General features: G+C 44.2%; 60 protein-coding genes, 2 pseudogenes and 3 other annotated features (2 of these 65 cut by a window edge). Of the genes and pseudogenes, 51 read left to right on the top strand and 11 right to left on the bottom strand.

Annotated features, from left to right (window positions below):
- From hemL to cotN, 3 genes and pseudogenes are all read left to right on the top strand, one after another.
- Positions 1-333 (top strand): annotated as a pseudogene (gene hemL, locus ACFVP7_RS15555) (glutamate-1-semialdehyde 2,1-aminomutase) (it extends 959 nt beyond the left edge of the window).
- Between the two features lie 130 nt (positions 334-463).
- Complete coding sequence (gene spoVID, locus ACFVP7_RS15550; RefSeq protein WP_338730650.1) at positions 464-2191, top strand: spore coat morphogenetic protein SpoVID; 1728 nt, start codon at positions 464-466, stop codon at positions 2189-2191.
- Positions 2192-2223: 32 nt separating this feature from the next.
- Positions 2224-3249, top strand: coding sequence for a spore coat protein CotN (gene cotN / locus ACFVP7_RS15545; protein ID WP_041336242.1), 1026 nt, complete (start codon positions 2224-2226; stop codon positions 3247-3249).
- Positions 3250-3267: 18 nt separating this feature from the next.
- Here cotN and ACFVP7_RS15540 read toward each other — a convergent pair whose 3' ends face one another.
- Positions 3268-3459 (bottom strand): hypothetical protein, encoded by a 192-nt coding sequence (locus ACFVP7_RS15540; RefSeq protein WP_003222590.1) that lies wholly within the window; start codon positions 3457-3459, stop codon positions 3268-3270.
- A gap of 165 nt (positions 3460-3624) precedes the next feature.
- Positions 3625-3847 (top strand) — a binding site (T-box leader).
- 59 nt (positions 3848-3906) lie between these two features.
- On the opposite strand from ACFVP7_RS15540, the gene valS reads away from it, so the two are divergent.
- From valS to rpmA, 16 genes are all read left to right on the top strand, one after another.
- Positions 3907-6549, top strand: coding sequence for a valine--tRNA ligase (gene valS, locus ACFVP7_RS15535; RefSeq protein ID WP_017697542.1), 2643 nt, complete (start codon positions 3907-3909; stop codon positions 6547-6549).
- A 59-nt stretch (positions 6550-6608) separates the two neighbouring features.
- Positions 6609-7901, top strand: a complete 1293-nt coding sequence (locus ACFVP7_RS15530) for a folylpolyglutamate synthase/dihydrofolate synthase family protein (RefSeq protein WP_338730649.1) — start codon at positions 6609-6611, stop codon at positions 7899-7901.
- A gap of 139 nt (positions 7902-8040) precedes the next feature.
- On the top strand, positions 8041-8787 hold the full coding sequence (locus tag ACFVP7_RS15525) for an A24 family peptidase (protein WP_101172351.1): 747 nt from the start codon (positions 8041-8043) through the stop codon (positions 8785-8787).
- 133 nt (positions 8788-8920) lie between these two features.
- Positions 8921-9919: a stage II sporulation protein SpoIIB gene (gene spoIIB, locus ACFVP7_RS15520; RefSeq protein ID WP_396582443.1), complete on the top strand. Its 999-nt coding sequence runs from the start codon at positions 8921-8923 to the stop codon at positions 9917-9919.
- Positions 9920-10071: 152 nt separating this feature from the next.
- Complete coding sequence (locus ACFVP7_RS15515; protein ID WP_004398496.1) at positions 10072-10641, top strand: Maf family nucleotide pyrophosphatase; 570 nt, start codon at positions 10072-10074, stop codon at positions 10639-10641.
- Positions 10642-10677: 36 nt separating this feature from the next.
- Positions 10678-11373 (top strand): DNA repair protein RadC, encoded by a 696-nt coding sequence (radC, locus tag ACFVP7_RS15510; protein ID WP_041351757.1) that lies wholly within the window; start codon positions 10678-10680, stop codon positions 11371-11373.
- A 91-nt stretch (positions 11374-11464) separates the two neighbouring features.
- Positions 11465-12478, top strand: a complete 1014-nt coding sequence (gene mreB / locus ACFVP7_RS15505) for a cell shape-determining protein MreB (RefSeq protein ID WP_003229650.1) — start codon at positions 11465-11467, stop codon at positions 12476-12478.
- Positions 12479-12508: 30 nt separating this feature from the next.
- Positions 12509-13381 (top strand): rod shape-determining protein MreC, encoded by an 873-nt coding sequence (mreC, locus tag ACFVP7_RS15500; protein ID WP_003222609.1) that lies wholly within the window; start codon positions 12509-12511, stop codon positions 13379-13381.
- Entirely contained in the window at positions 13378-13896 is a 519-nt protein-coding gene (gene mreD, locus ACFVP7_RS15495) for a rod shape-determining protein MreD (protein ID WP_004398811.1), read from the top strand. The genes mreC and mreD overlap by 4 nt, the downstream gene beginning before the upstream one ends.
- 52 nt (positions 13897-13948) lie before the next feature.
- Positions 13949-14629, top strand: a complete 681-nt coding sequence (gene minC, locus ACFVP7_RS15490; RefSeq protein WP_004398901.1) for a septum site-determining protein MinC — start codon at positions 13949-13951, stop codon at positions 14627-14629.
- Position 14630: 1 nt separating this feature from the next.
- Positions 14631-15437, top strand: a complete 807-nt coding sequence (gene minD / locus ACFVP7_RS15485; RefSeq protein WP_014664846.1) for a septum site-determining protein MinD — start codon at positions 14631-14633, stop codon at positions 15435-15437.
- A gap of 148 nt (positions 15438-15585) precedes the next feature.
- Positions 15586-16380, top strand: a complete 795-nt coding sequence (spoIVFA, locus tag ACFVP7_RS15480; protein WP_087614643.1) for a stage IV sporulation protein SpoIVFA — start codon at positions 15586-15588, stop codon at positions 16378-16380.
- Positions 16373-17239, top strand: coding sequence for a stage IV sporulation intramembrane metalloprotease SpoIVFB (gene spoIVFB / locus ACFVP7_RS15475; RefSeq protein ID WP_004398649.1), 867 nt, complete (start codon positions 16373-16375; stop codon positions 17237-17239). The genes spoIVFA and spoIVFB overlap by 8 nt, the downstream gene beginning before the upstream one ends.
- Positions 17240-17300: 61 nt before the next feature.
- Positions 17301-17376, top strand: a sequence feature (ribosomal protein L21 leader region).
- Positions 17377-17389: 13 nt separating this feature from the next.
- On the top strand, positions 17390-17698 hold the full coding sequence (gene rplU, locus ACFVP7_RS15470; protein WP_003229668.1) for a 50S ribosomal protein L21: 309 nt from the start codon (positions 17390-17392) through the stop codon (positions 17696-17698).
- A gap of 2 nt (positions 17699-17700) precedes the next feature.
- Entirely contained in the window at positions 17701-18039 is a 339-nt protein-coding gene (locus ACFVP7_RS15465) for a ribosomal-processing cysteine protease Prp (RefSeq protein ID WP_396582439.1), read from the top strand.
- A gap of 12 nt (positions 18040-18051) precedes the next feature.
- A complete protein-coding gene (gene rpmA / locus ACFVP7_RS15460) occupies positions 18052-18336 on the top strand; it encodes a 50S ribosomal protein L27 (RefSeq protein WP_003222623.1) in 285 nt (94 codons plus the stop codon).
- A 177-nt stretch (positions 18337-18513) separates the two neighbouring features.
- Here the strand turns inward: rpmA and ACFVP7_RS15455 are convergent.
- A pseudogene (locus ACFVP7_RS15455) lies at positions 18514-18579 on the bottom strand (hypothetical protein); the annotation flags it as partial.
- 77 nt (positions 18580-18656) lie between these two features.
- Between ACFVP7_RS15455 and spo0B the strand changes: the two are divergent.
- The 4 genes from spo0B to pheA are packed head-to-tail and all read left to right on the top strand — an operon-like array spanning position 18657 to position 21933.
- Entirely contained in the window at positions 18657-19235 is a 579-nt protein-coding gene (gene spo0B / locus ACFVP7_RS15450) for a sporulation initiation phosphotransferase Sop0B (RefSeq protein ID WP_014480451.1), read from the top strand.
- Positions 19236-19268: 33 nt separating this feature from the next.
- Entirely contained in the window at positions 19269-20555 is a 1287-nt protein-coding gene (gene obgE / locus ACFVP7_RS15445) for a GTPase ObgE (protein ID WP_029727119.1), read from the top strand.
- A 60-nt stretch (positions 20556-20615) separates the two neighbouring features.
- Complete coding sequence (gene thrR / locus ACFVP7_RS15440) at positions 20616-21059, top strand: transcriptional regulator ThrR (protein ID WP_003222630.1); 444 nt, start codon at positions 20616-20618, stop codon at positions 21057-21059.
- Between the two features lie 16 nt (positions 21060-21075).
- Complete coding sequence (pheA, locus tag ACFVP7_RS15435; RefSeq protein ID WP_014477545.1) at positions 21076-21933, top strand: prephenate dehydratase; 858 nt, start codon at positions 21076-21078, stop codon at positions 21931-21933.
- Positions 21934-21956: 23 nt separating this feature from the next.
- Here pheA and ACFVP7_RS15430 read toward each other — a convergent pair whose 3' ends face one another.
- A complete protein-coding gene (locus ACFVP7_RS15430; protein WP_004398582.1) occupies positions 21957-22499 on the bottom strand; it encodes a transcription repressor NadR in 543 nt (180 codons plus the stop codon).
- The gene (gene nifS / locus ACFVP7_RS15425) at positions 22459-23646 is read right to left on the bottom strand and encodes a cysteine desulfurase NifS (RefSeq protein WP_029727121.1); all 1188 of its coding nucleotides are present in this window, start codon (positions 23644-23646) and stop codon (positions 22459-22461) included. The genes ACFVP7_RS15430 and nifS overlap by 41 nt, the downstream gene beginning before the upstream one ends.
- A 102-nt stretch (positions 23647-23748) precedes the next feature.
- Between nifS and nadB the strand changes: the two genes are divergently transcribed.
- The 6 genes from nadB to ACFVP7_RS15395 all read left to right on the top strand — a co-directional run bounded on the left by nadB (position 23749) and on the right by ACFVP7_RS15395 (position 30109).
- Positions 23749-25344 (top strand): L-aspartate oxidase, encoded by a 1596-nt coding sequence (nadB, locus tag ACFVP7_RS15420; protein ID WP_338730643.1) that lies wholly within the window; start codon positions 23749-23751, stop codon positions 25342-25344.
- Positions 25298-26167 carry a carboxylating nicotinate-nucleotide diphosphorylase gene (nadC, locus tag ACFVP7_RS15415; protein ID WP_338730642.1) on the top strand — a complete coding sequence of 290 codons (870 nt, stop codon included), beginning with the start codon at positions 25298-25300 and terminating at the stop codon, positions 26165-26167. The genes nadB and nadC overlap by 47 nt, the downstream gene beginning before the upstream one ends.
- The gene (nadA, locus tag ACFVP7_RS15410; RefSeq protein ID WP_338730641.1) at positions 26154-27260 is read left to right on the top strand and encodes a quinolinate synthase NadA; all 1107 of its coding nucleotides are present in this window, start codon (positions 26154-26156) and stop codon (positions 27258-27260) included. Before nadC ends, nadA begins: the two co-directional genes overlap by 14 nt.
- Before the next feature lie 116 nt (positions 27261-27376).
- On the top strand, positions 27377-28540 hold the full coding sequence (gene safA, locus ACFVP7_RS15405; RefSeq protein WP_029946089.1) for a spore coat assembly protein SafA: 1164 nt from the start codon (positions 27377-27379) through the stop codon (positions 28538-28540).
- Between the two features lie 147 nt (positions 28541-28687).
- The gene (gene sgpA, locus ACFVP7_RS15400) at positions 28688-29284 is read left to right on the top strand and encodes a spore germination protein SgpA (RefSeq protein WP_015714450.1); all 597 of its coding nucleotides are present in this window, start codon (positions 28688-28690) and stop codon (positions 29282-29284) included.
- A 102-nt stretch (positions 29285-29386) separates the two neighbouring features.
- On the top strand, positions 29387-30109 hold the full coding sequence (locus tag ACFVP7_RS15395) for a YebC/PmpR family DNA-binding transcriptional regulator (protein WP_041339264.1): 723 nt from the start codon (positions 29387-29389) through the stop codon (positions 30107-30109).
- A 40-nt stretch (positions 30110-30149) separates the two neighbouring features.
- Here ACFVP7_RS15395 and ACFVP7_RS15390 read toward each other — a convergent pair whose 3' ends face one another.
- The 3 genes from ACFVP7_RS15390 to ACFVP7_RS15380 form a co-directional block, all read right to left on the bottom strand.
- Positions 30150-31604 carry a sodium:alanine symporter family protein gene (locus ACFVP7_RS15390; RefSeq protein ID WP_017696342.1) on the bottom strand — a complete coding sequence of 485 codons (1455 nt, stop codon included), beginning with the start codon at positions 31602-31604 and terminating at the stop codon, positions 30150-30152.
- A gap of 163 nt (positions 31605-31767) precedes the next feature.
- Positions 31768-31908, bottom strand: a complete 141-nt coding sequence (locus ACFVP7_RS15385; protein WP_017696343.1) for a hypothetical protein — start codon at positions 31906-31908, stop codon at positions 31768-31770.
- Between the two features lie 6 nt (positions 31909-31914).
- Positions 31915-32283 carry a DUF5412 family protein gene (locus tag ACFVP7_RS15380; protein WP_338734168.1) on the bottom strand — a complete coding sequence of 123 codons (369 nt, stop codon included), beginning with the start codon at positions 32281-32283 and terminating at the stop codon, positions 31915-31917.
- A gap of 162 nt (positions 32284-32445) precedes the next feature.
- Between ACFVP7_RS15380 and ACFVP7_RS15375 the strand changes: the two genes are divergently transcribed.
- Complete coding sequence (locus tag ACFVP7_RS15375) at positions 32446-32568, top strand: hypothetical protein (protein ID WP_003229707.1); 123 nt, start codon at positions 32446-32448, stop codon at positions 32566-32568.
- A gap of 45 nt (positions 32569-32613) precedes the next feature.
- On the opposite strand, the gene ACFVP7_RS15370 is transcribed toward ACFVP7_RS15375, so the two are convergent.
- Positions 32614-33261: a phosphotransferase gene (locus tag ACFVP7_RS15370; RefSeq protein WP_338730640.1), complete on the bottom strand. Its 648-nt coding sequence runs from the start codon at positions 33259-33261 to the stop codon at positions 32614-32616.
- Between the two features lie 237 nt (positions 33262-33498).
- On the opposite strand from ACFVP7_RS15370, the gene iolG reads away from it, so the two are divergent.
- The 9 genes from iolG to yajC all read left to right on the top strand — a co-directional run bounded on the left by iolG (position 33499) and on the right by yajC (position 40947).
- The gene (gene iolG, locus ACFVP7_RS15365) at positions 33499-34524 is read left to right on the top strand and encodes an inositol 2-dehydrogenase (protein WP_338730639.1); all 1026 of its coding nucleotides are present in this window, start codon (positions 33499-33501) and stop codon (positions 34522-34524) included.
- 70 nt (positions 34525-34594) lie between these two features.
- Positions 34595-35902, top strand: a complete 1308-nt coding sequence (locus ACFVP7_RS15360) for an MFS transporter (protein ID WP_003246197.1) — start codon at positions 34595-34597, stop codon at positions 35900-35902.
- A gap of 47 nt (positions 35903-35949) precedes the next feature.
- Positions 35950-36462, top strand: coding sequence for a sporulation cell-cell signaling protein BofC (bofC, locus tag ACFVP7_RS15355; protein WP_003229715.1), 513 nt, complete (start codon positions 35950-35952; stop codon positions 36460-36462).
- Positions 36463-36600: 138 nt separating this feature from the next.
- Positions 36601-37206, top strand: a complete 606-nt coding sequence (gene ruvA / locus ACFVP7_RS15350; RefSeq protein ID WP_014477531.1) for a Holliday junction branch migration protein RuvA — start codon at positions 36601-36603, stop codon at positions 37204-37206.
- 10 nt (positions 37207-37216) lie between these two features.
- Complete coding sequence (gene ruvB / locus ACFVP7_RS15345) at positions 37217-38221, top strand: Holliday junction branch migration DNA helicase RuvB (protein WP_046381239.1); 1005 nt, start codon at positions 37217-37219, stop codon at positions 38219-38221.
- Positions 38214-38414, top strand: coding sequence for a DUF2905 domain-containing protein (locus ACFVP7_RS15340; RefSeq protein WP_003222669.1), 201 nt, complete (start codon positions 38214-38216; stop codon positions 38412-38414). The genes ruvB and ACFVP7_RS15340 overlap by 8 nt, the downstream gene beginning before the upstream one ends.
- 29 nt (positions 38415-38443) lie before the next feature.
- Positions 38444-39472, top strand: coding sequence for a tRNA preQ1(34) S-adenosylmethionine ribosyltransferase-isomerase QueA (queA, locus tag ACFVP7_RS15335; protein ID WP_106073630.1), 1029 nt, complete (start codon positions 38444-38446; stop codon positions 39470-39472).
- A 26-nt stretch (positions 39473-39498) separates the two neighbouring features.
- Positions 39499-40644, top strand: coding sequence for a tRNA guanosine(34) transglycosylase Tgt (tgt, locus tag ACFVP7_RS15330; protein WP_338730638.1), 1146 nt, complete (start codon positions 39499-39501; stop codon positions 40642-40644).
- 36 nt (positions 40645-40680) lie between these two features.
- On the top strand, positions 40681-40947 hold the full coding sequence (gene yajC, locus ACFVP7_RS15325; RefSeq protein ID WP_004398708.1) for a preprotein translocase subunit YajC: 267 nt from the start codon (positions 40681-40683) through the stop codon (positions 40945-40947).
- A 56-nt stretch (positions 40948-41003) separates the two neighbouring features.
- Here the strand turns inward: yajC and ACFVP7_RS15320 are convergent, their stop codons facing one another.
- Entirely contained in the window at positions 41004-41393 is a 390-nt protein-coding gene (locus ACFVP7_RS15320; RefSeq protein ID WP_338730637.1) for a TIGR04086 family membrane protein, read from the bottom strand.
- Positions 41394-41590: 197 nt separating this feature from the next.
- Between ACFVP7_RS15320 and ACFVP7_RS15315 the strand changes: the two genes are divergently transcribed.
- Positions 41591-42247 (top strand): DUF421 domain-containing protein, encoded by a 657-nt coding sequence (locus tag ACFVP7_RS15315; RefSeq protein ID WP_338730636.1) that lies wholly within the window; start codon positions 41591-41593, stop codon positions 42245-42247.
- Positions 42248-42250: 3 nt separating this feature from the next.
- Here ACFVP7_RS15315 and spoVB read toward each other — a convergent pair whose 3' ends face one another.
- The gene (gene spoVB, locus ACFVP7_RS15310) at positions 42251-43807 is read right to left on the bottom strand and encodes a stage V sporulation protein B (RefSeq protein WP_338730635.1); all 1557 of its coding nucleotides are present in this window, start codon (positions 43805-43807) and stop codon (positions 42251-42253) included.
- A 115-nt stretch (positions 43808-43922) separates the two neighbouring features.
- On the opposite strand from spoVB, the gene comN reads away from it, so the two are divergent.
- The 8 genes from comN to dtd all read left to right on the top strand — a co-directional run bounded on the left by comN (position 43923) and on the right by dtd (position 53295).
- Positions 43923-44219: a post-transcriptional regulator ComN gene (comN, locus tag ACFVP7_RS15305; RefSeq protein WP_004398498.1), complete on the top strand. Its 297-nt coding sequence runs from the start codon at positions 43923-43925 to the stop codon at positions 44217-44219.
- Between the two features lie 38 nt (positions 44220-44257).
- Positions 44258-46471 carry a protein translocase subunit SecDF gene (gene secDF / locus ACFVP7_RS15300; protein ID WP_015251564.1) on the top strand — a complete coding sequence of 738 codons (2214 nt, stop codon included), beginning with the start codon at positions 44258-44260 and terminating at the stop codon, positions 46469-46471.
- A 157-nt stretch (positions 46472-46628) separates the two neighbouring features.
- The gene (locus ACFVP7_RS15295; protein WP_003229739.1) at positions 46629-47126 is read left to right on the top strand and encodes a cation:proton antiporter regulatory subunit; all 498 of its coding nucleotides are present in this window, start codon (positions 46629-46631) and stop codon (positions 47124-47126) included.
- 75 nt (positions 47127-47201) lie between these two features.
- Positions 47202-47525 (top strand): lipopolysaccharide assembly LapA domain-containing protein, encoded by a 324-nt coding sequence (locus ACFVP7_RS15290; protein WP_003229740.1) that lies wholly within the window; start codon positions 47202-47204, stop codon positions 47523-47525.
- Positions 47526-47591: 66 nt separating this feature from the next.
- Entirely contained in the window at positions 47592-49952 is a 2361-nt protein-coding gene (gene recJ / locus ACFVP7_RS15285; protein WP_396582430.1) for a single-stranded-DNA-specific exonuclease RecJ, read from the top strand.
- A gap of 5 nt (positions 49953-49957) precedes the next feature.
- Complete coding sequence (locus ACFVP7_RS15280; RefSeq protein ID WP_003229745.1) at positions 49958-50470, top strand: adenine phosphoribosyltransferase; 513 nt, start codon at positions 49958-49960, stop codon at positions 50468-50470.
- Between the two features lie 167 nt (positions 50471-50637).
- Positions 50638-52842, top strand: coding sequence for a GTP diphosphokinase (gene relA, locus ACFVP7_RS15275; protein ID WP_003229747.1), 2205 nt, complete (start codon positions 50638-50640; stop codon positions 52840-52842).
- A gap of 12 nt (positions 52843-52854) precedes the next feature.
- A complete protein-coding gene (dtd, locus tag ACFVP7_RS15270) occupies positions 52855-53295 on the top strand; it encodes a D-aminoacyl-tRNA deacylase (RefSeq protein WP_004398689.1) in 441 nt (146 codons plus the stop codon).
- Positions 53296-53320: 25 nt separating this feature from the next.
- On the opposite strand, the gene ACFVP7_RS15265 is transcribed toward dtd, so the two are convergent.
- Positions 53321-54877 carry an SH3 domain-containing protein gene (locus ACFVP7_RS15265; protein ID WP_396582428.1) on the bottom strand — a complete coding sequence of 519 codons (1557 nt, stop codon included), beginning with the start codon at positions 54875-54877 and terminating at the stop codon, positions 53321-53323.
- Positions 54878-55009: 132 nt separating this feature from the next.
- On the opposite strand from ACFVP7_RS15265, the gene ACFVP7_RS15260 reads away from it, so the two are divergent.
- The 3 genes from ACFVP7_RS15260 to aspS form a co-directional block, all read left to right on the top strand.
- Positions 55010-55180 (top strand): YrzK family protein, encoded by a 171-nt coding sequence (locus ACFVP7_RS15260; RefSeq protein WP_004399157.1) that lies wholly within the window; start codon positions 55010-55012, stop codon positions 55178-55180.
- Between the two features lie 59 nt (positions 55181-55239).
- Positions 55240-55472, top strand: a binding site (T-box leader).
- A gap of 89 nt (positions 55473-55561) precedes the next feature.
- Complete coding sequence (hisS, locus tag ACFVP7_RS15255) at positions 55562-56836, top strand: histidine--tRNA ligase (protein ID WP_396582426.1); 1275 nt, start codon at positions 55562-55564, stop codon at positions 56834-56836.
- 13 nt (positions 56837-56849) lie between these two features.
- Positions 56850-57671, top strand: the beginning of a protein-coding gene (gene aspS, locus ACFVP7_RS15250) for an aspartate--tRNA ligase (protein ID WP_396582424.1). It continues 957 nt past the right edge of the window; 822 of the gene's 1779 nt are visible here — the first part of the coding sequence; the start codon lies at positions 56850-56852; the stop codon falls past the right edge of the window.

Raw genomic sequence — 57671 nt, 5'->3', positions numbered from 1 at the left:
GATTCCTACAAGAATTTCATCAAAAAAGGCGACAGACTGGAAGAAGGAATTTCAAAAGCCGCCGAGGCTCATGGCATTCCGCATACCTTTAACCGTGCAGGTTCGATGATCGGTTTCTTCTTTACAAACGAACCAGTCATCAATTATGAAACAGCGAAAGCATCTGATTTGAAGCTGTTCGCAAGCTATTATAAAGGAATGGCAAATGAAGGGGTATTCCTTCCGCCATCACAATTCGAAGGTCTTTTCCTCTCAACGGCCCATACTGATGAAGATATTGAAAACACAATCCAGGCAGCTGAGAAAGTATTTGCTGAGATCAGCCGCAGATAAGAGTGAAAACCGGTATCAAGGACTCCTTGTGCCGGTTTTTTCGTGCTCTCCCACTCATATTTTCTCCAGTTCATACATACACCTTTAGTGACATCTAATTTTAAGGATTAGATGAAAGGAGGATATGAACTTGCCGCAAAATCATCGATTGCAATTTTCTGTAGAAGAATCGATCTGTTTCCAAAAAGGACAGGAAGTTTCTGAACTGCTTTCTATTTCATTAGATCCTGATATTAGGGTTCAGGAAGTAAATGATTATGTATCAATCATAGGATCGCTTGAACTTACAGGTGAGTACAACATAGATCAAAACAAACATACCGAAGAGATTTATACAGATAAGCGGTTTGTTGAACAAGTCAGAAAGAGAGAGGATGGAAGTGCCGAACTGACTCACTGTTTTCCTGTGGATATTACCATTCCGAAAAATAAAGTGAGCCATTTACAGGATGTCTTCGTCTTTATTGACGCATTTGACTATCAATTGACGGATTCGCGCATTTTAACAATTCAAGCTGATTTAGCGATCGAAGGGCTTTTGGACGATACGCAAGACAAAGAGCCGGAGATACCTTTATATGAAGCTCCTGCGGCATTCAGGGAGGAAGAGCTTTCAGAGCCGCCGGCACATAGTATAGTAGAAGAACCGGGTGCATCATCGGCAGATGAAGCAGTTCTTCAGCATGAACCGCCAGCCGAACCGCCAGAACTTTTTATCTCGAAAGCGGGCCTCCGTGAAGAACTGGAGACAGAAAAAGCAGAATCTGAGCCGCCTGAATCGGTTGCTTCAGAACCAGAGGCCAGAGAAGATGTGAAAGAGGAAGAAGAGTCAGAAGAGCTTGCTGTGCCGGAAACGGAGGTTCGTGCTGAATCGGAAACAGAAGAATCTGAGCCAGAACCTGATCCTTCAGAAATAGAGATTCAAGAGATCGTTAAAGCAAAAAAAGAAACGGCTGAGCCGGCAGCTGCAATAGCGGATGTTCGTGAAGAAGCAGACTCTCCAGCGGAGACTGAGCTTCGTGAACACGCTGGAGCAGAAGAATCGCCTGCTTTGGAAGCTGAGCTTCATTCAGAGACTGTGATTGCAAAGGAAAAAGAGGAAACAACAGTGTCTCCTAATCATGAATATGCGCTGCGCCAAGAGGCTCAAAATGAAGAAGCAGCTCAATCGGATCAGGATGATCCTGCGCTTTGCCAAGAAGAGGCGGAAGCGGATGAAGCTTTGGAGAGTGTATCAGAGGCCGCTCTCTCCATAGAAGATAGCAGAGAAACAGCTTCAGCTGTATATGTGGAGAATGACAAAGCCGATTTACATTTCCATTTCAATCAAAAAACAAGCTCGGAGGAGGCATCTCAAGAAGAATTGCCTGAACCGGCATACCGTACCTTCCTGCCTGAACAAGAAGAGGAGGATTCTTTTTATTCAGCGCCTAAGCTGCTGGAGGAGGAAGAACAAGAGGAAGAGAGCTTCGAAATTGAAGTGAGAAAAACACCATCAGCTGAAGAGCCTAAGGAAGAAACACCTTTTCAATCCTTCCAGCTGCCTGAATCTTCTGAGACTGAAAGGAAGGAAACGGATGCTGTTCCTAGGGTTGCTCCTGCTGCTGAAACGAAGGAACCTCAAACAAAGGAAAGTGATAATTCTCTTTATTTAACAAAACTCTTTACAAAAGAAGCGGATGAGTTTTCGAGAATGAAAATTTGTATTGTGCAGCAGGAAGATACGATCGAGCGTTTATGCGAACGGTATGAAATTACATCCCAGCAGCTGATCAGGATGAATTCTTTAGCCTTGGATGATGAATTAAAAGCAGGACAGATTCTCTATATTCCTCAATATAAAAATAGCCATGCGTAAACCGTAAGTGATCGGAAAATGTGGTGAATGAAATGGAAGATACCCAATCGGTTCTTCAGGAATACGGACTGACTGCTCAATTTATTGAGCCTGTCAGTCCTCTTGTTTGGAAAGTGTATACAGACTACGGCATATTTGCCCTGAAAAAATTGAAAGAGGGTCGCGGCAAGCATTTTACAGATCATATGGTGGCGATTGAGGAAAAAGGCTTTCGTTCATTCGTTCCCGTTTACAGAACAAATAGCGGTGAGTTTTTCTCAGCAGGCATACAATACGGAGATACCTACTATTTAATGCCTTGGCTCCAATTTGACCAAGAGGAAGAACGGGATCAAAAACATGCTTATTTATTTAGGGAAACAGCCCGTCTTCACGAGAGAACTGCACAGGAACTAAAGGTTAGACGTGATGAGATTGAACGTTATTACGGGCAAACGAAAAAAAAGTGGGAACAAGATAAAATTTTCTATGAGCAGTTTGTGGATAGAGCGGAGAAGGAATGGTACCTTTCTCCCTTTGAACTCCAGGCCATAACCTATTTTTCTGAAACCATTTCCGCGGTGAACTTTGCGCTGGAACGGCTGGAGGACTGGTATGAGTCCGCAAAAGAAAAGGACGTTTCAAGGGTTGTAATGAACCACGGCAGCCTGTCTATACACCATTTTCTGTATAATGATGCCGGGACCGGATATTTTACAAACTTCGAAAGAGCATCTGTCGGTCCGCCGCAAAACGACCTGCTCGGCTTTTATACAAAAATGTTCAGAGGCTTTCCGAAAGCTTGTCCGGAATGCGTCGAATGGTTTTATGGATATACGAAATCATTCCCTTTGCGTGAAGCGGAAGTCAGCCTTTTCCTCAGCTATATGGCATATCCGGCAGCCATGTACAAGGTGCTGAACGGTTATCAAACTGGGAAACGACAGAATGAAAAAGAGGAATGTACACAATTATTAAAGGCTTATTGGCAAATGAAAAATATAGAGCCGTTTGTGATGAAAATTCATCAGATTGAACAAGAGAAAAAATTTCAGGCTGAAAACGAGTCCACGTCTTAATGGCGCGGACTTGTTTGTTTATATCCATTCTAAATGAAGGGCGCAAGCTAAAAAGATTAGGATTGCGAGCAGCAAAACATCAAAGGTTGTCGGAAAGAAAATGGTTCTGATTCCTTGAAAAATCGTAATGGGAATAATCACTTGTGCGGATACAAGCCGAATTTGCCTTACCCATGGCGGCAGTGAATAAGAGCTGAAACGTTTCTTCACGGTGCATCCTCCTCTACGCATTTACAAGCATCATATGTAAACTTGGGCAATAGGTGCCTGCCCATCTGTATAGAAAGCGGTGTTTTTGGAAAAGATGATTGACGAATCAAAAACACTTTTACTATAATAAAGAACATAAATAATGTATACAATGAGCTGATAAATACACCTGCTTAGAACGGGAAGAGTACAAAAAAGGCGCATGCAGAGAGAGAAGCCGTTTGCTGAAAGGCTTCTTATGTTGTCTGATTGGAAGGTCGCCCGGGAGCATAATTTCTTGAAAGAAGAGTAGAGAAATTCGGGAAACACCCGTTATCCGTTATAAGTGCATGAACTGATAGAGTTCATGAAAAAAGGTGGTACCGCGAAAGAGCTTTTCGTCCTTTTACAGGGATGAAGAGCTCTTTTTTCGTTCTCAGCCATTTTTAAACATGCTGGAGGGTTATGATGGAAACGAATGAACAAACAATGCCGACGAAATATGATCCGGCAGCGGTTGAAAAAGACCGATATGATTTTTGGCTAAAAGGCAAATTTTTTGAAGCGGGCAGTGACCAGACAAAAGAGCCATACTCTGTTGTCATCCCGCCGCCAAACGTAACAGGAAGACTTCACCTTGGCCACGCATGGGACACAACGCTGCAAGACATTGTAACAAGAATGAAACGCATGCAGGGCTATGATGTGCTGTGGCTTCCTGGCATGGACCACGCCGGCATCGCGACACAGGCTAAAGTAGAGGCGAAACTTCGTGAAGAAGGCAAATCCCGCTACGATTTAGGCCGTGAAAAATTCCTCGAAGAAACGTGGAAGTGGAAGGAAGAATATGCTGACTTTATTCGCAGCCAGTGGGCGAAATTAGGTCTTGGCCTAGATTATTCCCGTGAACGTTTTACGCTGGATGAAGGCTTGAGCAAAGCGGTAAGAGAAGTATTCGTTAAGCTTTATGAAAAAGGCCTGATCTACAGAGGCGAATATATTATTAACTGGGACCCAGCGACAAAAACAGCCCTATCCGACATTGAGGTGATTTACAAGGATGTTCAAGGCGCATTCTATCATATGAGCTATCCGCTTGCTGACGGTTCAGGCTCAATTGAAATTGCGACGACACGTCCTGAAACAATGCTCGGTGATACAGCTGTTGCCGTTCACCCTGAAGACGAGCGCTATAAACACCTTATCGGAAAAACGGTGATCCTGCCGATTGTAAATCGTGAAATTCCGATTGTCGGTGATGACTATGTTGATATGGAATTTGGTTCAGGTGCCGTGAAAATTACGCCTGCTCATGATCCGAACGACTTCGAGCTTGGCAACCGCCACAATTTAGAACGCATTCTTGTCATGAATGAAGATGGCACGATGAATGAAAATGCTCTGCAATATCAAGGCATGGATCGTTTTGAATGCCGCAAAAAGCTCGTGAAAGATTTACAGGAGGCGGGAGTTCTCTTCAAGATCGAGGATCATATGCACTCTGTCGGCCATAGTGAACGAAGCGGGGCTGTTGTGGAGCCTTATCTTTCTACACAATGGTTTGTGCGCATGCAGCCGCTTGCTGATGCAGCGATTGAGCTGCAAAAGAAAGAAGAAAAGGTCAACTTTGTGCCTGACCGTTTCGAAAAAACGTATTTACACTGGATGGAAAACATCCGCGACTGGTGTATCTCCCGTCAATTGTGGTGGGGCCATCGTATTCCTGCCTGGTATCATAAAGAAACAGGCGAGCTATATGTCGGGCTTGAAGCGCCGGAAGACAGCGAAAATTGGGAACAGGATACAGACGTACTGGATACATGGTTCAGTTCTGCGCTATGGCCTTTCTCCACAATGGGCTGGCCTGATGTAACGGCTGAAGACTTTAAACGCTACTATCCGACAGATGTTCTCGTGACAGGGTACGATATCATTTTCTTCTGGGTATCACGTATGATTTTCCAAGGCATTGAATTTACAGGCGAGCGCCCGTTCAAAGATGTTTTAATCCACGGCTTAATTCGTGACGAGCAAGGCCGGAAAATGAGTAAATCTCTTGGCAACGGTGTCGACCCGATGGATGTGATTGACAAGTACGGAGCCGATTCTCTGCGTTATTTCCTTGCGACTGGAAGCTCTCCTGGCCAGGATCTGCGCTTCAGCTATGAAAAAGTGGAATCGACCTGGAATTTTGCCAATAAAATTTGGAACGCTTCCCGTTTTGCATTAATGAATATGGATGGCATGACGTACGATGAGCTTGATCTGTCAGGCGAAAAGTCAGTCGCTGACAAGTGGATTTTAACGCGATTAAATGAAACGATCGAGCACGTGACCCAGCTTGCTGATCGATATGAATTTGGTGAAGTAGGACGCCATTTATATAACTTTATTTGGGACGATTTCTGTGATTGGTATATTGAAATGGCGAAGCTTCCGCTTTATGGGGAAGACGAAGCGGCTAAGAAAACTACCCGTTCCATCCTTGCTTACGTACTTGATCAAACGATGCGTCTGCTCCATCCGTTTATGCCATTCTTAACGGAGGAAATTTGGCAGCACCTTCCTCACCAAGGGGAATCGATTACAGTAAGTCAATGGCCTGTAGTAGTGCCGGAGCATACCGATACTGAAGCGGCAGCTGACATGAAGCTTCTTGTTGAGCTGATCCGTTCTGTGCGCAATATCCGTAGTGAAGTCAATACGCCAATGAGCAAGCAGGTTGAACTGTACATTAAAACAAGCACAGACGAAATAGCAGCCCGCCTCGAAGCGAACCGTTCATATGTTGAACGCTTTACGAATCCGAGCGTGCTTAAAATTGGCACCGATATTGAGGCTGTTGATAAGGCGATGACGGCCGTTGTCTCAGGAGCAGAGGTTATTCTTCCGCTTGAAGGCTTAATCAATATTGATGAAGAAATTGCCCGTCTGCAAAAAGAATTTGATAAACTGACAAAAGAAGTTGAGCGTGTCCAAAAGAAACTTGGAAATGAAGGATTTATGAAAAAAGCGCCTGCACACGTAATTGATGAGGAACGTGAAAAAGAAAAAGATTATGTGGCAAAGCGTGACGCTGTTCAAAAACGAATGGCTGAGCTGAAGGGTTAATGAAAAGCCGGGGCGGTTTCTAGAGAAACCGCCTTGTCTTATAAAAGAGGGGATTATCATTGTTTACTGCATATCAAGATGCGCGCAGCTGGATTCACGGGAGGCTGAAATTCGGGGTGAAGCCCGGAATTGGCCGAATGAAACAGCTGATGGCGCGGTTAGGACATCCTGAAAAAAAAATCCGAGCGTTCCACGTCGCAGGAACAAACGGTAAAGGATCAACTGTCGCTTTTATCCGTTCTATGCTGCAGGAAGCCGGATATACGGTTGGGACATTTACATCGCCTTATATTATTACGTTTAATGAACGGATCAGCGTAAACGGGATACCGATTTCAGATGAGGAATGGACAGCACTCGTCAATCAAATGAAACCGCACGTTGAAGCCCTTGATCAAACGGAATACGGACAGCCGACAGAATTTGAAATTATGACAGCTTGTGCATTTTTATATTTTGCAGAGTTTCATAAGGTCGATTTTGTTATTTTTGAAACAGGTCTGGGCGGTAGATTCGATTCTACTAATGTGGTTGAACCGCTCTTAACTGTGATTACAAGCATCGGACACGATCATATGAACATTTTGGGAAACACCATTGAAGAAATTGCAGGAGAAAAGGCCGGCATTATTAAAGAAGGTATTCCAATCGTTACAGCAGTTACCCAGCCGGAAGCTTTACAGGTCATCCGCCATGAAGCTCAACGGCATGCTGCGCCGTTCCAGTCATTGCATGATGCATGTGTTATTTTCAATGAAGAGGCTCTGCCTGCAGGAGAACAGTTTTCATTCAAAACGGAAGAGAAATGCTATGAAGATATTCGGACATCTCTGATTGGCACCCATCAAAGACAAAATGCTGCTTTGTCCATTTTGGCTGCGGAGTGGCTCAATAAGGAGAATATCGCCCATATCAGTGACGAAGCGTTAAGGAGCGGGCTTGTGAAGGCTGCTTGGCCGGGACGGTTAGAGCTTGTTCAGGAACAACCTCCGGTATATTTAGACGGTGCGCATAACGAAGAAGGTGTTGAAAAGCTGGCGGAAACGATGAAGCAGCGTTTCGCCAATTCACGCATTTCTGTGGTGTTTAGCGCGTTAAAGGACAAACCGTATCAGAACATGATTAAAAGACTGGAAACCATTGCTCATGCGATTCATTTTGCTTCTTTTGATTTCCCGCGTGCTTCTCTTGCAAAAGATCTCTATAATGCAAGTGAAATCAGCAATAAAAGCTGGAGTGAAGATCCAGACGATGTGATCAAATTCATAGAAAGCAAAAAGGGCTCAAATGAAATTGTGCTGATTACCGGATCTCTTTACTTTATTTCTGACATTCGAAAAAGGTTGAAATAAAAGTATCCGGCTCCGGCAGAATCAAAAAAAAGATTCTGCCGTTTTTTTATGTGTAAAATTGAATATTTCCAATTGGAGCTCAGGATGTCCATTTTGCTACAATCCATACCAGAACTCAATGAGTAAAGGTGTGTTGTCTATGCTATCCATTCTTTTTATCTTCGGACTTATCCTTGGTTCTTTTTACTATACGGCCGGGTGCCGTATCCCCTTACATCTATCTATTATTGCGCCCCGTTCATCATGCCCGTTTTGCCGGCGGACATTAACTCCTGCAGAATTAATTCCCATCCTGTCATTCCTATTTCAAAAAGGTAAATGTAAAAGCTGCGGGCATAGGATTTCTTTTATGTATCCCGCAGCAGAGCTTGTGACAGCGTGTTTATTTGCTGCCGCAGGAATACGCTTTGGCACATCGCTGGAACTGTTTCCCGCTGTGGTGTTTATCTCTCTTCTCATTATTGTTGCAGTGACAGATATTCATTTTATGCTGATTCCAAATCGAATATTGATTTTCTTTCTTCCCTTTTTGGCGGCCGCGAGATTGATTTCTCCACTTGATTCCTGGTATGCAGGCCTGCTAGGTGCGGCAGCCGGATTTCTATTTCTGGCTGTAATTGCCGCAATCACCCATGGGGGAGTAGGGGGAGGAGATATTAAATTATTTGCGGTGATTGGCTTTGTGCTTGGTGTGAAAATGCTGGCAGCTGCCTTTTTCTTTTCAGTTTTGATAGGTGCATTATATGGAGCGACAGCTGTTCTAACTGGTAGGCTCGCTAAAAGGCAGCCGCTTCCCTTCGCCCCCGCTATAGCCGCAGGGAGCATTTTAGCCTATTTATACGGTGACTCTATCATTTCTTTTTATATCAAAATGGCATTGGGCTGACTGCTGAAAAATTTGACGAACGTTTTTTGGACAAGGCGACAAAAGTCTTGTTCTTTTTTTCTTTGCCTGTGCTAAAGTGTGTAGCATGAAAAGCCGACAAGAACGGTCAAGCAAATGAAGGGAGGAAGCGGAATTGAAAAAAAGAAAGAATAAAAAAAACAGTAAAGCCGCAGAAAAAGCCCTCAAGGTGACGATTAATGGAAAAGAAGAGACGGTTTACGAACAAGAGACACCAGATACAGAGGCAGATAAAAGCATGACATTTTCAAATTGGGAGGAAAAAAGACAGGCAGAACAAGAGGTTGCGGCATCCCAGGAACATCCTGATGAAGATGAATTCAATTGGGATTCCGAGGAGGACAAGGTGTTTAAAGAGGACCCTAAAGTTGTTCCTCCTTATCAAAAGAAAAAAACAAAGCTTTATGCAAAAGGAAAGACCGGGGCTGCCAAACCGGTAAAAAGAGTGGCCGCGACGATTGCCTTCGCGGCTGTCATTGGCACTGGATTAGGGTTATTCGCGTTAAACATATCGGGGAATAAAGAAGCGTCAGCACCGGCCTCTTTAGAGGATTCTTTAGGCAGCCAAACGGCAAAAGCAGGAGATACTTCAACTGAAAAACAAACTTCTGGCGCAGAAAAACAAGCGGCGCAAACTGAAGGTACATATAAAACATACGCTGTACAAGCCGGAAAATTTTCAAATGAAAAGGGTGCCGAAACGTTAACAGAACAATTGACCGAAAAAGGATATTCCGCCGTGTCACTGTCAAAGGATGACGGGTATACGTATGTCATCGCGGGCTTAGCCAGTGATAAGGAGGTCTCACAGCAGTTAGGACAGGTTTTAATCGACAGTGATTTTGAAGCCTGGGGAGGCAAGGAGCTTTCCTTATCAATCGAGTCAGATATGACAGATTCTTTTAAGGAAACAGCTGAGCTTGCAGCAAAGGCGATTCTCGGCGAAGACATTACAAAAGCGAGTGTAGAGAAAATAGAAAAGTCGCTTGGTGAAACAAAACCGTCAGAAACAGGAGAGAAAAAAGCGATTTTGCAGGCTTTAAAGGAATTAGAGGATCCAAGTGCTGAAGCCGGGTGGAAGGCTCAGCAGGAGTTGTTAGCCGTCGTAAAATAAGAGATAGTGCCCTGAGCCTTCGTCCTTTAGTGACAGGCTTTTTTTATTTTGTCATGAAAAAGTTATTTTTCTGAAATTGTGACAAGCCTCGTGATTTGGTAGGATAAACGAGTATCTTTTTTTCTTAAGCAAACCCTGAAAGGATGACGAACATGACAAAACCGCTAATACTTGCATCACAATCTCCGCGCAGGAAAGAACTCCTCGATCTTCTCCAGCTGCCCTACTCTATTATTGTCAGTGAAGTAGAAGAAAAATTAAATCGAAACTTTTCACCAGAAGAAAACGTCCAATGGTTGGCAAAACAAAAAGCTAAGGCTGTAGCTGATCTCCACCCGCATGCAATCGTTATCGGTGCTGATACAATGGTATGCCTTGACGGCGAATGCCTTGGCAAACCGCAGGATCAAGAAGAAGCTGCTTCTATGCTGCGGAGGCTTTCAGGCCGAAGTCATTCAGTAATAACCGCGGTCAGCATTCAAGCTGAAAATCACAGCGAGACTTTTTATGATAAGACAGAAGTTGCGTTTTGGTCCCTCAGTGAAGAAGAGATTTGGACATATATTGAAACAAAAGAGCCGATGGATAAAGCAGGTGCATACGGCATCCAAGGAAGAGGCGCGCTTTTTGTAAAGAAAATAGACGGAGATTATTATTCAGTCATGGGCCTTCCTATATCAAAAACAATGAGAGCTCTTCGCCATTTTGATATAAGGGCATGACGGTTCTATAAACGGGAAGGGAAAGAAAAGGAGTGCTTGGTCATACACGATCTGCCATTAAAACTCAAAGATTTCCCAATGAGAGAAAAGCCAAGAGAACGGCTCCTGAAAGTCGGAGCCGAGAACTTAGCGAATCATGAACTTTTGGCTATATTATTGCGGACAGGGACTAAACACGAATCTGTTTTGGACCTGTCAAACCGGCTGCTGCGCTCATTTGACGGACTGCGCCTGCTCAAGGAAGCATCGGTTGAAGAGCTGTCAAGCATCCCGGGAATCGGTATGGTAAAAGCGATTCAAATACTGGCTGCAGTTGAGCTTGGAAGCCGGATTCACAAATTAGCCAACGAAGAACATTTCGTTATTCGCTCCCCGGAAGACGGCGCTAATCTCGTCATGGAGGATATGCGCTTTTTAACCCAGGAGCATTTTGTCTGTTTATACTTAAATACAAAAAATCAAGTCATCCATAAACGCACCGTATTTATCGGAAGCCTGAATTCATCTATTGTCCACCCGCGAGAGGTGTTTAAAGAAGCGTTTAAACGATCTGCCGCTTCCTTTATCTGTGTTCATAATCATCCTTCTGGAGATCCGACGCCGAGCAGGGAAGATATTGAAGTGACAAGACGGCTGTTTGAATGCGGAAACCTGATTGGCATCGAGCTGCTTGACCATTTGGTGATCGGGGATAAAAAATTTGTGAGTTTAAAGGAAAAAGGATATTTGTAACACTTTTTTTTTCGTCGAATTAAGCTATAATAGAGTTTATGAGTTTTTCCCTTTAGGGTATTTTTGCTTTAAGAAAGGAAGATACATACATATGTTTGGAATTGGTGCTAGAGACCTTGGTATAGATCTTGGAACTGCGAATACGCTTGTTTTTGTAAAAGGAAAAGGAATTGTTGTGAGAGAGCCGTCAGTTGTCGCTTTGCAGACGGATACGAAATCGATTGTCGCTGTCGGAAATGATGCGAAAAATATGATTGGACGGACACCGGGCAACGTGGTGGCTCTTCGCCCGATGAAAGACGGCGTTATCGCTGATTATGAAACAACGGCGACGATGATGAAATATTACATCAATCAGGCCATAAAAAATAAAGGCATGTTTGCCAGAAAACCATATGTAATGGTATGTGTCCCATCAGGCATTACAGCTGTTGAAGAACGCGCTGTTATCGATGCGACAAGACAGGCGGGAGCGCGTGACGCGTATCCGATTGAAGAGCCTTTTGCCGCAGCAATCGGAGCCAATCTGCCAGTTTGGGAACCGACTGGAAGCATGGTTGTTGATATCGGGGGCGGTACGACAGAAGTTGCGATTATTTCCCTCGGAGGCATCGTAACGTCTCAGTCAATCCGTGTAGCCGGTGATGAGATGGACGACGCAATTATCAACTACATCAGAAAAACGTACAACCTGATGATCGGTGACCGTACGGCTGAAGCGATTAAAATGGAAATCGGATCTGCAGAAGCTCCTGAAGAATCCGACAACATGGAAATCCGCGGACGCGATTTGCTCACAGGTCTGCCGAAAACAATTGAAATTACAGGAAAAGAGATTTCTAATGCTCTACGCGACACTGTATCTACAATTGTCGAAGCAGTGAAGAGCACACTCGAAAAAACACCGCCTGAGCTTGCAGCAGATATCATGGACAGAGGTATAGTGTTAACCGGCGGCGGAGCGCTTTTGCGCAATTTAGACAAAGTCATCAGCGAAGAAACAAAAATGCCGGTCCTTATCGCCGAAGACCCGCTTGATTGTGTAGCGATCGGAACAGGGAAAGCACTGGAGCACATCCATCTTTTCAAAGGGAAAACTAGATAATCGGGAGTTCAATAGAAGAGGTGTAACACGATGCCGAATAAGCGGTTAATGCTATTACTTCTGTGTATTATCATATTGGTGGCTATGATTGGATTTTCGCTGAAGGGCGGCCGCAATACCACCTGGCCTGAGAAAGTGATCGGCGATACGACGGGAGTATTTCAAAATATTTTTCATACGCCTGCCGAATTTTTTGCAGGAATATTTGAGAACATCAATGATTTAAAAAACACATACAAAGAAAACGAGCGTCTAAGAGAAAAACTTGACGGACAGACACAATATGAAGCCAAGCTTCAAGAGCTTGAAGAAGAAAACAAATCCTTGCGTGACGAGCTTGGCCATGTCAAATCGATTAAAGATTACAAGCCGATTTTAGCAACGGTCATCGCCAGAAGCCCTGATAATTGGGCCAAACAGGTCACCATTAACAAGGGGACTCAGCAAAACGTAGCGAAAGATATGGCCGTTACAAACGAAAAAGGCGCATTAATCGGCAAGATCAAAAGCTCCGGACTTAACAATTTTACGTCTACTGTTCAGCTTTTAAGCGATACTGACCGCAATAACAGAGTCGCGACAAAAATTTCCGGAAAAAAAGGCAGCAAAGGCTACGGCTTGATCGAAGGATATGACAAAGAGAAAAAACGTCTTAAGATGACAATTATTGAGCGTAAGGATAAACAAGACGTGAAAAAAGGCGATCTTATTGAAACATCAGGGACAGGCGGTGTTTTCCCAGAAGGGCTGACAATCGGTGAAGTGACTGATATCGAGTCAGATTCCTATGGACTGACAAAGGTTGCTTATGTAAAACCTGCGGCTGACCTTACAGATTTAAATAATGTGATCGTTGTTAACCGTGACGTGCCGACTGTCGATACAGAGGAGGAAGGATCGTGAAACGTTTCCTTCTCCCTTTCGTTATGATGCTTGTTTTTTCTGCGGAAAGCATTTTTACAGATTTGGTGCATTTTCCTTTCGTTACAGATGACCAAGTGCTCGCCCCGCGTTTTTTGATGCTTGTATTGATATTCATGTCGGCTTTTATCAACCAAAAACACGCGATGATTTACGGATTTATTTTTGGTTTTCTATATGACATGAACTATACAAGTCTATTAGGCGTTTACATGTTTGGTTTTGCAGGGCTATGCTATTTGGCTTCAAAAGCGTTTAAAGTGTTGCATACAAACGCATTTGTAGTGATATTGATAGCAGTTCTGGCTGTCTGTCTGCTCGAATTTTACGTATTCGGCATTCAGTCTTTGATTCATAAAGATATTATGACGTTTAACGGATTTGTGCTTGACCGGTTTATACCGACAATTTTATTAAATATTGCAGCAGCTCTTATTCTTGTTCTGCCATTTAGATTGTTTTTTATGAGTCTAAAGAAAGAATTGAGAGATGAGTAAAAAGGATTTTATCTTTTTTTGACGAAATGAGTATGTTGTTGAGGTGAATATTGTGAAGACCAAAAAGCAGCAATATGTAACAATAAAAGGAACAAAGAATGGACTAACATTGCATCTGGATGATGCGTGTTCTTTTGATGAGCTTCTCGATGGTCTTCAGAATATGCTGTCAATTGAACAATATACCGATGGAAAAGGCCAGAAAATCAGCGTTCATGTTAAGCTGGGAAATCGCTTTTTATATAAGGAGCAAGAGGAACAGCTAACCGAATTGATTGCGTCAAAGAAAGATTTGTTTGTTCATTCTATTGACAGTGAAGTCATTACTAAAAAAGAAGCACAGCAGATAAGAGAGGAAGCCGAAATTATTTCTGTTTCAAAAATTGTCCGTTCAGGCCAAGTGCTGCAGGTAAAAGGCGACTTGCTCCTGATCGGTGACGTGAATCCCGGCGGAACAGTCAGGGCCGGAGGGAACATTTTTGTTCTGGGCTCACTGAAAGGAATCGCGCATGCCGGATTTAATGGAAATAATCAAGCGGTCATCGCCGCCTCTGAAATGCTTCCGACACAATTAAGAATCAATCATGTGTTAAATCGCTCCCCAGACCACATTCAAAAAGGGAACGAAATGGAATGTGCTTATTTAGATACAGACGGAAATATGGTCATTGAACGCCTTCAACATTTGGCTCATTTAAGACCTGATCTAACAAGGCTTGAGGGAGGAATGTGAATTGGGTGAGGCTATCGTAATAACTTCGGGAAAAGGCGGAGTAGGTAAGACAACAACATCTGCGAACCTCGGTACCGCCTTAGCCATTTTAGGGAAGCGCGTATGCTTAGTAGATACTGATATAGGACTGCGCAACCTTGATGTTGTAATGGGTCTTGAAAATAGAATTATTTACGATCTGGTAGACGTTGTAGAGGGCAGATGCAAAATGCATCAGGCGCTCGTAAAAGACAAACGTTTCGATGATCTGCTCTATTTAATGCCCGCTGCTCAAACGAGCGATAAGACAGCTGTTGCTCCTGAACAAATTAAAAACATGGTCCAAGAGCTCAAACAGGAATTTGACTATGTCATCATAGACTGTCCTGCCGGAATCGAGCAAGGGTACAAAAATGCCGTTTCCGGAGCTGATAAAGCGATTGTGGTCACTACGCCTGAAATCTCAGCTGTTCGTGATGCTGACCGTATTATAGGGCTGCTGGAGCAAGAAGAAAATGTTGAATCGCCGCGGCTTGTTGTAAACAGAATCAGAAATCACCTGATGAAAAACGGTGACACGATGGATATCGACGAAATCGTACAGCATCTGTCGATCGATTTGCTTGGAATCGTGGCTGATGATGATGAAGTCATCAAAGCTTCCAACCATGGTGAACCAATTGCGATGGACCCTAAAAATCGCGCTTCTATTGCATATCGCAATATTGCCCGCCGCATCTTAGGTGAATCTGTTCCTTTACAGGTGCTTGAAGAGCAAAACAAAGGAATGATGGCTAAGATTAAGTCATTTTTCGGCGTAAGATCTTAATGTGATAGAATCAAAGAGAAGAATCTGACAAAGCATATGCTGTGTCAGGTTTTTTTGTTTTTGCCTGCTTTGTTCTTGACTAAACCGAATATTTGCCATGGACAAGACATATGATGTACAAACCCAACGAATGCAAAGGATGATGGCAATGAGTCACAGAGCAGATGAAATCAGAAAACGATTAGAGAAAAGAAGAAAGCAGCTTTCCGGCTCAAAGCGTTTCTCTACTCAGACAGTTTCTGAAAAGCAGAAACCCCCGTCCTGGGTGATGGTAACGGATCAGGAAAAACATGGAACAATCCCGGTTTATGAAGATAACATGCCAACATTCAACGGAAAACACCCATTGGTGAAAACAGATTCAATTATCCTGAAATGTCTTCTGTCGGCCTGCCTAGTTCTCGTTTCAGCTATAGCCTATAAAACAAACATTGGACCCGTCAGTCAGATTAAACCCGCCGTAGCCAAAACCTTTGAAACTGAATTTCAATTTGCCTCAGCAAGCCATTGGTTCGAAACCAAATTCGGAAATCCGCTTGCTTTCCTGGCTCCTGAACACAAAAATAAGGAACAGCAGATTGAAGTAGGCAAAGATCTGATCGCGCCTGCATCCGGGAAAGTACAGCAGGATTTTCAGGACAATGGGGAAGGAATTAAAGTCGAAACAAGCAGTGATAAGATTGATAGTGTAAAAGAAGGCTATGTGGTTGAAGTCAGCAAAGACAGCCAGACGGGACTGACGGTTAAGGTGCAGCATGCTGACAACACCTATAGTATCTATGGCGAGCTCAAAGATGTGGATGTTGCTTTATATGATTTTGTGGATAAAGGCAAAAAGCTCGGTTCGATTAAGCTTGATGATCATAATAAAGGGGTCTATTATTTTGCCATGAAAGACGGCGATAAATTTATTGATCCGATTCAGGTGATTTCATTTGAATAAATGGCTCGACCTTATCTTAAAGATCCATGTGCATCCTTTTCTTTGGATTATCGCGGCGCTGGGCTTGCTCACAGGCCATATGAAAGCATTATTATGTCTGCTCCTGATTGTATTGATTCATGAGCTGGGGCATGCTGCTCTGGCTGTGTTTTTTTCTTGGAGAATCAAGCGTGTTTTTTTGCTGCCGTTTGGCGGAACGGTCGAAGTGGAAGAGCACGGGAATCGGCCGTTAAAGGAAGAGTTTGCGGTCATTATTGCCGGCCCTCTTCAGCACATCTGGCTTCAGTTTGCCGCCTGGATGCTTGCAGAAGTCTCAGTGATTCATCAGCATACCTTTGAACTCTTCACCTTTTATAATCTTTCTATCTTATTTGTCAATTTACTGCCGATCTGGCCGCTGGATGGAGGAAAACTGTTATTTTTGTTGTTTTCCAAACAGCTGCCTTTTCAAAAGGCTCACCGGCTTAATCTAAAAACGTCGCTCTGCTTCTGCCTGTTGCTCGGGTGCTGGGTTTTATTCGTGATTCCTCTGCAAATCAGCGCATGGGTTTTGTTTGTCTTTCTGGCTGTTTCCTTGTTTGAGGAATATCGGCAAAGGCACTATATCCATGTGAGATTTCTCCTCGAAAGGTATTACGGAAAAAACAGGGAGCTTGAGAAACTTCTGCCGCTGACAGTAAAGGCGGAGGATAAAGTCTATCATGTGATGGCCGAGTTCAAACGTGGCTGTAAGCATCCGATTATTATAGAAAAATCAGGCCAAAAGCTCAGCCAGCTTGACGAGAATGAAGTGCTGCACGCTTACTTTGCCGATAAGCGGACGAATTCTTCCATGGAGGAACTGCTTCTGCCCTACTAACTAAAACTGATTGACAAACGCCTTGTATTTTGGTATATTTTTTAATGTTATGGATGTAGCACCATTGCTACAACCGCTCAGTACAGGTGTTAAGAGCTTTTACAGCCCCCTGGTATCTGGCGAGTCTTAGTCTAATAGGAGGTGCAGAGAATGTACGCAATCATTAAAACAGGCGGTAAACAAATCAAAGTTGAAGAAGGCCAAACTGTTTACATCGAAAAACTTGCTGCTGAAGCAGGTGAAACAGTTACTTTTGAAGACGTTTTGTTTGTTGGCGGAGACAACGTGAAAGTCGGCAACCCTACAGTTGAAGGCGCAACAGTAACGGCTAAAGTTGAAAAACAAGGCCGCGCGAAAAAAATCACTGTTTTCAGATACAAACCAAAGAAAAACGTTCATAAAAAACAAGGTCATCGTCAGCCTTACACTAAAGTGACGATCGAAAAAATCAACGCGTAAGCATGATTCGGGCAACAATCAGGAGGTCTCATGATAAAGGCATATTGTCTTTTGAAATGACGGGCCATGCGAATTTTGCTGAACATGGACAAGATCTTGTTTGTGCCGGAGTGACAGCCGTTGTGTTTGGAGCCGTTAACGCGGTCATTGTGCTCGCGGGCTTCGAGCCGCTTCTTGATATAGGGGAGGACGGGGGTTATTTTTATTTTGAATTCCCTGAATCTCTTGATCCAGAGGCACGCCAAAAAGCTCAGCTGCTGATTGAAGGCATGATTGTTTCGCTGGAGACAATCGAACGGGATTACAAAGACAACTTGCGTGTGACCACAAACATAATATAGGAGGTGAGCTACATGCTTAGATTAGATCTTCAGTTTTTCGCTTCTAAAAAAGGAGTAGGTTCTACAAAGAACGGACGTGACTCTGAGGCTAAACGTTTAGGTGCTAAACGTGCTGACGGTCAATTCGTAACAGGCGGTTCTATCCTTTACCGTCAACGCGGAACAAAAATTTACCCAGGTGAAAACGTGGGCCGCGGCGGAGATGACACTCTATTTGCGAAAATCGACGGAACTGTTAAATTCGAACGTTTCGGCCGTGACCGCAAAAAAGTGAGCGTATATCCTGTAGCTCAATAATGATTCAAAAAACTCCGGTCGATGATGACTGGAGTTTTTTTTGCAATATGCGGAGTAAACACCTAGAATGAAATGCAGAGTATGTGCGAGCAGACCCCGCCAAGAATGAGAATAAACATCTCAAACCCACTGGATATGTTCCCCAAGCAGTAATACATAAAATGTTCTGCCTGGCTACAAATCAACCAAAGCCAGAAAAAAGGAACATGATATTTCTGGGAAAAACAATTGTTTTTCTAACAAAGCCTTCTCTGTTATAATTCATAATACACACTTATACAGACTCCTAAATAAGAAATTAAATGATTGGGAGTGCGAAAATGAAGGATGTTTCAAAAAATCAAGAAGAAAATATAAGCGACACGGCATTAACAAACGAACTGATTCATCTGCTTGGCCATTCCCGGCATGATTGGATGAATAAGCTGCAGCTGATTAAAGGAAACTTAAGCTTGCAGAAGTATGACCGCGTCTTTGAAATGATTGAAGAAATGGTTATAGACGCAAAGCACGAATCAAAGCTCTCAAACCTGAAAACACCGCATTTGGCGTTTGATTTTCTTACGTTTAATTGGAAAACCCATTATATGACGCTTGAATATGAAGTTCTCGGAGAAATTAAGGATTTGTCGGCTTATGATCAAAAGCTGGCGAAACTGATGAGAAAGCTGTTTCATCTGTTTGATCAAGCAGTCAGCAGAGAGAGTGAAAATCATTTAACGGTTTCGCTTCAAACAGATCATCCTGACAGACAGCTGATTCTGTACCTTGATTTTCACGGCGCCTTTGCCGATCCATCTGCTTTTGATGATATTCGGCAGAATGGATATGAGGACATTGACATCATGCGTTTTGAAATCACGAGTCACGAATGTTTGATTGAAATAGGGTTGGACTAGCGGAGTTTTTAACGGTTTAGAACGGAGGACATTATGTTTGTAGATCAGGTCAAAGTATATGTAAAAGGCGGCGACGGCGGCAACGGTATGGTTGCGTTTCGCCGTGAAAAATATGTGCCGAAAGGCGGCCCTGCCGGCGGTGACGGAGGAAAGGGAGGAGACGTCGTTTTTGAAGTAGATGAAGGTCTCCGCACCCTGATGGATTTTAGATACAAAAAACACTTTAAAGCGATTCGCGGCGAGCATGGCATGTCCAAAAACCAGCACGGACGAAATGCTGATGATATGGTCATTAAAGTTCCGCCGGGCACCGTTGTGACAGACGATGATACGAAACAGGTCATCGCTGATTTAACAGAGCACGGACAGCGGGCTGTCATTGCAAGAGGCGGAAGAGGCGGAAGAGGAAATAGCCGCTTTGCTACACCGGCTAATCCCGCGCCTCAGCTTTCAGAAAACGGCGAGCCGGGAAAAGAACGCTACATTGTTCTTGAATTAAAAGTGCTTGCGGATGTCGGGCTTGTCGGGTTCCCGAGTGTGGGAAAATCGACTTTGCTGTCTGTTGTCTCATCTGCAAAACCGAAAATTGCGGACTATCACTTTACAACGCTTGTCCCGAATCTCGGCATGGTTGAAACGGATGACGGACGCAGCTTTGTCATGGCTGATTTGCCAGGACTGATTGAAGGCGCACACCAAGGCATCGGCCTGGGCCACCAGTTTTTGCGCCATATTGAACGGACGAGGGTTATTGTTCACGTCATTGACATGTCAGGCTTAGAAGGCCGTGATCCGTATGAGGATTATCTTACGATTAACCAGGAGCTGAGCGAGTACAATCTGCGTCTCACTGAGCGTCCGCAAATTATCGTTGCAAATAAAATGGACATGCCGGAGGCTGCGGAAAATCTCGAAGCCTTTAAAGAAAAGCTGACGGATGATTATCCGGTATTCCCGATCAGTGCGGTGACAAGAGAAGGTCTGCGTGAGCTTCTGTTTGAGGTTGCCAATCAGCTTGAGAACACACCGGAATTCCCGCTGTATGACGAGGAAGAGCTTACACAAAACCGTGTCATGTACACGATGGAAAATGAAGAAGTGCCATTTAACATTACACGCGATCCAGACGGTGTATTTGTGCTTTCAGGAGACAGCCTTGAGCGGTTATTCAAGATGACTGATTTCTCACGTGATGAATCGGTTAAACGGTTTGCAAGACAGATGCGCGGAATGGGTGTTGATGAAGCACTCAGAGAACGCGGAGCCAAGGATGGAGATATAATCAGGCTTCTGGAATTTGAATTTGAATTTATTGATTAATGAATGTTGGCTGAAAAGAGAGCCTGGTGCCAGGCTCTCTATTTTAAAGGGGGGATGCAAATGAAAGAGGAGACATTTTATCTTGTCCGTGAAGATGTATTGCCCGATGCAATGAGAAAAACATTAGAAGTCAAAAAGCTGCTTGATCGAAAAAAAGCAGATTCAGTAGCAGATGCCGTTCAAAAGGTCGATTTAAGCAGAAGTGCGTTTTATAAATACAGGGATGCTGTTTTTCCATTCTACACCATGGTAAAAGAACAAATTATCACACTTTTCTTTCATTTGGAGGATAGGTCAGGTGCGTTATCTCAGCTTCTTCAGGCGGTAGCTGATTCTGGAAGCAACGTTCTTTCCATTCACCAGACCATTCCGCTTCAAGGCAGAGCAAATGTGACACTGTCTATCAGTACGTCGGCAATGGAAGAAGACATTCATACATTAATGAATAAACTCAGGAAGTTTGATTTTGTAGAAAAGGTTGAAATATTAGGTTCAGGTGCATAAGGGAGAGAAAATCGTCATGAAAGTCGGTTATTTAGGTCCAGCAGCTACATTTACACATCTAGCAGTCAGTTCTTGTTTTCAAAACGGCGCCGAACATGTTGCTTACCGCACCATTCCGGAGTGTATAGATGCAGCCGTTGCAGGCGAAGTTGATTTTGCTTTTGTTCCTTTGGAAAATGCATTAGAAGGATCTGTTAATCTAACAATAGACTATTTAATACATGAACAGCCCTTGCCAATCGTGGGTGAAATGACGTTGCCGATTCATCAGCACTTGCTCGTCCATCCCTCTAGAGAGAATGCATGGAAAGAGCTCGACAAAATTTACTCACATTCACACGCGATTGCGCAATGCCATAAATTTCTTCATCGACATTTTCCTTCCGTTCCATATGAATACGCCAATTCTACCGGGGCGGCAGCAAAGTTTGTCAGTGACCATCCCGAGCTGAATATCGGGGTCATTGCCAATGATATGGCAGCTTCTACATACGAATTAAAAATCGTGAAACGGGATATACAGGATTATAGGGACAATCATACAAGATTTGTTATCCTGTCTCCTGATGAAAACATATCTTTTGAAGTGAATTCAAAATTGAGTTCTAGGCCCAAAACGACCTTAATGGTCATGCTGCCGCAGGATGATCAGTCCGGGGCGCTGCATAGAGTGCTGTCTGCATTTTCTTGGAGGAATTTAAACTTGTCAAAAATTGAGTCACGTCCGACTAAAACCGGATTAGGCCATTATTTCTTTATTATTGATATTGAGAAAGCGTTTGATGATGTATTGATTCCAGGGGCCATGCAGGAGCTTGAAGCGCTCGGCTGCAAAGTGAAGCTCCTGGGTGCATACCAGTCTTACCAATTATAAAAAAGCCCTCTAGAGGGCTTTTTTTAGTCTTTAATTAAAATGCCGGCTTCTTCGAGGGCTTGGCAAGCTTGATCGATGCGATGTTCATCAGGTGCTGTCAGTGTATGCAGGTGCACGCCGTCGGTCAGCTGTGATAAGTAGGCAGCATTCGTAGAATTGATTTTTTTAATGAAATGGCTAACTTCCTTCCGGGTGCCTACTTGGATGGCTGCAGTTAAATCTCCATACACGGGATGCTCGATTTTTACGTCTTTTACTGTAACGCCTTCGTCGACGATGAGCTGCAGTTCCTCTTCTGTCCGTTCAGGACCGTGCAGACATGCTATGATTCTTTCTGCCTGCTGGTGCTGCTGAGCGGCTGCATCCATGTATACATATCCTTGGCTTGTGGCGATAATCGGTACATTTTTCGCTTTCAAGAGCGATATATCCTGTACAATAACCTGTCTTGAAACGTTCGCTTTTTTTGCGAGTTCTCCTCCTGTCAGCGGTGATTTAGATTCCTTCAGCCACAGAAGAAGCTGGTCACGCCTGTTGGCGCCCATTAGCTTTAATTCTTCGGTCAATATCAAATTCTCCTTTCTTTTGTTCCCAAAGCACTGTAAACGTATGTAATAACTGTTCCAGCTGTTCAGCTGTTGTATGCCTGCCAAAAGAGATGCGGATAAATTGCAGAGCTTCTTGTTCGGTTTTTCTTAATGCTTTCATTGTTTCAGACGGACCGTGGTAACCTGCAGAACAAGCGCTGCCGGTTGAAATGCAAATATTACTCCGATTACATTCTAACATAACATATTGTCCTTCAAATGAGTGAAAAAAACACCCTATAATATGCGGAAGACATTCTGCTTGCGAAGTGTCTGCCGCAAGGGTTACAGGGAGAGACCGAATACGGATCTGGTCTAGAAAGTATGTTCTTAATGCCTCATTGCGGGATATCTGTTTTTCCATTTCGCTTACGATCAATTCTGCAGCGGCAGTGAAGGCACCGATCCCGGGAACATTTACGGTGCCGGCTCTGAATCCGTATTCGTGAGTAGTCAGAGGATAAACGGGTTTCCAAGGGACATCCGGACGGATATAGACCGCCCCTACTCCTTTTGGACCGTGGATTTTATGGCTGGACATTGAGAGTGCATCTACTCCCAGATTTTTTGTATTGATCGGGATCTTTCCAAACGTTTGAACAGCGTCGCAATGAAGAAGAATGCCCTTATTGTGCAGGTATGAAGACAGGCGGTGAATGGGCTGAATGATCCCGGTTTCAGAATTTGCATGCTGAATAGATACAAGGCCTGTTTCCGGCCGGATATGGGCTAGTAATATTTCCTCGGTAATAAGCCCGTATTCATTCGGTTCAATGACTGTTACATCATATCCCTGCTGTTCCAAAAAAGCAGCGCAATTGTGAATGGACTGATGCTCCATGGCAGTTGTAATAAAATGTCTTTTCGTTTTTGGCAGGCCGTTTAGCAATGATTGAATGGCCAGAAAATTGGATTCAGTGCCGCCGCTTGTAAAATAGATGCCGCTTGCTTCTCCGCCAATGATGTTGGCGATTTTTTCACGGCAGTACTCCAGTATGTGCTTTGCTTTTCCTCCTGCATCATGCAGGCTGCTGGCATTTCCGTACATATCCATACTAAGCTTCTGATATACAGTAAGGGCTTCCTCACAAATAGGCGTTGTCGCTGCATAATCTAAATAAATCATCCGGTCTTCCTCCATCCGTTCTCCATAAAAAACTCTTGAGTTTATTTTATCCTTGTGTAAATATAGGTGTCAAGACAGGTGTAAACAACAGGAGGATGGCATATGTCTAAAAAGACGATTGCAGTCATCGGTTCAGGAGCGGCGGCACTTTCCTTAGCTGCAGCTTTCCCGCCCTCATACGAAGTGACTGTTATCACAAAAAAAAGCGTCAAAAACAGCAATTCTGTCTATGCACAAGGCGGGATTGCTGCGGCCTATGCAAAAGATGACTCGATTGAAGCCCATCTGGAGGATACGTTATACGCAGGGTGCGGCCATAATAATCTAGCTATTGCAGCAGACGTATTACATGATGGAAAAATGATAGTTCAAAGCCTATTGGAGCGTGGATTTCCATTCGACCGCAATGAACGAGGCGGTGTTTGTCTTGGAAGAGAAGGGGCCCACTCATACAACCGCATATTTCATGCAGGCGGAGACGCAACAGGCAGGCTGCTTATCGATTATTTGCTCAAACGGATCAACAGCAAAATCAAGTTAATCGAGAATGAAACGGCAGCAGATTTGCTTATAGAGGACGGACGATGTATCGGCGTCATGACAAAAGACAGCAAAGGGCGGCTCAAGGTAAGGCACGCAGACGAAGTTGTGCTGGCTGCCGGCGGCTGTGGAAACCTGTTTCTTCACCATACGAATGATCTCACTGTCACAGGTGACGGTCTTTCTCTGGCTTACCGGGCCGGGGCGGAATTAACGGATTTGGAGTTTACTCAGTTTCACCCGACACTGCTTGTGAAAAATGGTGTTTCCTACGGGCTTGTTTCAGAAGCTGTCAGAGGGGAAGGCGGATGTTTAGTAGACGAAAACGGCCGCAGGATTATGGCTGAACGGCATCCTTTAGGTGACCTGGCTCCAAGAGATATTGTCTCACGGGTTATTCACGAAGAAATGGCAAAAGGAAATCGCGTTTATATAGACTTCAGTGCGATTTCTGATTTTGAAACGCGTTTCCCTACCATCACCGCTATTTGTGAAAAAGCAGGGATTGATATCCACAGCGGAAAAATTCCTGTTGCTCCGGGAATGCATTTCTTAATGGGAGGTGTTTCAGTTAATCGCTGGGGAGAAACGACAGTGCCGGGGCTTTATGCGATTGGCGAGACAGCATGCTCCGGTTTACATGGAGCAAACCGGCTTGCAAGCAATTCTTTATTGGAAGCGCTGGTATTTGGAAAAAGGGCAGCAGAGCATATTATCCAAAAACCGGTTTATAACAGGCAATATCAATCAGGGCTAGAAACCAGTGTCTTCTACGAGGTGCCGGATATAGAGGGGCATGAACTGCAAAGCAAAATGACAAGCCACATGTCTATTCTGCGGGAACAAAGCAGTTTGATTGAGCTTAGCATCTGGCTTCATACGCTGCCTTTTCAGGAAGTAAATGTGAAGGATATCACAATTCGGCAGATGGAACTTTCTCATCTATGGCAAACTGCAAAGCTGATGACGTTTTCTGCGCTTTTGCGGGAGGAAAGCAGAGGGGCTCACTTCCGCACCGATTTTCCTCATGCTGAGGTGAGCTGGCAAGGAAGACAAATTGTCCATACAAAAAAAGGAACGAAGATCAGAAAAAACGAGGGGATTTGGAACAATGAATCATTTACAGCTGAAAAAATTACTGAATCACTTTTTTCTTGAGGATATTGGGACAGGGGATCTTACATCGCAGTCTATTTTTGGAGAACAGAGCTGTGAAGCGGAGATTGTTGCAAAGTCAGAGGGTATTTTTGCAGGAGCAGCGATCATAAAAGAAGGCTTTTCGTTATTGGACGAAAATGTTCAAATCATTTTACACAAAAAAGATGGGGACATGTTGCATAAAGGTGAAGTGATTGCCGAGTTACACGGTCCCGCAGCTGCGCTCCTTTCAGGAGAGCGGGTGGTATTAAATCTTATTCAGAGGCTGTCAGGAATTGCGACAATGACAAGAGAGGCTGTTCGGTGTCTGGATGATGAACAGATTAAAATTTGTGACACGAGAAAAACAACACCGGGGCTCAGAATGCTGGAGAAATATGCTGTCAGAGCCGGCGGCGGGTATAATCATCGATTCGGTTTGTATGACGGCATCATGATTAAAGATAATCATATCGCAGCATGCAGTTCTATTTTAGAGGCGTGCAAAAAAGCCCGTCAGGCCGCAGGGCACATGGTAAATATCGAGGTGGAAATTGAAACGGAGGGACAGCTGCGGGAAGCAATTGCAGCTGGCGCGGATGTCATTATGTTTGACAACTGTCCGCCTGATACGGTCCGTCATTTTGCAAAGCTCACACCGGATCATATAAAAACTGAAGCCTCTGGCGGGATTACGTTAGAATCTTTGCCTGCTTTTAAAGGGACGGGTGTGAATTATATTTCATTAGGATTTCTGACTCATTCCGTCAAAAGTTTAGATATCAGCATGGATGTTACGTTATCAAATGAATCTGTGGAGGAATGCCGTTATGTCAATTCTTGATGTGATCAAACTATCGAATGATATGATGCCCGAAAGTTATAAAGAACTATCGAGAAAGGATATGGAAACGCGCGTTGCCGCCATTAAGAAAAAGTTCGGCAGCAGGCTCTTTATACCAGGCCATCATTATCAAAAGGATGAAGTGATACAATTTGCTGACCAAACAGGCGACTCCCTGCAATTGGCTCAAGTAGCGGAAAAAAACAAAGATGCGGATTATATCTTATTTTGCGGCGTTCACTTTATGGCAGAAACCGCCGATATGCTGACAAGCGAGCAGCAAACGGTCGTCCTGCCAGATATGAGAGCTGGATGTTCTATGGCTGACATGGCTGACATGCAGCAGACCAATAGGGCATGGAAGAAGCTTCAGCATATATTTGGAGATACGATCATACCTTTAACTTATGTGAACTCCACTGCGGAGATCAAGGCATTCGTCGGAAAGCATGGCGGAGCAACTGTGACTTCTTCGAATGCGAAAAAAGTGCTTGAATGGGCGTTTACACAGAAAAAAAGAATTTTATTTTTGCCTGATCAGCATTTAGGGAGAAATACGGCTTATGATCTGGGCATTGCGCTTGAAGATATGGCTGTGTGGGACCCGATGAAAGATGAATTAGTAGCTGAATCCGGGCATACGAATGTGAAAGTGATTTTGTGGAAAGGGCATTGCTCTGTTCACGAGAAATTCACCACTAAAAATATCCATGATATGAGAGAGCGAGACCCCGACATTCAGATCATTGTGCACCCGGAATGCTCACACGAAGTCGTGACACTAAGCGATGATAACGGATCAACGAAATATATTATCGACACAATCAATCAGGCTCCGGCGGGAAGCAAGTGGGCAATCGGGACAGAAATGAATCTTGTTCAGCGGATCATTCACGAGCATCCAGATAAACAAATCGAATCACTCAACCCTGACATGTGCCCTTGCCTGACAATGAACCGAATTGATTTGCCGCATTTGTTGTGGTCGCTGGAACAAATTGAAAAAGGAGAACCTTCAGGCGTCATCAAGGTGCCAAAAGCCATTCAGGAAGATGCACTCCTTGCCCTGAATCGAATGCTTTCGATCACGTAGATCAGAAATATTTTCCCTTCCTTTACTCATAACTTCTTTTGTTCAGGCATATGTTGTGAAGAAACATATTGTAATCACAGCTGAACTGTTCACGTTTTGCATAGGAGGGGAAAACGTTGAAAATCCATATCGTTCAAAAAGGCGATTCGCTCTGGAAAATAGCTGAAAAGTACGGAGTCGATGTTGAGGAAGTGAAAAAACTCAATACACAGCTTAGTAATCCAGACTTAATCATGCCTGGAATGAAAATAAAAGTGCCGTCAGAAGGAGTCCCGGTCAGAAAAGAGCCAAAAGCGGGCAAAAGTCCTGCGGCCGGGAGTGTGAAGCAAGAACATCCATATGCGAAAGAGAAGCCTAAATCCGTTGTCGATGTAGAAGACACAAAGCCGAAAGAAAAGAAGTCCATGCCGTATGTCCCGCCGATGCCTAATTTGCAGGAAAATGTGTACCCTGAAGCTGATGTGAACGATTATTATGATATGAAACAGCTTTTCCAGCCTTGGTCGCCTCCTAAACCGGAGGAGCCGAAACAACATCATGACGGAAATATGGATCATATGTATCATATGCAAGACCAATTTCCACAACAGGAGGCTATGAGTAATATGGAAAATGCAAATTATCCGAATATGCCTAATATGCCAAAGGCGCCAGAGGTAGGCGGTATAGAAGAGGAAAACGTTCATCACACAGTTCCGAATATGCCGATGCCGGCTGTTCAGCCTTATTATCATTATCCGGCTCATTTCGTACCGTGTCCGGTGCCTGTTTCGCCAATTCTTCCAGGATCAGGATTATGCTATCCGTACTATCCGGCACAGGCTTTTCCAATGCATCCGATGCATGGATACCAGCCAGGCTTTGTATCGCCTCAGTATGACCCGGGTTATGAAAACCAGCATCATGAAAACAGCCATCACGGACATTACGGTTCATACGGTGCGCCGCAATACGCATCTCCGGCTTATGGATCTCCGTATGGACATATGCCGTATGGCCCTTATTACGGCACTCCCCAAGTAATGGGAGCATACCAGCCTGCTGCGGCTCATGGTTACATGCCATACAAAGATCATGACGACTGCGGCTGTGACGGTGATCATCAGCCATATTTCTCTGCACCTGGCCATTCGGGAATGGGAGCTTATGGAAGCCCTAATATGCCATATGGCACAGCTAACCCAAATCCAAACCCATATTCGGCAGGAGTTTCTATGCCAATGACGAATCAGCCTTCTGTAAACCAAATGTTTGGCCGGCCGGAAGAAGAAAATGAGTGATCGTTCGGAACGATGTAAATCGTTCCTTTTTTTGTTTTCAAGCAGATCACTGCCAAATGGAGAGAACTGACACGCTTAACATGCCCCCCATACGCACATGATAAAAGCGAGCAAACATGCTCAATTCGTCCACGGGGGGTTTTTCCATTGGGTAAAAAAATGACGATCGCTAGCCTGATTCTAATGACAGCCGGCTTAACAGCATGCGGAGCAAACGATAATGCTATGAATGATACGCGGAATAACGGCAATACCCGTCCAATCGGATATTATACAAATGAAAATGACGCCGATAGACAGGGAGACGGAATCGACCACGATGGTCCTGTTTCTGAATTAATGGAGGATCAGAACGACGGTAACCGAAACACCACGAATGTAAATAACCGTGACCGTGTTACTGCTGACGATCGTGTTCCTTTGGCAACTGACGGAACATATAACAACACGAATAACCGAAACATGAATCGGAATGCAGCGAACAACGGGTATGACAACCAAGAAAACAGAAGACTGGCTGCAAAAATTGCCAACCGTGTGAAACAAGTGAAAAACATCAATGACACACAAGTTATGGTATCGGATGACCGAGTAGTTATCGCAGTCAAAAGCCACAGAGAGTTCACAAAGTCTGACAGAGATAATGTCGTAAAAGCAGCGCGCAACTATGCAAATGGCCGTGACGTCCAAGTATCAACAGATAAAGGGCTGTTCAGAAAACTTCATAAAATGAACAACCGCTAGGAAGGAAGGGCTGCCGGAAGTGATATTCGGCAGCCTTTTTCTTTGCATCAGCGAACAATTCCCATTAAAGTGTACATAGAAAATGTAAAAGAAGGTGAAAACATGGCAGGCCATTCCAAGTGGAAAAACATTCAAAAAAGAAAAAATGCACAGGATGCAAAGCGCGGGAAAATATTTATGAAGCTGGCAAAAGAAATCTATGTGGCAGCGAAAGAAGGCGGAGCGGATCCAGAAGCAAATTCAGCATTGCGTCTTGTTATCGAAAAAGCAAAAGGCGCCAATATGCCGAATGAAAATATAGATAGGGCCATTAAAAAAGCTGCGGGAGGCCAAGATGGAAGCAGTTATGAAGAAATCACCTATGAAGGCTACGGCCCTTCAGGGATTGCCGTGATGGTTGAATGCGTAACAGATAATAAAAACCGAACGGCGTCAAATGTGCGGACAGCCTTTAATAAAAATGGCGGAAGTCTGGGAGAAAGCGGATGTGTAGCCTTTTTATTTGAACGGAAGGGTTTCATTACGATAGACCGCACTGAACGGCAAATAGAAGAAGATGAGCTCATGCTTGATGTGCTTGAAGCAGGAGGAGAAGAGCTGCGAATTGAAGAAGACCTATATGAGGTTTTCACAGAGCCTGAGCATTTTGAAGAGGTGAAAACAGCCCTCGAATCGAAATATCCAATTTCTTCGGCGGAGGTGACCATGCTTCCCAATACCTATGCAGATGCCGATGATCAGGCTGTTGAGAAGCTGGAAACATTAATAGACATCCTTGAAGATGACGATGATGTTCAAGAAGTGTATACAAACTATCGCTCATAAAAAACCGGCACGATGTCATATCGGGCCGGTTTTAGTATGTTCAGGAGACACGTTCACTATCATGAGTGTATTCTTTCTCCCAGAAATCAGCGTTTTTGATACCCAGCGCTTTTGGATCAAAGACCGGGTCTAAGCCCTGCTTCTTTTGGCGCTCATAATCCTTTAAAGCAAGAAGCGCCGGTTTGGCAAGCAGCACAATGGCAATGACGTTCAGCCATACCATAATGCCAAGCCCTGCATCCCCTAATGCCCAAGCAAGTGAAGCTGTTTTCACAGTACCATAGAATGTGGCGGCTAAAATAATCAGTTTTAAGCCAAGCATTGCCCATTTGCTTTCTCTGCCTCGTGCTAAATAGGCGATATTTGTTTCTGCGATGTAGTAATACGCCATAATTGTTGTAAAAGCGAAGAAGAATAAAGCGATGGCAACAAAGCCTGCACCGAATCCGGGAAGAACACTGTCAATTGCCGCTTGTGTGAAACCAGGTCCTGCTTCTACGCCTTTAAGCTGGTGAACGATAAAGGAACCATCTGCAGCCTGGGTATTGTACATGCCGGTAAACAAGATCATGAAAGCTGTAGCGGAACATACAAACAAGGTGTCAATATAAACAGAAAATGCCTGAACCAGTCCCTGCTTGACCGGATGAGAAACCTCTGCAGCGGCTGCCGGATGCGGGCCTGTTCCCTGGCCGGCTTCGTTTGAGTAAATGCCACGTTTAACGCCCCAGGAAATCGCCATGCCGATCAAGCCGCCAAAAGCGGAATCCAATGCAAAGGCGCTTTTGAATATTAATGAGAGCACAGCAGGTAATTCAGACACATTCATGACAATAATAATCAAAGACAGCAGGATATATCCAATGGCCATAAATGGAACAATCATTTGCGCCGCACTGGCAATTCGTTTGACGCCGCCAAAAATAATAAACCCTAATAATAAAACCAGACCGCACCCTGTGACGAAAGGAGAGATGCCGAATGCATTTTGGATCCCAGCCGCAATGGAGTTGGACTGTACGCCTGGCATTAGAAAGGCCATCGCAATAAGGGCAGCAGCGGCAAATAAGACGGCAAACCACTTAATGCCTAAGCCTTTTTCTATATAATAAGCAGGGCCGCCCCGATATTGACCGTCTTGTTTCACTTTGTAAATTTGAGCAAGTGTTGATTCTACAAAGGCACTCGCCGCCCCGATAAAGGCAATCGCCCACATCCAGAACACCGCACCGGGTCCGCCGAATGCAATTGCTGTCGCCACTCCCGCGATGTTTCCTGTGCCCACACGGCCGGACAGCGCAATCGATAACGCTTGGAAAGATGAAACGCCGGCTTCAGAGCTCTTGCCTTTGAACATCTGAACAATCATTTCTTTTAAATGTCGGACTTGTAAAAAACGGGTCATAATTGAAAAGGCGAATCCAATTCCCAATAAAATATAAATGACGGGCGTACTCCATAAGACCGCATTCAAACTAGCAACAAAATCTGCCATCAAGCTTCCCCCTCACTTCAAATTCGAATACATGTATAAAAAGGATTTTGGTCTAATCGAACTATTTCTACAATCGATTTGTCACATTATATGACCTGTAATTATCAATAAGAAGAGGAAGGGAAAAAGAAAAAACGCGGCGTATCGACTACGCTGCGTTTTTCTACAGAGGCAAACTTATGGCAATTGTTATAAAATCCTTCAGCAACAAATAGCCTAGTTCAGTCAAACCGTATATAAAGGATAAAGCAATCACAAAATGATTGAAATGCTTGTCATCATTTGTTCCGTTTATCTTATTCATGTTTCATCACCTCGCTGTCGCCTGCGGCGGTTCTTCACGGATCCAATGATCATCTTTTCGCCAATCATATGTTTCATCAGTATCAAGATGTAAAGTCTGATTGCCGATTTTCACTGTATTGTGATTGATCCACGTCACTGCTGGGCGGCTGTCTGGGTAATTCCAGTAGATTGTTCTCTTGACAAGTGTTTTTTCATTTACAAGTTCACCTCTGGCTGCATCTAAGCTCAAGGTGTTTTCGGATACATAAGTGTTTAACGTATAGCTGCCGTCCGGCGATTCAACCGATTGGACGAGATTTCCTTTCGGAACGTTTTTTAATGAAAATAACATCCAATAGATGGCGCCGCCGAAGAAGACCAGCAGGGCAAACATAATAAGCGGGATGTTGCTGCGTGTCTTAATGTGACTCTCTCCCTTTTTTTCTCTCATTTTACTATATATCGGATTCATATAATCTTTACATTTCTTTAAAATTACCTCAATAAAGCAATGATAAGATGAAATAAAGCCAATAAAGGGTGAGGGGAGACAGAAATGGAAAAAACGTATTGTCATTCCGGCGAGAAGGACCCAGAAGCGGTCTACTTAACTGTGAGAGGCTATCGAATTAAGCTGTCGCCTGAACAAATGAAACTGATTTCTGCCGTCAGAAAGTAAAAAATACATGATAAAGGCAGCCGCTTGTGCGGCTGCCTTTTTGATTTAAGAATATTTTCTTTTCCGCTGTGCGAAACGCTTTTGAAACCAATCTTTCTTATATAAAAATGCGATGATCTCCAGCCAAAAACCCGGAATCTTTTTGGGGAATATCGGTTTTTTGTAGAGTGCATGATATGCGGATTTTAAGTCGTCCCACTGCGTGCATGTTTTTGTCTGCTCAAATCTCGCAACATCAATCACCCGCACTGCTCCGGTTTCTGTCAGAATCAGATTCCGCAAATGGATATCTGACGGGTTCAGTCCGGCTGCCCGGGCGTCAGAAAGCGCTTCTTCAACCTGCTGAATCATGTCATCACTGATTGCAATGCCTTTCTTCAGACAGTTATAAAAGGTTTCACCTTTAATATATTCCATGAGAATAAATGAATCGCCAGTTTCGTAAATGTCAGGATAGAATGCGGACCCGGCTAATTTTTCATAGATCGCTGCTTCTTTGACTGCTGTCGCTTGATATTCCGGAAAAAATACTTTCAGCGCCATTTTTCGACCGCCTTCTGTTAAGGCAAACACATAGGCGCTTCTTCCCTTGCCGATTAGTGTTAATTCCTCGGATTTCTCTTTGACTTTATCAAATCTGCTGTTCTTGCGGTATATGACGGAATGGGCCAGTGCCTCTGCTTTTGTCAGCATTTCATTCACCTTCTTTGCTCTATTTTATGCAGCTGTTTATAGGAAAATCATAAACTGTTCAGGAAAAAGAGCCTAATTCTAGTGTATCTGGTCTTGAAGAAGAAGGCTACTTATAAGCATGAATTGTGATAAAAGAGACATAGAACGTTTAATTTCCATTCTTGAAAAGCGCTTACAAATGGGATAGTATTAATTTTAAATAAAGCGCTTTCGTGAATGATCAAGGGGGAAGAAGCCATGACAAAACAGATTGTGACAGGGATTATCGGTGCAGGCCGCATCGGCAAACTTCATGTTCAAAATATAAGCCGGATTCCTCACATGAAAATAAAAGCAGTCTCTGACATTCAGGCAAGCCGTATAAAAAGCTGGGCCGACAGTCATCAGATTGAATACATAACCTCTGATTATCGTGATTTATTACATGATCCTGATATTGATGCTATTTTTATTTGCTCTCCTACAGCCGTACATGCACAGATGATCAAAGAAGCAGCCGAGGCGAAAAAGCATATATTTTGTGAGAAGCCCGTTAGTTTCTCTCTGGAAGAAACGAGTGAAGCGCTTGCGGCTGTCCGGAAACACGGGGTAACACTTCAAGTCGGATTTAACCGCCGCTTTGATCCTCATTTTAAGAAAATCAAAACGATTGTTGAAAATGGTGAAATTGGTACACCTCATTTATTAAAAATCACGTCCCGTGACCCAGAACCCCCGAATATAGATTATGTCCGTACGTCAGGCGGATTGTTTATGGATATGTCGATCCATGATTTTGATATGGCCAGATATATTATGGGAAGCGAAGTGACGGAAGTGTATGCCAAAGGGGCGGCTTTGGTGAATCCTTCTTTTGCGGAACTGGGTGATATTGATACAGCTGTTATTACACTGACTTTTGAAAACGGTGCCATGGCTGTGATTGATAACAGCCGCCAAGCTGTGTACGGATATGACCAGCGGGTTGAGGTTTTCGGGACGAAAGGCTCTGCAGCGGCTGACAATAGCAGGCCGACAACGGTTGAGGTGTCAACAGCTGATTTTGTGATGAAGGATAAACCGCATTTCTTTTTCCTTGAACGCTATAAGGATTCATATGAGGAGGAGATTCTCCGTTTTGCAGAAGCGATCGGCACAAACCAGGAGACTCCCTGCACCGGCAATGACGGTTTACAGGCCGGAAGGATCGCCAGAGCAGCACAGCAATCGCTTGCTTTTGGCATGCCTGTCAGCATTGAGCACACTGAAAAAATCGCTTTTTAATCTAACAGGATTACAATTCAGCAAGCTTGGGTATATACTCCATTGATACTTTAAGTAGGCGGTGGAGAAAATGAATACAGTACATGCTAAAGGAAATGTTTTGAACAAAATCGGAATTCCTTCTCACATGGTTTGGGGTTATATTGGCGTTGTCATCTTTATGGTTGGAGACGGCCTCGAACAAGGCTGGCTGTCTCCTTTTCTCGTTGATCATGGTCTCAGTATGCAGCAATCCGCATCGTTATTTACCATGTACGGCATTGCTGTCACCATCTCAGCTTGGCTTTCAGGAACGTTTGTCCAAACTTGGGGGCCGAGAAAAACGATGACTGTCGGATTGCTTGCATTTATCCTCGGTTCGGCCGCTTTTATCGGCTGGGCGATTCCTCATATGTATTATCCGGCTCTCTTGGGCAGCTATGCTCTTAGAGGCTTGGGATATCCGCTGTTTGCATACTCTTTTCTCGTATGGGTGTCATACAGCACCTCTCAAAATATTCTTGGAAAAGCCGTCGGCTGGTTTTGGTTTATGTTTACGTGCGGCCTTAACGTACTCGGCCCGTTCTATTCCAGCTATGCAGTTCCAGCCTTTGGAGAAATCAATACGCTTTGGAGCGCTTTACTGTTTGTGGCGGCAGGCGGAATTCTTGCCTTATTTTTTAACAAAGATAAATTTACTCCGATACAAAAACAAGATCAGCCGAAATGGAAAGAATTGTCGAAGGCATTTACAATTATGTTTGAAAACCCTAAGGTAGGCATCGGCGGAGTGGTCAAGACGATTAATGCGATAGGACAATTTGGATTTGCCATCTTTCTTCCTACTTATTTAGCACGATACGGGTATTCGGTTTCGGAATGGCTGCAAATATGGGGGACGCTGTTTTTTGTGAATATTGTGTTTAATATCATTTTCGGTGCAGTCGGAGATAAACTTGGCTGGCGCAATACGGTCATGTGGTTTGGCGGTGTCGGATGCGGTATTTTTACGCTGGCGCTGTATTACACGCCTCAGCTGATCGGGCATCAGTATTGGGTGCTCATGATTATCGCCTGCTGCTACGGCGCGGCTTTAGCAGGGTACGTCCCATTAAGCGCGCTTTTGCCGACGCTTGCACCTGATAATAAAGGTGCTGCCATGTCAGTGTTGAATTTGGGATCTGGTTTATGTGCGTTTATCGCGCCGGGCATCGTGAGTCTTTTCATTGGGCCGCTCGGTGCAGGCGGCGTGATTTGGATCTTTGCGGCATTGTATTTTTTCAGTGCCTTTCTGACGCGATTCTTGACAATTTCTGAGCAAAGCACAGATGTGTATACGGAGGAACGGTTTGTCAGGGAAAATGTGCAGACAAATTTTGATAAAACGGTTAAGCAGTAGCCTCTTTGGTCAAACTAATCATAAACGTGTGCAAAGAGGTGTAGAGGGTGAAACGATTCAGCACGGCGTATCTTTTGCTGGGCATTCTTTGCTCAGCGGCAGTATTTTTAATAGGAGCTCCTTCCCGCGCACTTGGCGCGGAAGTGGAGCACTATGAGCCGCTGCAGGTGCATGTGCAGCTTGAAAAGGTGTATTTGGACGGCGATGTCAGCATTGAGCATAAGCATGAAAAAGTGTTTTCTATGGATGATTTTTGGGCAGCTTATGCCGGATGGACGCTTGTGGAACAAAAAAAGGGATATGTGCTCTTTCGGAAGCAAATGGACGATATTTCTCCGCTCAGCAAGGTCAACGGGTATATCGGTGTATCGGATAATGGAGTGATTTCCACTTTTCATGGGCGGCCTGAGCCAGCTTCCGAACCAATTCAGTCTTTTTTTCAAATTGATTTAGAAAGGCTGGAAAGCCATATGCAAAAAAATCTGCTGAAAGGCATTCCATTTCGGACAAAAGCGGAGTTTGAGGATGTCATCGAACATATGAAGACATACAGCGGGTAACGTCCGCTGATTGAAGACATGAATTCATGTCTTTTTTTTCGTGAAAGAATGAGAGAGAAGCGAACATATGTTAACTTTTCTATAAGACTTTGGCTGTTTTTATGGTACAATGAAGAACAGTCAAAGAGGTGAATTTGCGTGATTGAATTTGTTAAAGGGACGATTGATTATGTATCTCCCCAATATATTGTCATAGAGAACGGCGGCATCGGCTATCAGATTTTCACGCCGAATCCGTTCATATATAAGGAGAGAAGCCAAGAAACGATTTTTACATACCATCATATCAGAGAGGATGCTTTTTCGCTTTACGGTTTTTCAACAAGAGAGGAGAAGGCGCTCTTTACAAAGCTGTTAAACGTGACCGGAATTGGCCCGAAAGGAGCACTTGCCATCTTGGGCTCGGGTGATCCCGGAGCGGTCATCCAAGCAATTGAAGATGAGGATGAAGCTTTTTTGGTCAAGTTTCCTGGAGTAGGAAAGAAAACCGCACGCCAGATTATTCTAGATTTAAAAGGAAAGCTGGCAGATGTTGTGCCTGAAATGATTGAAAATCTGTTTAATCATGAAGAAAGGCTTGAAAAGCAAACAGCGGAAACGGCTCTTGAAGAAGCACTTGAAGCCCTCAGGGTTCTCGGATATGCTGAAAAAGAAATCAAAAAGGTGCTTCCTCACCTTAAAGAAGAAATTGGGCTGACAACAGACCAATATGTGAAAAAAGCATTACAAAAACTATTAAAGTAAGGTGATGTTCATGGATGAACGGCTCGTCTCAAGTGAAGCAGACAACCATGAATCAGTGATAGAGCAAAGCCTGAGGCCGCAAAATCTGGCACAGTATATCGGACAGCATAAGGTAAAAGAAAATTTGCGCGTGTTTATAGATGCGGCGAAAATGAGACAGGAGACGCTGGATCATGTTCTTCTGTACGGGCCGCCCGGACTCGGAAAAACAACGCTTGCTTCGATTGTTGCTAATGAAATGGGAGTGGAATTGCGGACGACATCAGGGCCTGCGATTGAAAGGCCTGGTGATTTGGCTGCTATATTAACGGCGCTGGAACCGGGAGATGTATTATTTATTGATGAAATACATAGGCTGCACAGATCGATCGAAGAGGTGCTTTATCCTGCAATGGAAGACTTTTGCCTGGACATTGTGATTGGCAAAGGCCCATCTGCCCGCTCGGTTCGGCTCGACCTTCCGCCTTTTACGCTGGTGGGAGCCACGACGAGGGTGGGGCTTTTGACGGCTCCTTTAAGAGACAGATTCGGCGTCATGTCTCGCCTTGAGTACTATACACAAGAAGAACTGGCGGATATTGTCACAAGAACCGCTGATGTATTCGAGGTTGAGATTGATAAACCGTCGGCTCTTGAAATTGCAAGAAGATCGAGAGGGACGCCCCGCGTGGCGAACCGCCTGCTGAGAAGGGTGCGCGATTTCGCCCAAGTGCTGGGTGACAGCAGGATTACGGAAGACATTTCTAAGAATGCGCTGGAGCGGCTTCAGGTTGACCGCCTCGGTTTGGATCATATTGATCATAAGCTGCTGATGGGCATGATCGAAAAATTCAACGGCGGCCCAGTAGGCCTTGATACGATTTCAGCTACCATCGGCGAGGAATCGCATACGATTGAAGACGTATATGAACCATATCTGCTGCAAATTGGATTTATACAAAGAACGCCGCGTGGAAGGATCGTGACACCGGCCGTTTATCATCATTTCCAAATGGAGGCTCCCCGATATGACTGAATTTCCTAAGATCATTATGATTCTTGGTGCTGTTTTGCTTATTATCGGAGCAGTTTTGCATTTTGTCGGCAAGATGCCGGGAGATATTTTTGTGAAAAAAGGAAATGTCACGTTTTTCTTCCCGGTTGTCACTTGTATTATTATAAGTGTGGTATTATCAATTTTGCTCAATCTTTTTGGCAGAATGAAATAACAAAAGACTAGAATAAAGGTGAAATCATCATGAAAGTCGATTTATTTGATTTTGAACTACCAGAACGTTTAATTGCACAAGTACCGTTGGAGCAGCGTGATGCTTCAAGGCTGATGGTGCTCGATAAACATACAGGAGAGCTTACTGACAGCTCGTTTAAACACATTATCAGCTTCTTTAACGAAGGCGATTGTCTAGTCCTGAACAATACCCGGGTACTGCCTGCGCGGTTATTCGGCACAAAAGAGGATACCGGCGCGAAAGTGGAACTTCTTTTGTTGAAACAGGAAGCCGGTGATAAATGGGAAACACTTGCCAAACCGGCGAAACGGGTGAAAAAAGGAACTGTTGTCACATTTGGAGACGGAAGATTGAAGGCAATCTGCACGGAAGAGCTTGAGCATGGCGGCAGAAAGATGGAATTTCAATATGACGGTATTTTCTACGAGGTGCTTGAATCCCTTGGAGAGATGCCGCTCCCTCCATATATCAAAGAACAGCTTGATGACAAAGAGCGCTACCAGACAGTGTATTCAAAAGAAATCGGCTCTGCTGCTGCGCCTACAGCTGGCCTTCACTTCACGGAAGAAATCTTACAGCAGCTGAAAGACAAAGGCGTGCAAATTGAGTTCATCACACTGCACGTAGGCCTTGGAACGTTTCGCCCTGTGAGTGCCGATGAAGTGGAAGAGCATAATATGCATGCAGAGTTTTATCAAATGTCAGAAGAAACGGCTGCAGCCTTAAACAAAGTAAGAGAAAATGGCGGCCGGATCATTTCTGTCGGCACGACCTCGACACGCACGCTTGAGACGATTGCCGGGGAACATGACGGGCAATTTAAAGCATCAAGCGGCTGGACATCTATTTTTATTTATCCGGGCTATGAATTTAAAGCCATTGACGGAATGATTACAAACTTCCATTTGCCGAAATCGTCATTGATTATGCTGGTCAGCGCGCTTGCTGGAAGAGAAAACATTCTGCGTGCCTATAACCATGCAGTGGAAGAGGAATACCGTTTCTTCAGCTTCGGAGACGCGATGCTGATTATATAATTTGAGAACAGGAGGCCTCATCAAAAGTGGCTGAACAACCAATACGCTATGAATTTATAAAAGAATGCAAACAAACAGGAGCGCGGCTGGGCAAAGTGCATACGCCTCACGGCTCCTTCGAAACGCCGGTTTTTATGCCGGTCGGCACACTGGCGACAGTCAAAACAATGTCGCCTGAAGAGCTGAAAGCAATGGATGCAGGCATCATTTTGAGCAACACTTATCATCTATGGCTTCGTCCGGGCCAAGACATTGTCAAAGAAGCGGGCGGGCTCCATAAATTTATGAACTGGGACCGCGCAATTTTAACAGATTCAGGCGGTTTTCAGGTCTTTTCTTTAAGCAAGTTTCGTAATATAGAGGAAGAGGGTGTCCATTTCCGCAATCATCTAAATGGAGACAAGCTGTTTTTATCTCCGGAAAAAGCGATGGAGATCCAAAACGCACTCGGCTCTGATATTATGATGGCGTTTGACGAATGCCCGCCATACCCGGCGGAGTACGACTACATGAAGAGGTCAGTTGAACGGACAAGCCGCTGGGCGGAACGCTGCCTGAATGCCCACAATCGTCAGGATGAACAAGGGCTGTTTGGTATTGTACAAGGTGGAGAATATGAAGATCTGCGGACACAAAGTGCGAAGGACTTGATTTCCCTTGATTTTCCGGGATATGCTATAGGCGGATTGTCTGTAGGTGAACCGAAGGATGTCATGAACCGTGTACTCGAATTCACAACACCGCTCTTGCCGAAGGATAAACCGAGATATTTGATGGGAGTAGGTTCTCCGGACGCCCTGATCGACGGAGCGATCCGCGGGGTCGATATGTTTGACTGTGTGCTGCCTACACGGATTGCAAGAAACGGCACAGTGTTTACTGCTGAAGGACGACTCAATATGAAAAATGCGAAATTTGAAAGAGACTTCCGTCCGATTGATGAAGAGTGTGATTGCTATACATGTAAAAACTACAATCGCGCGTACATTAGGCACTTGATTCGCTGCAATGAAACATTCGGCCTTCGATTAACAACTTACCATAACCTTCATTTTCTGTTACACTTAATGGAGCAGGTAAGACAGGCTATTCGCGAGGATCGTCTGGGTGATTTCAGAGAAGAGTTCTTTGAGCGTTACGGCTATAACAAGCCAAATGCGAAAAGCTTCTAAATAAACATAACAGGCTTACGGAAAGGGGTGAAAATGATGACTGGCACTTTAGGTACATTGGTTCCTATTATTTTAATGTTTGCGGTCCTTTACTTCTTGCTGATTCGTCCTCAGCAAAAGCAGCAAAAGGCTGTACGCCAAATGCAAGAGGAACTGAAAAAAGGCGATTCAGTAGTGACAATCGGGGGATTGCACGGTACTGTTGACTCTATCGATGAAAGCAAAGTCGTAATTAAGACTGGTGATAACACACGTCTTACGTTCGACCGCCGCGCGATCAGAGAAGTTTCTGCTGCTGAATAACAGCAGGAGCTATACATAGCAAACAAAAAAGAGCGGGCAAGTGAGCCCGCTCTTTTTTATGTGGAAGACCTGTTTCCCCTCATGTTCACGCCGAAAATCCCGCCCAGCATGCACACCCCTAAAAATCCCAGATGGAAGATCAGCTGTTCTGCTGTAAATGTCTTTCCGAATCCTAAATACTGAAACAATAAGATAATCAGAGAAAAACTTATGGCAGTCAATGCTCCAATCATCCAGCCTCTTTCCTTGCCTTTCCCGCCTGAAATGAACCCGCCGATAAATAAAGAGAGAAATGAGGTAGCTGTGATCAGCCAGTTAAATGATGATTCTTCCAGCGAGGTTGCGGTCAATAAAAGTGAAACCGCCAAACTTGTCAGGAGCATGGCTGCAAATATGGCGATTAAGCCGTAAAGAATGCCTTTTCCAACTTGTTTCGTCTCCTCCATGATTGTCTCCTTTCTGCCTGTATTAAAAGGCTTCTGTTCTTTTTGCACAAAGCCGTCAGACATGCTGATGGCTCGTCTTTGTAAAAATGTATTCCCTTATCCCATGAATTAGACGTAAAAGCTTTGTGAAATGCAATCGGTTTTTCTTACATAAATTGATCATTTTGTTGCAACCTATAATGAGTTGGAGGTGCATGATGGAAGAGCTTCTCACTATTGCGTTTCGCACAGTCGTATTGTATTTTGTGATATTGATCATTTTTCGTCTCATGGGCAAGCGGGAGATCGGAGAGCTTAGTATATTAGATCTCGTTGTCTTTATCATGATGGCTGAAATTGCCGTTTTAGCCATAGAAAACGTAGACGATCATCTATTTCATACCATTTTGCCAATGCTTGTATTAATGATCATTCAAGTGACTTTGGCATACTTTTCTTTAAAAAACCGAAAAATCCGCCAGCTTCTTGACGGTAAGCCGACCATAATTATCAAATATGGAAAAATTGACGAAGAAGCCATGAAATCACAGCGATATAATTTTGATGATTTAATGGTTCAGCTCAGAGAAAATAGCGTCGACAGAGTAGCTGACGTATCATTTGCCATATTAGAGCCGTCGGGCAAACTGACTATTGTAAAGAAAGAAAATAGCGGAGAGCATCGGCAGCTCGAAATGCCGCTCATTATAGACGGCTTCATTCAAACAGAAAACTTGTCCAGAATCAGTAAAGATAAAAAATGGCTGCTTGAAAATTTGCAAAAACACGGATACACCAACCCTTCAGATATTTCATTTTGCTCGTTTACAGACGGAGAAATATATATTGATGAAAAAGATGGGCACCGCACGTGACCATTATCGGATGATCAACCGTCCGATAATGGGAATGCGGCGAAGCTCATCTTTTTTAATTAAACGGAAAACGAGCAGGAGGATCATATAAATGGCGGCGCTCGCCGCAATCCATCCGGCTAGATTGACAGCCTCAGATGCTCCAAAGCTTATATATTGTTTGATGGCGGAGCTGATGAATCCGCAAATTACAATAACAGCGAAGCTGAGCGCGTACTCCTTGATTTTGATGCTGATCGGCAGCACTTTGCTTACGGTTGCTGCGTGTAATAGCGTGACGAGCACCATGCCTGTCACAATGGCTAATGCCGCGCCCATAATGCCAAGAGAAGGCCTTGTGGCAAGGACAAAAATAAGGCCTGTTTTGACAAGCGCTCCGATTAAGCTGTTCATCATCGCAGATCCTGCCAAATTAAGCGCCTGCAGCACAGCTTGAAGCGGGCCTTGGAAATAATAAAGCAGAAAAAACGGGGCCATCACTTTTATAAATACAGCTGCGCCTGAGGAACCGTACATCACTCTCATCAGCTCATCCGCAAATACAAATAAAATAACAACTGAAATGCCTCCGCTGAGCAGACAGAGACGCATCGCCTGTTCCAAGCGGTATTCCACCACCCGCAATTTTTTCTGCTCCATTCCTTCACTGATCGCAGGAACAAGCGCGGTCGACAAAGAATATGTAATAAAGCTGGGCAGAGTCAGCAGCGTCATGGCAAAGCCTGTCAGTTCCCCGTATTGCTTTGTTGCGGCAACTGTTGCCACACCGGCGATGGCAAGGCTTTGAGCGACGACGATTGGCTCGAAAAACCAAGAGAGGTTTCCGATAAAGCGGCTCCCGGTTGTTGGAAGGGACACGCTCATTAATTGGGTAAAGGTTTGTTTTCCGTTTTTAATTGACTGGAAAAAATGCTTTCTGATTTTAATTGTCTTTTTATACTTAAAGCAAACGAATAAATAAAGAAGTGATGCCAGCTCCCCTGCCACTGAGGATAGCATTGCCCCCGCTGCAGCATATTCAATTCCGTAAGGGAGAAAAATCGTTGTGCAGACAGCCACGAGTGAAATGCGGACAACCTGTTCAAGGACTTGTGACATAGCAAGCGGGTTCATATTCTGTTTTCCTTGAAAGTATCCCCTCAGCACACTCGATATAGCAATAATCGGCACAACCGGCGTAATAGCCAAGAGCGGATACAGTGTTCGCTTATCTGTCAGCATCGTTTCAGCCATAACCGGGGCGAAAAACAGAAACAGCGGTGTAAAAATGAGGCTGAGCACTCCCGTGATGGTCAGAGACATGACTAAAATATTTTTCGTTTTTTGATGATCTCCGCGCGCACTGGCTTCAGCGACTAGCTTGCTGATCGCGACCGGCAGACCGAATTGAGTTAATGTAGTGGCCAAGAAGAAGGTAGGCGCCGCCATCATGTAAAGCCCGACTCCTTCTTCACCGATAAAACGGGCGATAACCACCCGGTTGACAAACCCGAGCATTCTTGTAACCATTCCTGCTGCGATAAGGATAAGAGTGCCCTTTAAAAACGTCTGTTTCGCCATTTTTACCCCCTGCCTTCTCAAACTACCTGGAATCATATACAATAAAGATATGCGTATATATCGTCCAAGCATGACAAGTCTTCTTGAAAAACAATAAAAAAGGAGCGTGGAATTCGTGGAGAAGCATCCAGCCGATCTATATAAAGACCACGTCAGGCCGTTTCTTTACAGCAAACTGGAAGAGTTTAAGATTCTCGGGTATGATGATGTTGAACTCGAAAGTTTGTGGTCATACTTAACAGATAAGAAGTGGAAAAAGAAAACGGAACTGAGCATTTATGAACTGGCGAGTGATATTTTATCAGTGAAAATTGGCGAATTTATGAACTATGCAACCGTTGAGTCATTTAAAACGTCTAATTGGCTGGGCAGTGAAGAGGGCCAGGAAGCATTGGAAGAACTGCTGAGATAGCAGGTTGATTCGCACAGGTTTAAGGGAGGATATACATAATGAAAAAAGGACGCTTGATTGCGTTTTTCCTTTTCGTTCTATTGATCGGCACGGGCTTGGGCTACTTTACGAAGCCTGCCGCTAACAATATTACGTTAGGATTGGATTTGCAAGGCGGATTTGAGGTGCTGTATGATGTACAGCCTGTAAAAAAAGGTGACAAAATCACAAAAGACGTTCTGGTCAGCACAGTAGAGGCACTGAACCGCCGGGCCAATGTTCTCGGTGTCAGCGAACCGAACATCCAAATTGAAGGGAATAACCGGATTCGCGTTCAGCTCGCTGGTGTGACAAACCAAAACAGAGCGCGTGAAATTTTGGCGACTGAAGCGCAGCTTTCTTTCAGAGATGCAAATGATAAGGAACTGTTAAACGGTGCTGATCTAGTCGAAAACGGCGCTAAACAAACTTATGATAGCACAACAAATGAGCCAATTGTCACGATTAAGCTGAAAGACGCTGATAAATTTGGTGAAGTGACCAAGAAGGTCATGAAAATGGCGCCAAACAACCAGCTTGTCATTTGGTTGGATTATGATAAAGGTGATTCCTTTAAGAAAGAAGTTCAAAAAGAGCATCCTAAATTTGTATCCGCTCCAAATGTAAGTCAGGAACTAAATACAACTGATGTAAAAATTGAAGGTCATTTCACAGCTCAAGAAGCGAAAGATTTAGCCAGCATTTTAAACGCAGGCGCACTTCCTGTGAAACTGACTGAAAAGTATTCGACATCAGTAGGCGCGCAATTCGGCCAGCAGGCTCTCCATGATACGGTGTTTGCCGGTATTGTCGGTATCGCAATTATTTTCTTATTTATGCTTTTCTATTACCGTCTGCCGGGATTAATCGCGGTGATTACGCTGTCTGTTTATATCTACATTACACTCCAGATCTTTGACTGGATGAATGCCGTACTCACGCTTCCGGGAATTGCCGCTCTCATTTTAGGTGTCGGGATGGCTGTTGACGCCAACATTATTACCTATGAGCGGATTAAAGAAGAGCTCAAGCTAGGAAAGTCAGTCCGCTCTGCCTTCCGTTCAGGAAACAGACGGTCATTTGCGACGATTTTTGACGCGAATATTACAACCATTATTGCAGCGGTTGTGCTCTTTATATTTGGGACAAGCTCTGTTAAAGGGTTTGCGACAATGCTGATCCTATCGATTTTGACAAGCTTTATCACTGCCGTTTTCTTATCGAGATTTCTCCTCGCTCTCCTTGTGGAAAGCAGATGGCTTGATCGGAAAAAAGGCTGGTTTGGTGTCAATAAGAAACATATCATGGATATTCAGGATACGGATGAAAATACAGAGCCGCATACGCCATTCCAAAAATGGGATTTCACGAGCAAACGCAAATACTTCTTTATTTTCTCCAGTGCGGTCACGGTTGCCGGGATTATTATCCTGCTTGTGTTCAGGCTGAATCTTGGCATTGACTTTGCAAGCGGTGCACGGATTGAAGTACAAAGCGACCATAAGCTGACGACAGAGCAAGTTGAGAAGGATTTTGAATCTCTGGGTATGGACCCTGATACTGTAGTTCTGTCAGGCGAAAAGAGCAATATCGGTGTTGCCCGTTTTGTCGGGGTGCCAGATAAAGAAACCATAGCAAAAGTAAAAACGTATTTTAAAGACAAATACGGGTCTGAGCCAAATGTCAGCACAGTTTCACCGACAGTCGGTAAGGAGCTGGCAAGAAATGCGCTGTACGCAGTTGCTATAGCTTCTATTGGCATCATTATTTACGTTTCAATCCGATTCGAATACAAAATGGCGATTGCTGCCATTGCTTCATTGCTATATGACGCATTCTTTATCGTCACATTCTTCAGTATTACAAGGCTTGAGGTAGATGTTACGTTCATCGCGGCCATCTTGACGATAATCGGGTATTCCATTAACGATACAATCGTTACATTTGACAGGGTCCGCGAGCATATGAAAAAGCGTAAGCCGAAAACATTTGCCGATCTGAACCATATAGTAAACCTGAGCCTGCAGCAAACCTTTACACGTTCAATTAACACTGTATTAACCGTTGTGATTGTTGTTGTGACATTGCTGATCTTTGGAGCATCTTCTATTACTAACTTCTCAATTGCTTTATTGGTCGGGCTGTTAACAGGCGTTTATTCTTCTCTATACATTGCCGCACAAATTTGGCTTGCATGGAAAGGAAGAGAACTGAAAAAAGATTCGGCGCAATAAAAAATATCAGGCTGTCCTCTGCAGGGCAGCCTGTTTTTTGAAGTTTCATTGAACTTAAAATAGACATTTGCTATAATGACATACGCTTACATTTAAACATATATATGGTGTTAAAAGTGTTTATGGCTGGTTTTCAGATATGTAGGAGGGTTTATATATGAGGGTTCGCGAATCAGAGCTGCCGGGCATAGGACAAAAAGTTGAAATGATTACTAGAAACCGTGATAAAATTTCAATTATCATTCATCATGACGGACGGAGAGAGCTTTACTATTTTGACGAAAACGACCATGAGGAATGTGTTGCCTCCGTGCAGTTTGATGACGCTGAAGCAAGGCAAATGTCTGCAATTCTTGGCGGAATGGCATATAAACCGAAAGCATTAGAACAGGTCGAATCAGCTCTTGATGATTTGATTATAGAGTGGTGTAAAGCAGAGGCGGGAGCGCCTGCCATTCATCAGACGATTGGTGATTTGAATGTGGGTCAGGAATATCATGTGACGGTCATTGCAATTGTTAAAAAGAATCAGGATAAACAACTGAATCCGAGCTCTGAAACAGTCATTGACGAAGGCGATACACTTGTGATTTCCGGTGAGGGAACCGGACTGAAGAGGCTGATCCGGGAAAAATTAACAGCAAAGGGAGCTTAACCTAGTGTTAAGCCATGTTTAAAACCAGTCTTGATGGGGAAAGTTACCTCAATAAGAAGTTTGGGGGAAAAGAGAATGAATAAACAATGGACCATTATTTTCGCACTTATTTTCACCTTAATTGTCGCTATTTTCGCAGTCATTAATGTTCGATCCGTAGAAGTTGATTACCTGTTTGGAAGATCAGAATGGCCGCTCATTCTTGTTATTTTGGGCTCAGTTTTAATGGGAGCGCTGATCGTATTTTCTGTCGGCATTTTTCAGGTAATGAAATTGAAGCGGGAAATAAAAACCTTGCGGAAAGAAAATAGAACAGCAATACATAAACAAGAGGATACTCATCTTGCTGATCAGACTGACACACAGGATGCATCAGCCATGATTGAGAAAAAAGACTAGTTTTCGAATATTATTTGAAACCCCTCAGCCTGCTCTAGTATAATAGGGTGGTTGAGGGGTGAATTTATGTTAGCGTCAAAAATGCGATGGGAAATCCAGCGACCAGATCAGGATAAGGTCAAATCACTCACAGAACAATTGCATATAACACCTCTTGTTGCGTCCCTGCTTGTAAAAAGAGGCTTTGATACGGCAGAAAGCGCTAGGCTGTTTTTACATACAAAGGATGCCGATTTTTATGATCCTTTTGAAATGAAAGGCATGAAAGAAGCGGCAGATCGAATAAAACAGGCGATTTCACAACAAGAAAAGATTATGATATATGGCGATTATGACGCCGATGGGGTTACAAGTACGTCAGTGATGCTTCACACGCTGCAAAAACTGTCGGCTCAAGTTGATTTTTATATACCTGACCGTTTTAAAGAAGGATATGGACCTAATGAACAGGCGTTTCGTTCGATTAAAGAACGGGGCTTCTCTTTGATCATTACGGTTGATACAGGAATTGCCGCTGTGCATGAAGCGAAGGTGGCAAAGGAACTCGGACTGGATGTCATCATTACCGATCATCATGAACCGGGACCGGAGCTTCCGGATGTCCGTGCGATCGTCCACCCGAAGCAGCCTGGCTGCACTTACCCGTTTAAAGAGCTTGCCGGGGTTGGAGTCGCGTTTAAGCTTGCCCACGCTCTATTGGGTGAACTTCCTGATGAACTGCTTGACCTGGCGGCTATCGGCACCATTGCCGATCTAGTCCCGCTGCATGACGAAAACAGATTAATAGCAACACTAGGACTTGAAAGGCTTCGACGGACAAATCGGCTCGGCTTAAAAGAGCTGATTAAGCTGTCAGGCGGAGACATCGGAGAAGCGAACGAAGAAACAGTCGGATTTCAGCTCGCACCAAGGCTGAATGCCGTCGGAAGAATCGAACAGGCGGATCCCGCTGTTCATTTGCTTATGTCAGAGGATTCGTTTGAAGCGGAAGAGCTTGCCGCAGAAATTGACCAGCTGAACAAAGAGCGCCAAAAAATGGTCAGCAAAATGACGGATGAAGCGATTGAAATGGTTGAACAGCAAGGGCTCGATCAAACTGCAATTGTCGTGGCCAAAGCCGGATGGAACCCGGGAGTCGTCGGGATTGTGGCTTCAAAGCTTGTGGACCTTTTCTACCGACCGGCCATTGTTCTTGGCATTGATGAAGAAAAGGGAATCGCTAAAGGTTCGGCCCGAAGCATCAGAGGATTTAATTTATTTGAGAGCCTTTCTGAATGCAGAGATATTCTTCCTCATTTCGGCGGCCATCCAATGGCTGCGGGGATGACGCTGAAAGCCGAAGATGTGCCGGATTTGCGAAGCAGGCTGAATGAAATAGCGGACAATACGCTTACGGAAGAGGATTTTATTCCCGTACAGGAAGTCGACCTTGTCTGCGGCGTCGAAGACATTACAGTTGAAAGCATCGCAGAAATGAACATGCTGTCTCCTTTTGGCATGCTGAACCCGAAACCGCACGTTCTCGTAGAAAACGCAGTACTGGAAGATGTCCGCAAGATAGGGGCAAATAAAACTCATGTCAAAATGACGATCAGAAACGAGTCGTCCCAGCTTGATTGCGTCGGTTTTAATAAAGGCGAGCTTGAAGAAGGCATCGTACCGGGTTCAAGAATTTCCATTGTCGGTGAAATGTCAATCAACGAATGGAACAATCGAAAAAAGCCGCAGCTTATGATAAAGGATGCCGCTGTTTCTGAATGGCAGCTGTTTGATTTAAGGGGAAAACGGACGTGGGAAGACACAGTTTCCGCCCTTCCATCTGCTAAACGGGCCATTGTCTCTTTCAAAGAAGACTCAACAACATTACTTCAAACTGAAGACCTTCGCCGAGAAGTGCACGTCATCAGTTCTAAAGATCAAGCAAAGGCGTTTGACCTCGATGGTGCATATATTGTATTACTGGATCCGCCGCCTTCGCTGGACATGCTCGCACGTTTGCTGGAAGGAAAGGCGCCCGAGCGGATATATTTTATTTTTCTCAATCATGAGGACCACTTTTTATCAACTTTTCCCGCAAGAGACCACTTTAAATGGTATTATGCGTTCTTGCTGAAAAGAGGCGCTTTTGACGTGAAAAAACACGGTTCAGAGCTTGCAAAACATAAAGGCTGGTCCGTTGAAACAATCAATTTCATGACAAAGGTGTTTTTTGATCTCGGTTTTGTTAAAATAGAGAATGGTGTGCTGTCTGTTGTGAGCGGAGCAAAGAAACGCGACTTAACAGACTCACAAACATATCAGGCGAAACAGCAGCTGATGGAACTGGATCAAAAGCTGAATTATTCTTCTGCTGAAGAGCTGAAGGAATGGCTGAATAAGCTGATGAAACAAGATTCAGAGGCTTATGAAAGTACGAGGAGGACATAAAACAGATGGATTTAAAACAATACGTAACAATTGTACCGGATTACCCGAAAGAGGGCGTGCAATTTAAAGATATTACGACACTGATGGATAAAGGCGATGTATACCGCTATGCCACAGATCAAATTGTTGAATATGCGAAAGAAAAGCAAATTGATTTGGTCGTTGGCCCTGAAGCGCGCGGCTTTATTATCGGCTGTCCCGTTGCTTACGCGCTTGGCGTAGGTTTTGCGCCGGTCCGCAAAGAAGGCAAGTTGCCTCGTGAAGTAATCAAAGTGGATTATGGCTTGGAATACGGAAAAGACGTATTAACGATCCACAAAGATGCGATTAAGCCTGGTCAGCGTGTGCTTATTACGGATGACCTGCTTGCGACAGGCGGCACAATTGAAGCGACAATCAAACTTGTTGAAGAACTTGGCGGCGTTGTTGCTGGTATCGCTTTCTTAATCGAGCTTTCTTACCTTGACGGCAGAAATAAGCTCGAAGATTACGACATCTTAACATTGATGAAATACTAAGGATAACCGCATAACGAAAAAGCACTCCATGTCAGGGTGCTTTTTTCCTATTGTTTTGCATTTATTTTATATAATATTTGGCTATTTGAACTTCTGCTCTTTACATCTTTCGTTTTTTTCTTGATAATAAACTACAATACAGTTTACATTTTAAAAAAGGTGATTCCATGGCGAACGAACAAGTATTGACTGCCGAGCAAGTTATAGATAAAGCGCGCAGCTATCTATCTGATGAGCATATCGCATTTGTCGAAAAAGCATATCTGTACGCTGAAGATGCTCATCGCGAGCAATACCGCAAATCGGGCGAGCCATATATTATTCATCCGATTCAGGTTGCGGGGATTCTCGTCGATCTTGAAATGGACCCTTCCACAATCGCGGGCGGATTTTTGCACGATGTCGTGGAAGATACAGATGTGACGCTCGATGACCTGAAAGAAGCATTTTCCGAAGAAGTGGCAATGCTTGTAGACGGCGTAACGAAACTCGGCAAAATTAAATATAAATCTCAAGAGGAACAGCAGGCGGAAAATCATCGCAAAATGTTTGTCGCTATGGCTCAAGATATCAGGGTCATATTGATCAAGCTGGCGGATCGTCTTCACAATATGCGGACACTGAAACATCTGCCTCAGGAAAAACAGCGGAGAATCTCCAATGAAACGCTGGAAATTTTTGCTCCTTTGGCGCATCGTCTCGGGATTTCAAAAATTAAGTGGGAATTGGAAGATACGGCGCTCCGTTATTTGAACCCTCAACAATATTACAGAATTGTCAACCTCATGAAGAAGAAACGTGCAGAACGTGAGCTTTATGTTGATGAGGTTGTCAATGAAGTGAAGAAACGTGTCGAAGAAGTAAATATCAAGGCTGACTTCTCGGGACGCCCGAAACATATTTACAGCATTTATCGAAAAATGGTGCTGCAAAATAAGCAATTCAATGAAATTTACGATTTGCTGGCTGTCCGTATTCTTGTGAACAGCATAAAGGACTGCTACGCGGTGCTTGGCATCATTCACACATGCTGGAAACCGATGCCCGGCAGATTCAAAGATTATATCGCAATGCCGAAGCCGAATATGTATCAATCGCTTCATACAACGGTTATTGGGCCTAAAGGCGATCCGCTTGAAGTGCAGATCCGCACCTTTGAAATGCATGAAATAGCGGAATACGGGGTTGCGGCTCACTGGGCTTATAAAGAAGGGAAAGCAGCCAATGAAGGTGCAACCTTTGAGAAAAAGCTTTCTTGGTTCCGTGAAATTTTAGAATTTCAAAATGAATCGACAGATGCAGAAGAATTTATGGAATCGCTCAAAATTGATTTGTTCTCTGACATGGTGTATGTCTTTACGCCAAAAGGAGATGTAATCGAGCTTCCGTCCGGTTCTGTTCCGATTGACTTTTCTTACCGGATTCACTCTGAAATCGGCAATAAAACAATCGGTGCCAAAGTAAACGGAAAAATGGTTACGCTTGACCATAAGCTTCGGACAGGTGATATCGTTGAAATTCTCACTTCTAAGCATTCCTACGGCCCGAGCCAGGATTGGGTAAAGCTTGCCCAAACATCCCAAGCGAAGCATAAGATCCGTCAATTCTTTAAGAAACAGCGGCGTGAAGAAAATGTCGAAAAAGGCCGTGAGTTGGTCGAAAAAGAAATTAAAAACTTGGATTTTGAATTGAAGGATGTTTTAACGCCGGAGAATATTCAAAAGGTTGCTGACAAATTTAATTTCTCAAATGAAGAGGATATGTACGCGGCGGTCGGTTACAACGGCATTACGGCTCTGCAGGTGGCGAACCGCCTAACAGAAAAAGAGAGAAAGCAGCGCGACCAGGAAGAACAGGAAAAGATCGTTCAGGAAGTTACTGGGGAACCTAAGCCGTACCCGCAAGGAAGAAAACGGGAAGCTGGCGTTCGTGTCAAGGGCATCGACAACCTCCTTGTCCGTTTATCAAAATGCTGCAATCCTGTGCCAGGTGATGATATTGTCGGCTTTATCACAAAAGGCAGAGGGGTTTCGGTCCATCGCGAAGACTGTCCGAATGTCAAAACGAATGAAGCCCAAGAGCGGCTGATCCCGGTAGAGTGGGAGCATGAGTCACAAGTTCAAAAGCGCAAGGAATACAATGTTGAGATAGAGATTCTTGGGTATGACCGCCGCGGATTGCTGAACGAGGTGCTCCAGGCAGTGAATGAAACGAAAACAAATATTTCATCTGTCTCTGGCAAATCGGATCGCAATAAAGTGGCAACCATTCATATGGCGATTTTTATTCAGAATATCAATCACTTGCACAAAGTCGTCGAGCGTATTAAACAGATTAGAGATATCTACTCTGTGCGCCGCGTCATGAACTAAAGGGGTTAGAAAATGAGATTAGTTGTTCAGCGAGTAACAGAAGCAAGCGTTACAGTGGACGAAGAGGTCGTCGGCCAAATTGGACAAGGCCTTATGGTGCTGGTCGGCATCACTCATGATGATACAGAAGATGATGCAGCTTATTTAGCCGATAAAGTTGTCAATCTCCGTATTTTCGATGACAGTGAAGGAAAAATGAATCTGTCTCTTGTAGATATAGGAGGAGAGATTTTATCCGTCTCACAGTTTACGCTTTATGGAGATACGAAAAAAGGGCGCCGGCCGAACTACATGAACGCGGCCAAACCTGATAAAGCTTTAGGTCTTTATGAAAAATGGAATGACCTGCTTCGTGAAAAAGGAATCAAAGTGGAGACCGGAACGTTTGGAGCAATGATGGATGTTCAGCTTACAAACTCCGGACCGGTCACGCTCATTATGGATTCAAAATAAAAAAAGCTGCCAAAAGGCAGCTTTTTTATTGGAAGTATTTCTCTAATCCGCTTTCGATCCCATCTGTTACTTTTTCTTGGTATGAGTTGCTATGTACAATGGCTTCTTCCTGCGGATGGCTTACATATCCCAGCTCGTACAGCATAGCGGGCTGTCTGTTTTCCCGGAGCACATAATAATCTCCGAATAATACGCCGCGGTCTGGAATGGAAGAACGCTTCACCACTTCTGAGTGGACATCTGATGCGAGTTCCTGATCTTTGGCAGGACTGTAGTAATATGCTGTACTGCCTCTTGTAGAGGTATCCGCATAGCTGTCATAATGAATGCTGATAAAGGCGTCAGCGTTACGGTAGTGAGAGGTAGAGACCCGTGACTGCAGGCTGACAAAGGTATCATCCTGGCGTGTCACATATACATCCGCTCCAGCCGATCTAAGTTTGCTGGCGAGCAGTTTTGCCGTTTTGATCGTCAGGTTTTTCTCGAATTTCCCCGAATACCCGATCGTTCCGCTGTCTTTTCCTCCATGTCCCGGGTCAACAATAATCGTTTTATTGTTTAGAGAGCCGTTTCCAGACGGGGAATCAGAGACTGGCGGTTCACCTGCTTCTTCTGCGCTTTTAGACGTTTGGACCACCCAATTGGCTACATAAGCAGTCTGCCCGTTATCAAGCTTTATTTCATACCAGCTTCCCTTTGAACCGGTAATGGTGTATGAATCTCCTTTGGCAGCGCGCTCAACGATCGAAGCTGATGTTGACGCATCACTTCTTAGATTCGTTCCTCCGTACATGATATAGGCTTTTTTAGCGGAGGATGAACTGCCGGCATTTGCTGGATCATCAGCTGGAACAGAACTAGTCAAAAGGTAATGGCTTGCAACCCAGCCTTTTAGCCCGTTCACCTCAATGTGAGCCCAGCCATTTTTCTCGTTGAGAACCGTCAGTTTCGTTCCGCGATCAAGTTTTGTTATAATTGCCGCGTCATGTGAGGCGGAGGCTCTTACATTTAGCGAAGAAACACCGACTGTGCCCGTCGTTGACGCACCAGAATCCTCGGTTTGGTCACTCTCATCAGACGCTGAACTGCTGCCTCCTGATGTGACATATTCAGATGATACCCATCCGGTGGCACTGTGATAGGATATCTTGATCCAGCCCGAATCTTTATCAATGACAGATGCTTGGCTGCCTTGCGGGAATTTGCCGATGACTTCGTAGGAAGTGCCCGGGCCGCTTCTCATCCGCAGATCGGGGTCTGTTGATGTCACAGTGTCACTGCTTCCTGAGGAGCTTGTGCTGGCCTGGTCTTCCTTTGTAATAAGCCAGGAGACTACCCAGCCCTTTTCTCCGGAACCAAGCTGTATCTGCACCCAGTCTCCATCTTCCTTTAAAATCGGATAGCGTTCTCCCTTTTTTACTTCCGCTGTAATGCCGTAGCTAAGCCCAGGGCCGCTTCTGACGTTCATTTCATCTGTTGCGATGACCGCTTCTCCTTGAGCAGCTGTAATGGATGAAAAGGTCGGGAATAGCGCTGCGGTGAAAATAATACATACAATAAGGACAAAGTATTTCTTGTTCATTGTGTCCTCCTTTCTGATGATCATTAAAAAAGCATTCTTGTTTAATATCGTAAAGTCCTTTCTGATTTTTAAATAAAAATAAAATGATTTGTTTATACTAAGCGTAAATACAATCAAAAAGGTGTGCAAATCATGAAATATCATCCAAAAATGGGACGTGCATTTCACGACGGTGAAGCGAATCTGCATTACAGCGATCACGCAGATCCCGATACGACTGGTTATCTTACGGAAACAGCATCTGAATTTGGTCTTATGTCCAAAGAAGCAGCGCTGAGGAAAAACAACCGGAATAAAGCTTGACAGAGAACCCCAATCCCATTATTATAATAGAAATTGAGTACATAGCAAATGATGAAAGATTTGAACCAATAATGGAGAAGAGTAGGTCAGATTGCATGATTAGAGAGGAACCCGCCCCAGGCTGAAAGCGGATCCCATTGCGTCTTTCTCGAAACAACACTCCGGAGGTTTCCTGCTGAACGCGTGAATAACGCCATTAGGCAGTGAACGTGAACCTGCGTTAAAGGATCGAGCGGGAATATGAACGTATTCCAACTAGGGTGGCACCACGGGTATAACTCTCGTCCCTACTATCATGTATAGTAGGGGCGAGAGTTTTTTTCATTTTCATCATTAACGATCATTGGATATTTTATAAGGAATACATAAGGAGGTCTACCTATGGGATATAACATTCCGAGAGGAACACAGGATATTCTGCCTGGAGAATCAGATCGCTGGCAGTATGTTGAACAAATTATGAGAGACACTTGCCGCACTTATCAATATAAAGAAATCCGCACACCGATTTTTGAGCATACAGAACTGTTTGCCAGAGGCGTCGGAGAATCAACGGATATCGTACAAAAAGAAATGTATACCTTCGAGGACCGCAAAGGCAGAAGCCTGACGCTTCGTCCGGAGGGAACAGCTGCTGCGGTTCGCGCTTTTAATGAAAACAAGCTGTTCGCAAATCCTGTACAGCCGACAAAGCTTTATTATGTCGGGCCGATGTTCCGTTATGAACGTCCTCAGACAGGCCGTTACCGCCAGTTTTATCAGTTTGGAATTGAAGCGATTGGTTCGAAAGACCCTGCAATCGACGCTGAAGTAATGACGCTTGCGATGAGTATTTATGAAAAAGCAGGTTTAGAAAACGTTAAGCTTGTCATAAACAGTCTCGGCGATCAAGATAGCCGCAAAAGCTACAGAGAAGCGCTCGTGAAACACTTCGAGCCTCGCATTGAAGAATTTTGTTCAGACTGCCAGTCCCGGCTGCACACGAACCCGCTTAGAATCTTGGACTGCAAAAAAGACCGAGATCATGAGTTGATGAAATCGGCACCTTCGATTTTGACATATTTAAATGAAGAATCAGCCGCTTATTTTGACAAAGTGAAACAATACTTAAATGATCTTGGCATTTCGTATGAAATCGATCCAAACCTTGTGAGAGGGCTGGATTATTACAACCACACCGCATTTGAAATTATGAGCAATGCGGAAGGCTTTGGCGCGATTACGACACTTGCCGGCGGCGGACGCTACGACGGGCTTGTCGAACAGATCGGCGGACCTGAAGCACCGGGCATCGGATTTGCGATGAGCATCGAACGCTTGCTTGCCGCAATTGATGCTGAAAAAAGAGAGCTGCCTGTTGATAAGGGAATCGACTGCTATATCGTCACACTCGGCGAAAAAGCAAAGGATTATTCTGTTTCATTGGTGTACAAACTGAGAGAAGCAGGCATTTCCAGTGAAATCGATTATGAAAATAAGAAAATGAAAGGCCAGTTTAAAACAGCTGATCGCTTAAATGCCAGATTTATTGCGATTTTGGGTGAAGATGAGCTTGCCCAAAACAAAATCAATGTAAAGGATGCACAGACGGGCGAACAGATTGAAGTGGCACTTGATGAATTTATACATGTGATGAAGGCAAACCAAAAGGGATAAGGAGTGAAACGCATTGTTTGGAAGAACATATTATTGCGGTGATATAACTGAAAAAGCAATTGGCGAATCTGTAACGCTGAAAGGCTGGGTCCAAAAAAGACGAGACCTCGGCGGATTGATTTTTATTGACTTGCGTGACCGTACGGGAATTGTTCAAGTCGTTTTCAACCCCGATGTGTCAAAAGAAGCGCTTGCTGTTGCGGAAGGCATCAGAAATGAATACGTGCTTGATGTTCAAGGAAAAGTAGTGGCGCGTGAAGAGGGAACAGTTAATCCGAATTTGAAAACAGGCGCGATCGAAATACATGCTGATGGAGTGAACGTATTAAATGCTGCAAAGACTCCTCCATTTGCGATTTCTGATCAAGCTGAAGAAGTGTCAGAGGACGTTCGTTTAAAACACCGTTACTTAGATTTGCGCAGACCGGCTATGTTCCAGACGATGCAGCTGCGCCATAACGTGACGAAAGCTGTTCGCAGCTTTTTAGATGAAAATGGGTTTCTTGATATTGAAACGCCGATTTTAACAAAAAGCACGCCTGAAGGCGCACGTGACTACTTGGTGCCGAGCCGTGTGCACGAAGGTGAGTTCTACGCGCTGCCGCAGTCCCCGCAGCTATTTAAACAGCTTCTGATGGTATCAGGCATTGAACGGTATTATCAGATTGCCCGCTGTTTCCGTGATGAAGACTTGCGTGCGGACCGCCAGCCTGAGTTCACGCAAATTGATATTGAAATGTCCTTTATGAGCCAGGAAGACATTATGTCATTGGCTGAGGATATGATGGCAAAGATTATGCGTGAAACAAAAGGCGTGGAAATTAAGCTTCCTCTT

Source organism: Bacillus sp. SG20033 (assembly GCF_044570195.1).
Taxonomy (GTDB): domain Bacteria; phylum Bacillota; class Bacilli; order Bacillales; family Bacillaceae; genus Bacillus; species Bacillus subtilis.
The sequence above is the reverse complement of the archived record's forward strand: the minus strand, read 5'-3'. Positions and strand labels throughout refer to the sequence as shown.

What these genes read in the sequence shown, in the direction of transcription:
- rpmA (WP_003222623.1), top strand. Translation starts at nt 18,052, where the DNA reads ATGCTTAGATTAGATCTTCAGTTTTTCGCTTCTAAAAAAGGAGTAGGT.
- ACFVP7_RS15395 (WP_041339264.1), top strand. Translation starts at nt 29,387, where the DNA reads ATGGCAGGCCATTCCAAGTGGAAAAACATTCAAAAAAGAAAAAATGCA.
- ACFVP7_RS15390 (WP_017696342.1), bottom strand. Translation starts at nt 31,604, where the DNA reads ATGGCAGATTTTGTTGCTAGTTTGAATGCGGTCTTATGGAGTACGCCC.
- ruvB (WP_046381239.1), top strand. Translation starts at nt 37,217, where the DNA reads ATGGATGAACGGCTCGTCTCAAGTGAAGCAGACAACCATGAATCAGTG.
- secDF (WP_015251564.1), top strand. Translation starts at nt 44,258, where the DNA reads ATGAAAAAAGGACGCTTGATTGCGTTTTTCCTTTTCGTTCTATTGATC.
- valS (WP_017697542.1), top strand. Translation starts at nt 3,907, where the DNA reads ATGGAAACGAATGAACAAACAATGCCGACGAAATATGATCCGGCAGCG.
- spoIVFA (WP_087614643.1), top strand. Translation starts at nt 15,586, where the DNA reads ATGAGTCACAGAGCAGATGAAATCAGAAAACGATTAGAGAAAAGAAGA.
- ACFVP7_RS15295 (WP_003229739.1), top strand. Translation starts at nt 46,629, where the DNA reads ATGAGGGTTCGCGAATCAGAGCTGCCGGGCATAGGACAAAAAGTTGAA.
- ACFVP7_RS15370 (WP_338730640.1), bottom strand. Translation starts at nt 33,261, where the DNA reads ATGCTGACAAAAGCAGAGGCACTGGCCCATTCCGTCATATACCGCAAG.
- spoVB (WP_338730635.1), bottom strand. Translation starts at nt 43,807, where the DNA reads ATGGCGAAACAGACGTTTTTAAAGGGCACTCTTATCCTTATCGCAGCA.
- nadB (WP_338730643.1), top strand. Translation starts at nt 23,749, where the DNA reads ATGTCTAAAAAGACGATTGCAGTCATCGGTTCAGGAGCGGCGGCACTT.
- mreB (WP_003229650.1), top strand. Translation starts at nt 11,465, where the DNA reads ATGTTTGGAATTGGTGCTAGAGACCTTGGTATAGATCTTGGAACTGCG.
- nadA (WP_338730641.1), top strand. Translation starts at nt 26,154, where the DNA reads ATGTCAATTCTTGATGTGATCAAACTATCGAATGATATGATGCCCGAA.
- mreC (WP_003222609.1), top strand. Translation starts at nt 12,509, where the DNA reads ATGCCGAATAAGCGGTTAATGCTATTACTTCTGTGTATTATCATATTG.
- nifS (WP_029727121.1), bottom strand. Translation starts at nt 23,646, where the DNA reads ATGATTTATTTAGATTATGCAGCGACAACGCCTATTTGTGAGGAAGCC.
- iolG (WP_338730639.1), top strand. Translation starts at nt 33,499, where the DNA reads ATGACAAAACAGATTGTGACAGGGATTATCGGTGCAGGCCGCATCGGC.
- ACFVP7_RS15360 (WP_003246197.1), top strand. Translation starts at nt 34,595, where the DNA reads ATGAATACAGTACATGCTAAAGGAAATGTTTTGAACAAAATCGGAATT.
- ACFVP7_RS15385 (WP_017696343.1), bottom strand. Translation starts at nt 31,908, where the DNA reads ATGAATAAGATAAACGGAACAAATGATGACAAGCATTTCAATCATTTT.
- ACFVP7_RS15525 (WP_101172351.1), top strand. Translation starts at nt 8,041, where the DNA reads ATGCTATCCATTCTTTTTATCTTCGGACTTATCCTTGGTTCTTTTTAC.
- ACFVP7_RS15465 (WP_396582439.1), top strand. Translation starts at nt 17,701, where the DNA reads ATGATTCGGGCAACAATCAGGAGGTCTCATGATAAAGGCATATTGTCT.
- dtd (WP_004398689.1), top strand. Translation starts at nt 52,855, where the DNA reads ATGAGATTAGTTGTTCAGCGAGTAACAGAAGCAAGCGTTACAGTGGAC.
- ACFVP7_RS15380 (WP_338734168.1), bottom strand. Translation starts at nt 32,283, where the DNA reads ATGTTTGCCCTGCTGGTCTTCTTCGGCGGCGCCATCTATTGGATGTTA.
- obgE (WP_029727119.1), top strand. Translation starts at nt 19,269, where the DNA reads ATGTTTGTAGATCAGGTCAAAGTATATGTAAAAGGCGGCGACGGCGGC.
- ACFVP7_RS15280 (WP_003229745.1), top strand. Translation starts at nt 49,958, where the DNA reads ATGGATTTAAAACAATACGTAACAATTGTACCGGATTACCCGAAAGAG.
- ACFVP7_RS15340 (WP_003222669.1), top strand. Translation starts at nt 38,214, where the DNA reads ATGACTGAATTTCCTAAGATCATTATGATTCTTGGTGCTGTTTTGCTT.
- relA (WP_003229747.1), top strand. Translation starts at nt 50,638, where the DNA reads ATGGCGAACGAACAAGTATTGACTGCCGAGCAAGTTATAGATAAAGCG.
- rplU (WP_003229668.1), top strand. Translation starts at nt 17,390, where the DNA reads ATGTACGCAATCATTAAAACAGGCGGTAAACAAATCAAAGTTGAAGAA.
- ACFVP7_RS15375 (WP_003229707.1), top strand. Translation starts at nt 32,446, where the DNA reads ATGGAAAAAACGTATTGTCATTCCGGCGAGAAGGACCCAGAAGCGGTC.
- ACFVP7_RS15315 (WP_338730636.1), top strand. Translation starts at nt 41,591, where the DNA reads ATGGAAGAGCTTCTCACTATTGCGTTTCGCACAGTCGTATTGTATTTT.
- cotN (WP_041336242.1), top strand. Translation starts at nt 2,224, where the DNA reads ATGGAAGATACCCAATCGGTTCTTCAGGAATACGGACTGACTGCTCAA.
- ACFVP7_RS15320 (WP_338730637.1), bottom strand. Translation starts at nt 41,393, where the DNA reads ATGGAGGAGACGAAACAAGTTGGAAAAGGCATTCTTTACGGCTTAATC.
- hisS (WP_396582426.1), top strand. Translation starts at nt 55,562, where the DNA reads ATGGGATATAACATTCCGAGAGGAACACAGGATATTCTGCCTGGAGAA.
- recJ (WP_396582430.1), top strand. Translation starts at nt 47,592, where the DNA reads ATGTTAGCGTCAAAAATGCGATGGGAAATCCAGCGACCAGATCAGGAT.
- ACFVP7_RS15290 (WP_003229740.1), top strand. Translation starts at nt 47,202, where the DNA reads ATGAATAAACAATGGACCATTATTTTCGCACTTATTTTCACCTTAATT.
- nadC (WP_338730642.1), top strand. Translation starts at nt 25,298, where the DNA reads ATGAATCATTTACAGCTGAAAAAATTACTGAATCACTTTTTTCTTGAG.
- yajC (WP_004398708.1), top strand. Translation starts at nt 40,681, where the DNA reads ATGACTGGCACTTTAGGTACATTGGTTCCTATTATTTTAATGTTTGCG.
- thrR (WP_003222630.1), top strand. Translation starts at nt 20,616, where the DNA reads ATGAAAGAGGAGACATTTTATCTTGTCCGTGAAGATGTATTGCCCGAT.
- ACFVP7_RS15265 (WP_396582428.1), bottom strand. Translation starts at nt 54,877, where the DNA reads ATGAACAAGAAATACTTTGTCCTTATTGTATGTATTATTTTCACCGCA.
- ACFVP7_RS15260 (WP_004399157.1), top strand. Translation starts at nt 55,010, where the DNA reads ATGAAATATCATCCAAAAATGGGACGTGCATTTCACGACGGTGAAGCG.
- queA (WP_106073630.1), top strand. Translation starts at nt 38,444, where the DNA reads ATGAAAGTCGATTTATTTGATTTTGAACTACCAGAACGTTTAATTGCA.
- spo0B (WP_014480451.1), top strand. Translation starts at nt 18,657, where the DNA reads ATGAAGGATGTTTCAAAAAATCAAGAAGAAAATATAAGCGACACGGCA.
- ACFVP7_RS15515 (WP_004398496.1), top strand. Translation starts at nt 10,072, where the DNA reads ATGACAAAACCGCTAATACTTGCATCACAATCTCCGCGCAGGAAAGAA.
- pheA (WP_014477545.1), top strand. Translation starts at nt 21,076, where the DNA reads ATGAAAGTCGGTTATTTAGGTCCAGCAGCTACATTTACACATCTAGCA.